Annotated in this window: 57 protein-coding genes and 1 other annotated feature (1 of these 58 running past the window's edge); of the genes, 40 read left to right on the top strand and 17 right to left on the bottom strand. The window is 45.2% G+C overall.

Annotation, left to right across the window (positions count from 1 at the left end):
* On the top strand, window positions 1–1127 hold the 3' portion of the coding sequence (locus tag NST56_RS18275) for an aminotransferase class I/II-fold pyridoxal phosphate-dependent enzyme (RefSeq protein WP_326196711.1). Its footprint begins 40 nt before the window's first position; 1127 of the gene's 1167 nt are visible here — the last part of the coding sequence; its start codon lies beyond the left edge, outside the window; its stop codon occupies window positions 1125–1127.
* The gene (locus NST56_RS18270) at window positions 1106–2074 is read left to right on the top strand and encodes a polysaccharide pyruvyl transferase family protein (RefSeq protein WP_229149291.1); all 969 of its coding nucleotides are present in this window, start codon (window positions 1106–1108) and stop codon (window positions 2072–2074) included. The genes NST56_RS18275 and NST56_RS18270 overlap by 22 nt, the downstream gene beginning before the upstream one ends.
* Before the next feature lie 9 nt (window positions 2075–2083).
* Here the strand turns inward: NST56_RS18270 and yvfG are convergent, their stop codons facing one another.
* Complete coding sequence (yvfG, locus tag NST56_RS18265) at window positions 2084–2302, bottom strand: protein YvfG (RefSeq protein WP_010331943.1); 219 nt, start codon at window positions 2300–2302, stop codon at window positions 2084–2086.
* A 78-nt stretch (window positions 2303–2380) separates the two neighbouring features.
* Here yvfG and rpoN point away from each other — a divergent pair, with 78 nt between their 5' ends.
* A complete protein-coding gene (rpoN, locus tag NST56_RS18260; protein WP_339178282.1) occupies window positions 2381–3691 on the top strand; it encodes an RNA polymerase factor sigma-54 in 1311 nt (436 codons plus the stop codon).
* 25 nt (window positions 3692–3716) lie between these two features.
* Here rpoN and lutP read toward each other — a convergent pair whose 3' ends face one another.
* Entirely contained in the window at window positions 3717–5411 is a 1695-nt protein-coding gene (lutP, locus tag NST56_RS18255; protein ID WP_339178279.1) for an L-lactate permease LutP, read from the bottom strand.
* Window positions 5412–5635: 224 nt separating this feature from the next.
* Between lutP and lutR the strand changes: the two genes are divergently transcribed.
* The 7 genes from lutR to NST56_RS18220 all read left to right on the top strand — a co-directional run bounded on the left by lutR (window position 5636) and on the right by NST56_RS18220 (window position 14525).
* Window positions 5636–6358, top strand: a complete 723-nt coding sequence (gene lutR / locus NST56_RS18250) for an L-lactate utilization/bacilysin biosynthesis transcriptional regulator LutR (RefSeq protein ID WP_326328806.1) — start codon at window positions 5636–5638, stop codon at window positions 6356–6358.
* 172 nt (window positions 6359–6530) lie between these two features.
* Window positions 6531–7523: a LacI family DNA-binding transcriptional regulator gene (locus NST56_RS18245; RefSeq protein ID WP_268504620.1), complete on the top strand. Its 993-nt coding sequence runs from the start codon at window positions 6531–6533 to the stop codon at window positions 7521–7523.
* Window positions 7524–7673: 150 nt separating this feature from the next.
* Window positions 7674–8939 (top strand): extracellular solute-binding protein, encoded by a 1266-nt coding sequence (locus NST56_RS18240; RefSeq protein ID WP_168748791.1) that lies wholly within the window; start codon window positions 7674–7676, stop codon window positions 8937–8939.
* A 39-nt stretch (window positions 8940–8978) separates the two neighbouring features.
* Window positions 8979–10235, top strand: coding sequence for an arabinogalactan oligomer ABC transporter permease GanP (gene ganP, locus NST56_RS18235; RefSeq protein ID WP_010331937.1), 1257 nt, complete (start codon window positions 8979–8981; stop codon window positions 10233–10235).
* A 3-nt stretch (window positions 10236–10238) separates the two neighbouring features.
* Window positions 10239–11090 (top strand): arabinogalactan oligomer ABC transporter permease GanQ, encoded by an 852-nt coding sequence (gene ganQ / locus NST56_RS18230; protein WP_326334291.1) that lies wholly within the window; start codon window positions 10239–10241, stop codon window positions 11088–11090.
* A gap of 18 nt (window positions 11091–11108) precedes the next feature.
* Window positions 11109–13172, top strand: coding sequence for a beta-galactosidase (locus tag NST56_RS18225; RefSeq protein ID WP_339182287.1), 2064 nt, complete (start codon window positions 11109–11111; stop codon window positions 13170–13172).
* 63 nt (window positions 13173–13235) lie between these two features.
* Window positions 13236–14525: an arabinogalactan endo-beta-1,4-galactanase gene (locus tag NST56_RS18220; protein ID WP_339178268.1), complete on the top strand. Its 1290-nt coding sequence runs from the start codon at window positions 13236–13238 to the stop codon at window positions 14523–14525.
* 54 nt (window positions 14526–14579) lie between these two features.
* Here the strand turns inward: NST56_RS18220 and NST56_RS18215 are convergent, their stop codons facing one another.
* Entirely contained in the window at window positions 14580–15779 is a 1200-nt protein-coding gene (locus NST56_RS18215; protein ID WP_326218377.1) for a SpoIIE family protein phosphatase, read from the bottom strand.
* A gap of 29 nt (window positions 15780–15808) precedes the next feature.
* Complete coding sequence (locus NST56_RS18210) at window positions 15809–16621, bottom strand: alpha/beta hydrolase (RefSeq protein ID WP_026014611.1); 813 nt, start codon at window positions 16619–16621, stop codon at window positions 15809–15811.
* A gap of 306 nt (window positions 16622–16927) precedes the next feature.
* On the opposite strand from NST56_RS18210, the gene NST56_RS18205 reads away from it, so the two are divergent.
* From NST56_RS18205 to NST56_RS18160, 10 genes are all read left to right on the top strand, one after another.
* On the top strand, window positions 16928–17833 hold the full coding sequence (locus tag NST56_RS18205; protein WP_326332036.1) for an ABC transporter ATP-binding protein: 906 nt from the start codon (window positions 16928–16930) through the stop codon (window positions 17831–17833).
* Between the two features lies 1 nt (window position 17834).
* Window positions 17835–18572, top strand: coding sequence for an ABC transporter permease (locus NST56_RS18200; protein ID WP_010331930.1), 738 nt, complete (start codon window positions 17835–17837; stop codon window positions 18570–18572).
* A 3-nt stretch (window positions 18573–18575) separates the two neighbouring features.
* Window positions 18576–19691, top strand: a complete 1116-nt coding sequence (locus NST56_RS18195) for a sensor histidine kinase (RefSeq protein WP_339178263.1) — start codon at window positions 18576–18578, stop codon at window positions 19689–19691.
* Between the two features lie 19 nt (window positions 19692–19710).
* The gene (gene yvfU / locus NST56_RS18190) at window positions 19711–20313 is read left to right on the top strand and encodes a two-component system response regulator YvfU (RefSeq protein WP_010331928.1); all 603 of its coding nucleotides are present in this window, start codon (window positions 19711–19713) and stop codon (window positions 20311–20313) included.
* A gap of 11 nt (window positions 20314–20324) precedes the next feature.
* On the top strand, window positions 20325–20483 hold the full coding sequence (locus tag NST56_RS18185; RefSeq protein WP_154648865.1) for a hypothetical protein: 159 nt from the start codon (window positions 20325–20327) through the stop codon (window positions 20481–20483).
* A 245-nt stretch (window positions 20484–20728) separates the two neighbouring features.
* Window positions 20729–21445 carry a lactate utilization iron-sulfur protein LutA gene (lutA, locus tag NST56_RS18180; protein WP_213417999.1) on the top strand — a complete coding sequence of 239 codons (717 nt, stop codon included), beginning with the start codon at window positions 20729–20731 and terminating at the stop codon, window positions 21443–21445.
* 27 nt (window positions 21446–21472) lie between these two features.
* Window positions 21473–22912 carry a lactate utilization iron-sulfur protein LutB gene (gene lutB, locus NST56_RS18175; protein WP_010331926.1) on the top strand — a complete coding sequence of 480 codons (1440 nt, stop codon included), beginning with the start codon at window positions 21473–21475 and terminating at the stop codon, window positions 22910–22912.
* Window positions 22912–23634: a lactate utilization protein LutC gene (lutC, locus tag NST56_RS18170; RefSeq protein ID WP_286057950.1), complete on the top strand. Its 723-nt coding sequence runs from the start codon at window positions 22912–22914 to the stop codon at window positions 23632–23634. The genes lutB and lutC overlap by 1 nt, the downstream gene beginning before the upstream one ends.
* Window positions 23635–23739: 105 nt before the next feature.
* Window positions 23740–24774, top strand: a complete 1035-nt coding sequence (locus NST56_RS18165) for a glycosyl hydrolase family 18 protein (protein WP_326332039.1) — start codon at window positions 23740–23742, stop codon at window positions 24772–24774.
* A gap of 97 nt (window positions 24775–24871) precedes the next feature.
* Window positions 24872–25111: a binding site (T-box leader), on the top strand.
* 68 nt (window positions 25112–25179) lie between these two features.
* Entirely contained in the window at window positions 25180–26523 is a 1344-nt protein-coding gene (locus NST56_RS18160) for an amino acid permease (RefSeq protein WP_010331923.1), read from the top strand.
* 39 nt (window positions 26524–26562) lie between these two features.
* Here NST56_RS18160 and NST56_RS18155 read toward each other — a convergent pair whose 3' ends face one another.
* Window positions 26563–27480: a DMT family transporter gene (locus tag NST56_RS18155; RefSeq protein ID WP_268447141.1), complete on the bottom strand. Its 918-nt coding sequence runs from the start codon at window positions 27478–27480 to the stop codon at window positions 26563–26565.
* 100 nt (window positions 27481–27580) lie between these two features.
* Between NST56_RS18155 and NST56_RS18150 the strand changes: the two genes are divergently transcribed.
* Both NST56_RS18150 and NST56_RS18145 read left to right on the top strand, forming a co-directional pair.
* A complete protein-coding gene (locus NST56_RS18150) occupies window positions 27581–28453 on the top strand; it encodes a LysR family transcriptional regulator (RefSeq protein ID WP_168748780.1) in 873 nt (290 codons plus the stop codon).
* Between the two features lie 158 nt (window positions 28454–28611).
* Window positions 28612–29622, top strand: coding sequence for an LLM class flavin-dependent oxidoreductase (locus NST56_RS18145; RefSeq protein ID WP_010331920.1), 1011 nt, complete (start codon window positions 28612–28614; stop codon window positions 29620–29622).
* Window positions 29623–29668: 46 nt separating this feature from the next.
* Here the strand turns inward: NST56_RS18145 and araR are convergent, their stop codons facing one another.
* The gene (gene araR, locus NST56_RS18140; RefSeq protein ID WP_339178249.1) at window positions 29669–30757 is read right to left on the bottom strand and encodes an arabinose utilization transcriptional regulator AraR; all 1089 of its coding nucleotides are present in this window, start codon (window positions 30755–30757) and stop codon (window positions 29669–29671) included.
* 203 nt (window positions 30758–30960) lie between these two features.
* Here araR and araE point away from each other — a divergent pair, with 203 nt between their 5' ends.
* The 3 genes from araE (at window position 30961) to gap (ending at window position 34729) form a co-directional block, all read left to right on the top strand.
* Window positions 30961–32355, top strand: coding sequence for an arabinose-proton symporter AraE (araE, locus tag NST56_RS18135; RefSeq protein ID WP_010331918.1), 1395 nt, complete (start codon window positions 30961–30963; stop codon window positions 32353–32355).
* A gap of 297 nt (window positions 32356–32652) precedes the next feature.
* Window positions 32653–33675, top strand: coding sequence for a gapA transcriptional regulator CggR (gene cggR / locus NST56_RS18130; protein WP_010331917.1), 1023 nt, complete (start codon window positions 32653–32655; stop codon window positions 33673–33675).
* A gap of 46 nt (window positions 33676–33721) precedes the next feature.
* A complete protein-coding gene (gene gap / locus NST56_RS18125) occupies window positions 33722–34729 on the top strand; it encodes a type I glyceraldehyde-3-phosphate dehydrogenase (protein WP_010331916.1) in 1008 nt (335 codons plus the stop codon).
* A 112-nt stretch (window positions 34730–34841) separates the two neighbouring features.
* On the opposite strand, the gene NST56_RS18120 is transcribed toward gap, so the two are convergent.
* A complete protein-coding gene (locus NST56_RS18120; protein WP_154648864.1) occupies window positions 34842–34994 on the bottom strand; it encodes a hypothetical protein in 153 nt (50 codons plus the stop codon).
* Between the two features lie 48 nt (window positions 34995–35042).
* Between NST56_RS18120 and NST56_RS18115 the strand changes: the two genes are divergently transcribed.
* The 4 genes from NST56_RS18115 to eno are packed head-to-tail and all read left to right on the top strand — an operon-like array spanning window position 35043 to window position 39867.
* Complete coding sequence (locus NST56_RS18115) at window positions 35043–36227, top strand: phosphoglycerate kinase (protein WP_268504629.1); 1185 nt, start codon at window positions 35043–35045, stop codon at window positions 36225–36227.
* A gap of 30 nt (window positions 36228–36257) precedes the next feature.
* Window positions 36258–37019 (top strand): triose-phosphate isomerase, encoded by a 762-nt coding sequence (gene tpiA, locus NST56_RS18110; protein ID WP_010331914.1) that lies wholly within the window; start codon window positions 36258–36260, stop codon window positions 37017–37019.
* A complete protein-coding gene (gene gpmI, locus NST56_RS18105; protein WP_339178239.1) occupies window positions 37012–38547 on the top strand; it encodes a 2,3-bisphosphoglycerate-independent phosphoglycerate mutase in 1536 nt (511 codons plus the stop codon). Before tpiA ends, gpmI begins: the two co-directional genes overlap by 8 nt.
* A 27-nt stretch (window positions 38548–38574) precedes the next feature.
* Complete coding sequence (gene eno / locus NST56_RS18100; RefSeq protein WP_003151625.1) at window positions 38575–39867, top strand: phosphopyruvate hydratase; 1293 nt, start codon at window positions 38575–38577, stop codon at window positions 39865–39867.
* Between the two features lie 44 nt (window positions 39868–39911).
* On the opposite strand, the gene NST56_RS18095 is transcribed toward eno, so the two are convergent.
* A complete protein-coding gene (locus tag NST56_RS18095; protein WP_339182285.1) occupies window positions 39912–40373 on the bottom strand; it encodes a GNAT family N-acetyltransferase in 462 nt (153 codons plus the stop codon).
* 132 nt (window positions 40374–40505) lie between these two features.
* Here NST56_RS18095 and NST56_RS18090 point away from each other — a divergent pair, with 132 nt between their 5' ends.
* Entirely contained in the window at window positions 40506–42323 is a 1818-nt protein-coding gene (locus tag NST56_RS18090; protein WP_339178235.1) for a zinc ribbon domain-containing protein, read from the top strand.
* 39 nt (window positions 42324–42362) lie between these two features.
* Here NST56_RS18090 and NST56_RS18085 read toward each other — a convergent pair whose 3' ends face one another.
* From NST56_RS18085 to opcR, 3 genes are all read right to left on the bottom strand, one after another.
* The gene (locus tag NST56_RS18085) at window positions 42363–43064 is read right to left on the bottom strand and encodes a zinc ribbon domain-containing protein (protein ID WP_339178233.1); all 702 of its coding nucleotides are present in this window, start codon (window positions 43062–43064) and stop codon (window positions 42363–42365) included.
* 158 nt (window positions 43065–43222) lie between these two features.
* Window positions 43223–43837: a PH domain-containing protein gene (locus tag NST56_RS18080; RefSeq protein WP_024122878.1), complete on the bottom strand. Its 615-nt coding sequence runs from the start codon at window positions 43835–43837 to the stop codon at window positions 43223–43225.
* 181 nt (window positions 43838–44018) lie between these two features.
* A complete protein-coding gene (gene opcR / locus NST56_RS18075) occupies window positions 44019–44576 on the bottom strand; it encodes an opuC operon transcriptional regulator OpcR (RefSeq protein WP_339178230.1) in 558 nt (185 codons plus the stop codon).
* A gap of 262 nt (window positions 44577–44838) precedes the next feature.
* Between opcR and opuCA the strand changes: the two genes are divergently transcribed.
* From opuCA to opuCD, 4 genes are all read left to right on the top strand, one after another.
* On the top strand, window positions 44839–45978 hold the full coding sequence (gene opuCA / locus NST56_RS18070; protein WP_339178227.1) for an osmoprotectant ABC transporter ATP-binding protein OpuCA: 1140 nt from the start codon (window positions 44839–44841) through the stop codon (window positions 45976–45978).
* Window positions 45979–45999: 21 nt separating this feature from the next.
* Window positions 46000–46653 (top strand): glycine betaine/carnitine/choline/choline sulfate ABC transporter permease OpuCB, encoded by a 654-nt coding sequence (opuCB, locus tag NST56_RS18065; RefSeq protein WP_229149234.1) that lies wholly within the window; start codon window positions 46000–46002, stop codon window positions 46651–46653.
* A gap of 64 nt (window positions 46654–46717) precedes the next feature.
* A complete protein-coding gene (opuCC, locus tag NST56_RS18060) occupies window positions 46718–47584 on the top strand; it encodes an osmoprotectant ABC transporter substrate-binding lipoprotein OpuCC (RefSeq protein ID WP_286059821.1) in 867 nt (288 codons plus the stop codon).
* 17 nt (window positions 47585–47601) lie between these two features.
* Window positions 47602–48270 (top strand): glycine betaine/carnitine/choline/choline sulfate ABC transporter permease OpuCD, encoded by a 669-nt coding sequence (gene opuCD / locus NST56_RS18055; protein ID WP_339178222.1) that lies wholly within the window; start codon window positions 47602–47604, stop codon window positions 48268–48270.
* A 32-nt stretch (window positions 48271–48302) separates the two neighbouring features.
* Here opuCD and NST56_RS18050 read toward each other — a convergent pair whose 3' ends face one another.
* Window positions 48303–48836, bottom strand: a complete 534-nt coding sequence (locus NST56_RS18050) for a GbsR/MarR family transcriptional regulator (RefSeq protein ID WP_268472131.1) — start codon at window positions 48834–48836, stop codon at window positions 48303–48305.
* A 284-nt stretch (window positions 48837–49120) separates the two neighbouring features.
* Between NST56_RS18050 and opuBA the strand changes: the two genes are divergently transcribed.
* The 4 genes from opuBA to NST56_RS18030 are packed head-to-tail and all read left to right on the top strand — an operon-like array spanning window position 49121 to window position 52562.
* A complete protein-coding gene (gene opuBA / locus NST56_RS18045) occupies window positions 49121–50266 on the top strand; it encodes a choline ABC transporter ATP-binding protein OpuBA (protein ID WP_339178218.1) in 1146 nt (381 codons plus the stop codon).
* A gap of 14 nt (window positions 50267–50280) precedes the next feature.
* The gene (opuBB, locus tag NST56_RS18040) at window positions 50281–50934 is read left to right on the top strand and encodes a choline ABC transporter permease OpuBB (protein WP_286057957.1); all 654 of its coding nucleotides are present in this window, start codon (window positions 50281–50283) and stop codon (window positions 50932–50934) included.
* Between the two features lie 11 nt (window positions 50935–50945).
* A complete protein-coding gene (opuBC, locus tag NST56_RS18035) occupies window positions 50946–51866 on the top strand; it encodes a choline ABC transporter substrate-binding lipoprotein OpuBC (RefSeq protein ID WP_010331900.1) in 921 nt (306 codons plus the stop codon).
* A 15-nt stretch (window positions 51867–51881) separates the two neighbouring features.
* Complete coding sequence (locus tag NST56_RS18030) at window positions 51882–52562, top strand: ABC transporter permease (RefSeq protein WP_010331899.1); 681 nt, start codon at window positions 51882–51884, stop codon at window positions 52560–52562.
* A 44-nt stretch (window positions 52563–52606) separates the two neighbouring features.
* Here the strand turns inward: NST56_RS18030 and NST56_RS18025 are convergent, their stop codons facing one another.
* The 4 genes from NST56_RS18025 to rghR form a co-directional block, all read right to left on the bottom strand.
* Window positions 52607–54307: a HAMP domain-containing methyl-accepting chemotaxis protein gene (locus NST56_RS18025; protein WP_339178213.1), complete on the bottom strand. Its 1701-nt coding sequence runs from the start codon at window positions 54305–54307 to the stop codon at window positions 52607–52609.
* A 128-nt stretch (window positions 54308–54435) separates the two neighbouring features.
* Window positions 54436–54762, bottom strand: a complete 327-nt coding sequence (catR, locus tag NST56_RS18020) for a catDE operon transcriptional regulator CatR (RefSeq protein WP_168748758.1) — start codon at window positions 54760–54762, stop codon at window positions 54436–54438.
* 92 nt (window positions 54763–54854) lie between these two features.
* Window positions 54855–55274 (bottom strand): helix-turn-helix transcriptional regulator, encoded by a 420-nt coding sequence (locus NST56_RS18015; RefSeq protein ID WP_168748757.1) that lies wholly within the window; start codon window positions 55272–55274, stop codon window positions 54855–54857.
* Window positions 55275–55302: 28 nt separating this feature from the next.
* Window positions 55303–55710, bottom strand: a complete 408-nt coding sequence (rghR, locus tag NST56_RS18010; protein WP_010331895.1) for a transcriptional repressor RghR — start codon at window positions 55708–55710, stop codon at window positions 55303–55305.
* Window positions 55711–55862: 152 nt separating this feature from the next.
* Between rghR and NST56_RS18005 the strand changes: the two genes are divergently transcribed.
* On the top strand, window positions 55863–56096 hold the full coding sequence (locus NST56_RS18005; RefSeq protein ID WP_339178212.1) for a helix-turn-helix transcriptional regulator: 234 nt from the start codon (window positions 55863–55865) through the stop codon (window positions 56094–56096).
* Between the two features lie 42 nt (window positions 56097–56138).
* Here the strand turns inward: NST56_RS18005 and NST56_RS18000 are convergent, their stop codons facing one another.
* The gene (locus NST56_RS18000; protein WP_286057961.1) at window positions 56139–56903 is read right to left on the bottom strand and encodes an alpha/beta hydrolase; all 765 of its coding nucleotides are present in this window, start codon (window positions 56901–56903) and stop codon (window positions 56139–56141) included.
* Between the two features lie 152 nt (window positions 56904–57055).
* Between NST56_RS18000 and secG the strand changes: the two genes are divergently transcribed.
* A complete protein-coding gene (secG, locus tag NST56_RS17995) occupies window positions 57056–57286 on the top strand; it encodes a preprotein translocase subunit SecG (protein ID WP_003220028.1) in 231 nt (76 codons plus the stop codon).
* The last annotated feature ends 103 nt before the right edge of the window (window positions 57287–57389 follow it).

Raw genomic sequence — 57389 nt, 5'->3', positions numbered from 1 at the left:
GCAGGGAGCAGCATTATATTTCAGAAGCCTTTCACTCAAACTGGATTGCGCCGCTTGGGCCGCTTGTGAATACTTTTGAAGAAAAATTGGCTGAACGAGTCGGCGCCAAAGGGGCGGCTGCGGTCAGCTCAGGCACCGCCGCAATTCATTTGGCGCTACGTTTGCTGGATGTCAAAGCGGGAGATACCGTGTTTTGTCCGTCTTTTACATTTGTGGCAACGGCAAACCCGATTTTATATGAAAAAGCGGTGCCTGTCTTTATCGATTCTGAGCCAGATACGTGGAATATGTCTCCGAAAGCCCTTGAAAGAGCACTGGAGGAAGCGAAACGAAATGGAAATCCGCCAAAAGCGGTCATTGCCGTCAACCTGTACGGACAAAGCGCGAAAATGGATGACATTGTAAGCCTGTGCGATTCATACGGAGTGCCGGTCATTGAGGATGCGGCTGAATCCCTCGGTGCTGTCTATAAAGGGAAGCAGAGCGGGACATTCGGCCGTTTCGGCATTTATTCATTTAACGGAAATAAAATCATCACGACTTCAGGAGGCGGGATGCTTGTGTCAGACGATGAAGCCGCCATTGAAAAAGCAAGATTTCTCGCTTCACAGGCCCGCGATCCCGCTGTTCATTATCAGCACAGTGAAATCGGGCACAACTACAGATTGAGCAATATTCTTGCAGGAGTCGGCATTGCCCAGCTTGAGGTGCTGGATGAGCGGGTGGAGAAAAGACGGGAGATTTTTGCGAGGTACGAAAAAGCGCTTGGCAGCATAGATGGCGTTTGCTTTATGCCGGAATACTCGGAAGGCGTGTCCAACCGCTGGCTTACTGCACTCACGCTCGATAACGGGCTGACTCCATATGACGTGGTTCAGCATCTTGCTGAAGAACAGATTGAAGCGAGACCGCTTTGGAAGCCGCTGCATACCCAGCCGCTGTTTGCGTCATCTGCATTTTATTCCCATACAGATTCTGAAAGTGTGTGCGACACCTTATTCAGGCGAGGGATCTGCCTCCCATCCGGAACAAATATGACCGAAGAAGATCAAGACCGAGTAATCGATGTGTTGTTACACTTATTCCAAACAACAGAGGTGAAGAGATGGACAGCAAGCATTCAATGATCAGCCTGAAGAAAAAACTGGCCGGGCTGCTCGATATGATACCGAAGCAATCCGAAATCATTTACGCCGACTATCCTCTATACGGAAATGTAGGGGATTTGTTTATTATGAAAGGAACGGAAGCCTTCTTTAAAGAAAATGACATTCGGGTCAGAAAACGCTGGAACCCAGACAATTTTCCAATCGGACGAAAGCTTGATCCGAATCTGATCATCGTCTGTCAGGGAGGCGGCAACTTCGGGGATTTATATCCGTACTATCAAGGATTTAGAGAGAAAATCGTTCAAACCTATCCGGACCACAAAATCGTTATCCTGCCGCAATCGATTTATTATCAGAATGAAGATAACTTAAAACGGACAGCTGACATTTTCTCTGCCCATTCAAATCTGCATATTATCACAAGGGAAAAAGCCTCCTATGCCACGGCACAGGCGTACTTTCAAAACAATCATATCAAGCTCTTGCCTGATATGGCCCACCAGCTGTTTCCCATCATTCCGACACAGCAGCCGACCGGTCAAAAGCTGAGATTTATCAGAACAGATCATGAAGCAAATGATGAGCTTCAAAGACATGCGCAAGCGGAAAGCTATGACTGGCGCACCGTGCTATCAGCTTCAGACCGCCGGACAATCGCTTTTCTCCAAACGCTGAACGTCCTGAACAAAAAAGCGGGCAATCCTCTGCCAATCGCATTTATATGGAGAAAATATTCAGATTACATCATCAATAAAGCCATTCGTTTTTTCAGCCGTTACAAATCGGTGGAAACGTCAAGGCTGCACGGCCACATTTTGTCTTCACTTCTTCAAAAAGAAAACACGGTCATTGATAATTCCTACGGAAAAAACGCCAATTACTATCATACTTGGATGGAGGGAGTGCCAAACACTCAAATCATTCGGGACGCCTCAAAGAAGGAAAACCTTCCTGCTCATATGTGAGCGGAAGGTTTATTTTGTTTCTCCTCGTTTTACCTTGTTGTAGGCTTCATCTAAATGCTGAATCCGCTTCAGGACAACTGAGTTTTTTGTCAGCTGATCCTGCACCAGTGTTGAGACCACAGAACGGTAGTAGCTGTTCATTGCGTGGATCTTATCCTCAGACGGGTTCATTTCAATATGCTGCTTTAAGTTTTCAATAAAATACGGTACAGAAAAAAGTTCAGACATTTCTTTGGCAGCTCCTTTTTCATAAATGTATACGGTGTCATCCCAATCATGTACAATGAAGAAAGGAGAGTGAGCAAGATGGATATGAAACTTCAGCAAGTACAAGTACTAAAGCCTCAACTGACACAGGAGCTCAGGCAGGCCATCACGCTGCTTAGCTATCATTCGGCGGAACTGGCCGAATACATTGATGAGCTCTCACTGGAAAACCCTCTTATTGAACGAAAGGAAACAGACACACCGCCACTATCTTACCATAAAACAAACAAAAACAGGATCAGCAGGCAGGAGGCGGGCCTTCAATTAAGCAATCCGCAAAAAACACTGCAGGATGTCCTCAAACAGCAATCGCTGGATATGAATCTGTCAAACACTGAAAAAAAGATTTTTAATTATCTGATACATTCGCTAGATTCAAACGGATATCTGGAGGAAGATGTGGAGGAAGCAGCCCGGCGCCTGTCCGTTTCGGCAGAGGAAGCGGAAGCGGTTCTGAGAAAACTTCAGTCGCTTGAACCAGCGGGCATCGGCGCAAGATCTCTTCAAGAGTGTATCTTGCTGCAATTACAGCGTCTCCCGAGGAGAAATGAACAGGCAGAACTGCTTGTTTCAGAACACTTTGATGTATTTGCGCAAAAAAACTGGAAAGCGCTTTCAAAAGAAACTGGAATGCCGCTTCACACGATTCAGGACATTTCTGATAAAATTGCTGCGCTTCACCCAAGACCCGGCCTTCTATTTGCCAGTCCGGAGCATGATATGTATATTGAACCCGACATTTTCATCACCGTTAAAAACGGCCACATTACAGCGGAACTGAACAGCCGCTCGTTCCCGGAGATTGAGCTGCATCCGCAGTACAGGCCGCTTCTATCGTCGGGCGCCTGTCAGGATACGGTTTCCTATTTATCTTCGAAATATCAGGAGTGGCGCTGGCTGAGCCGCGCGCTGAGGCAGCGGAAGCAGACGATCACCAGAATTGTAAATGAGCTGACCGCGCGTCAAAAAGATTTTTTCTTGAAAGGCCGGAGCGCCATGAAGCCGCTGACACTGAGAGAGGTGGCGGATTGTCTAGGCCTGCATGAATCTACCATCAGCCGGGCCATTAAAGGGAAAACGATACAAACGCCTTACGGATTGTTTGAGATGAAGATGTTCTTCTCAGGAAAAGCGGAGGCCTCTGGGGATGGCGATACATCCAACTATGCGGTCAAAACGCATCTTGAAGCATTGATACAGCAAGAGGATAAAACAAAACCCCTCTCAGATCAAAAGCTTGCCGACCTGTTATATGAACAGCACCGCATCCAAATCTCCAGACGCACAGTGGCGAAATACCGCGATCAATTGAACATTCCGTCATCGGCAGCCAGAAAACGGTACAAATAAAATCCTCCCTGTAAGGAGGATTTTTTTACGGAATCATCCAGCTGAAAAACTGGTGCTGCAAAAAGGTGATGATACAGACGAGCAGCAGCAAAAATAAGCTGTGCTTAATTGTAAAGCGGAAAAGATCCGACTCCTTCCCGGCGAGCCCGACTGCCGCACACGCGACCGCGATCGATTGCGGAGAAATCATTTTGCCGGTGACGCCGCCTGATGAATTGGCCGCGACTGATAGAACAGGGTCCATTCCGACCGATAAGGCCGTTACTTTCTGCAGGTTGCCAAACAGCAGGTTAGCTGACGTATCCGAGCCGGTAATAAAGACGCCGAGCCAGCCGAGAACCGGCGAAAAGAAGGTAAACATCGAGCCTGTCAGCGCAAGCGTCATGCCGAGCGTCGTGCTCATCCCCGAGGAGTTGGTGACATATGCAAAACCAACGACCGAGGCGATCGTCAAAATCGGAAATTTCAATTCCTGCAGTGTTTCGCTAAAAACAGCTCCCCAGTCTTTCCACGAAATCGACGTGATGAATTTTGACAGCAATGCGGCAATTAAAATTGCGGTGCCTGCCGAACCGAGGACCTCAAGCTTATACACCGCTTCAATCGGAGTGCCGTCAGCATTGACGATCTGATTGTTCAAAAAAGGCACCCCAGGAGCAAAAGTAAGCTTTTCTCCAATCACATTCAGCCACTTCAAGAGAACGGCTGTGCCTTCGTAATGTCCTGTCAGCGCGGACTTGACCGAAGGAATACCCCAAACCGAAATCATCACCGTCAGCAGCAGAAACGGCGACCAGGCCTTAAAAATCTGCTCGCCGGTGTAAGCCGGTGCATCATCAGGGTGTAGTTTTGCCGTTTCAATCGCGGCTGCCGATTCCTGTTCCCCCGCAAACCGGAATGTTTTCTTCGGCTTCCACCATTTTAAAAACACAGCTAGCGCAGCCATCGACACTAGCGCCGACAAAACATCCGGCAGCTCTGGCCCCAGAAAGTTGGAGCTGAGATACTGAACAGCGGCAAAGGAAACACCTGAAACGAGAATCGCCGGCCACACCTCAAAGGCTTTCTTGAACCCGCTCATAATGATAATTAAATAAAGAGGAATAAATACAGATAAAAACGGCAGCTGCCGCCCAACCATCTGAGAAATCTCCATCGCCGGAATTCCGGTAGGCCCTTCAACGGCTGTAATCGGAATCCCAATCGCCCCGAAGGCTACTGGTGCCGTATTGGCAATCAAACAGATTCCCGCCGCATAAAGAGGGTTAAAACCGAGGCCGACAAGCAACGCGGCTGAAATCGCGACCGGCGCCCCAAAGCCCGCCGCCCCTTCTAAAAAAGCCCCGAATGAGAAAGCGATCAGCAGCGCCTGAAGCCGTCGGTCATCGGTAATCGAGAGAACAGAGCTGCGAATGATATCAAACTGTCCCGTTTTTACGGTGATTTTATACAAAAAAACAGACGTCACAATGATCCAGCCGATCGGCAAAATGCCGTATACGGCTCCTTGTGTAGCGGACATCAGCGCTTTTTCCGCCGGCATTCCGTAAACCAATACCGCAATCAGCAGCGCGATTCCCAAGGTGGACAATCCCGCGGTATACCCCTTCATTCGTTTAATGGCGAGTGCCCAAAAAAAGAAAATAATCGGTACAAGTGCGGCAAGCGCAGATAAAAGCAAATTTCCCCCTATAGGCGTATAGGCCTGTGTCCATTGCATCCCAAACCCCTCCTTCAAACATAACCGGCTTTTTGTAAGCGGTTTCTAAAGATGATATGATCATCTGATGACTGGATAATAAGACCAGTTACCTAGCATTATATTTTGAAAAAAATCAAAGTACAAGACTTTTTAACGAAATTGTCTAAATCTTTTGGCGGCGCCCAAAAGGGAGTATAATAGATCGTAAACAGCCAGACCTACAAGTTGCGGGGTGAATTGCATTGAAATATAAACAGATTAAAACAAAGAAGATATATGAAGAAGTAGCAGATGCATTATTAGAAATGATCAAAAACGGCCAACTGAAGCCAGGGGATAAATTAGACTCCGTTCAGGCACTTTCCGAAAGCTTTCAAGTCAGCCGTTCAGCGGTGCGCGAAGCGCTTTCCGCATTAAAAGCGATGGGACTTGTTGAAATGAAGCAGGGCGAAGGCACTTACCTGAAGGAGTTTGAACCTGATCAAATTTCTCAGCCTCTGTCAGCCGCACTTTTAATGAAAAAAGAAGATGTCAAACAGCTGCTCGAGGTCAGAAAACTGCTTGAAATCGGCGTGGCTTCATTAGCTGCCGAAAAACGTACAGAAGAGGATCTCCAAAGCATTTATGCGGCATTAAAGGAGATGGGTGAGATTGAAACAGACGGGGAGCTCGGTGAAAAAGCAGACTTCGCTTTTCATTTGGCACTTGCTGACGCTTCACAAAACGATCTGCTCAAACATTTGATGAATCACGTATCATCATTGCTTCTGGAAACCATGAGAGAAACGCGGAAAATCTGGCTGTTTTCCAAGAAGACCTCGGTGCAGCGGCTTTACGAGGAGCATGAACGGATTTATAATGCCGTGGCTGCCCAGGACGGAGCAAAGGCGGAAGAAGCGATGCTGGCACACTTGACGAATGTGGAAGATGTCCTTTCGAGATATTTTGAGGAAAACGTCCAATAACCGACTCATTTCCCGGGCAATGCTGCTCGTGCATACAAACAATCAAGACTGAGCTGCAATGGTTCAGTCTTATTTACTTTGTGCAGCTTACACTGCTTGACATTTAAGAAAAAGGAAGTAAAATGTTTTACTAAAATGGCCACTGGCATGCTTAAAAATGGAGGCAGATATAATGGCGACAATTAAAGATATCGCACAAGCCGCGGGATTTTCGATTTCAACCGTTTCCCGCGTTTTAAATAACGATGAGAGCCTTTCTGTACCGGACGAGACGCGTGAAAAGATCTATGAAGCCGCAGAGAAACTTAATTATCGCAAGAAAACTGTAAGGCCGCTGGTGAAACACATTGCTTTTTTATATTGGCTGACAGATCAAGAGGAGCTGGAAGATGTCTATTTCAAAACAATGAGATTAGAAGTAGAGAATTTGGCGAAAACCTTCAATGTCGACATGACGACCTATAAAATAACGGACGGTATTGAATGCATTCCAGCTCATACAGAAGGTTTTATTGCCGTGGGTACCTTTTCTGATAAAGAATTAGCGTTTCTCAGAAATCTGACGGAGAACGGCGTTTTTATTGACTCTTCCCCTGATCCCGACCATTTTGATTCGGTCAGGCCGGACTTAGCGCAAATGACGAAGAAAACGGTAAACATCCTGCTTGAAAAAGGGCATAAGAATATCGGATTTATTGGCGGCACGTACAAAAATCCGAACACGAATCAGGATGAAATGGATATTCGTGAAAAAACGTTCCGATCCTATATGCAGGAAAAAGGGATGCTGGACGAGCGCTATATTTTATGCCACCGCGGCTTCTCCGTCGAAAATGGCTACCGCCTGATGACTAAAGCGATTGAAGCATTGGGCGATCAGCTTCCGACCGCCTTTTTTATCGCGGCAGACCCGATCGCGGTCGGCTGTCTGCAAGCCCTGAATGAAAAAGGCATCGCGATACCAAACAGAGTGAGTGTCATGAGTATCAATAACATCAGCTTTGCCAAGTACGTCTCTCCGCCGTTGACAACCTTTCATATTGATATCAAGGAACTATGTAAAAATGCTGTGGAATTATTGCTTGAGCGAGTGCTGGAAAAACGGAAAACGGTTAAAACGTTATATATGGGGGCTGAATTAATCGTTAGAAAGAGCCTAAATTAAATCATATTTCAAAATGGCTTAGGAGTCTAAGTCATTTTTTATTTGGTAAAAAAATTTACCGATGTGAGTAAATAGTTTGTTTACACATTTTCTCAGCCGTGCTATATTATTTTTAAAGCGCTTTCATTAAGAGCGAAAGGGTGACAATTGATGAAAATGGTAAAAAAGTACGCCGGTGTCATGCTCTGCGTGGCTGTCAGTTTATCTTTAACCGCCTGCGGCCCGCAGGAAAGCAGCAGCGAAAAAACAAGTTCAAAGGGCTCGGAGCTTGTCGTGTGGGAGGATAAAGAAAAAAGCATCGGCATTAAAGACGCTGTTGCCGAATTTGAAAAAGAGCATGATGTAAAGGTCAAAGTTGTTGAAAAACCTTATGCCCAGCAGATTGAAGATTTGCGTATGGACGGTCCGGCCGGCACAGGGCCTGACGTGTTAACGATGCCCGGTGACCAGATCGGAACGGCTGTCACAGAGGGATTAATCAAAGAATTAAACGTCGAAAAAGATGTTCGATCGCTCTACACAGACGCATCCATTCAGTCTCAAATGGTGGATCAGAAGCTTTATGGCCTGCCTAAAGCCGTCGAAACAACAGTGCTTTTTTATAACAAAGATCTCATCTCAGAGGACGAATTGCCGCAAACGCTGGAAGAGTGGTACGACTACTCTAAAAAAACGGCTGATGGCAGCAAATTTGGATTTTTAGCCTTATTTGATCAAATTTATTACGCGCAAAGTGTCATGGGCGGGTACGGCGGATATATCTTTGGAAAGGATAAGGACGGAAACGATGACCCGTCTGATCTTGGAATCAATAATGAAGGCGCTGTCAAAGGTGCCGAGCTGATTCAGAAGTTTTATCAAGACGGCTTATTCCCGGCCGGCATTGTCGGAGAGCAGGGAATCAATGTACTCGAATCGCTGTTTACAGAAGGAAAGGCTGCCGCGATAATCTCAGGCCCGTGGAATGTAGAAGCCTTTTCAAAAGCGGGAATTGATTATGGCATCACAAAGCTTCCTAAGCTGGAAAACGGCAAAAACATGAGCTCGTTTATCGGCGTCAAAAGCTACAATGTCAGCGCATTTTCAAAACATGCAGAGCTGGCACAAGAGTTAGCCGTTTTTCTGGCTAATGAAAAGAATTCTAAAAAACGATATGAACAAACGAAAGAAGTTCCGGCCGTTCAATCATTAGCGAGTGACAAGGCGATCATGAAAAGCGAAGCGGCACGGGCGGTCACCGAGCAATCCCGCTTCTCAGAGCAGACGCCGAATATACCGGAAATGAACGAAATATGGACCCCGGCGGATTCAGCATTACAAACGATTGCAACAGGAAAAGCGAACCCAAAAAAAGCCTTAGATCAGGCTGCTGAAACGGCCAAAGGGCAGATGAAGGCAAAGCATAGCGGAAAATAAAGAGAAAAGAAAATTTGTATTGTAAGAGAGGTGAAAACGGTGCAGCATCGTAAAGTCGCTTTGTTACTGTCAATCATTCCGGGCCTTGGGCAATTCTACAACAAACAATGGATAAAAGGCCTCTTGTTTCTCCTACTGGGCGCATCGTTTTTTGCGGTATTTGGAGATTTGCTGAATATGGGGCTTTGGGGAATTTTTACGCTGGGAACAGAAGTGCCGCGGGATAACTCGGTGTTTTTGCTGGCGGAAGGCATTATCGCTGTCATTGTGACATGCTTTGGACTCGCGGTATATTATGTGAATTTGCGAGACGCTTATCAAAGCGGAAAACGGCGAGATGAAAAGAAGCCTATGAGCTCTCTCAAAGAACAATATCAAAATATCATTGCTCAAGGCTATCCATATGTCGTCAGCGGACCATCTCTGTTTATTTTAATTTTCGCAGTGATCTTTCCCATCTTATTCAGCTTTGCCTTAGCTTTTACAAACTATGATTTATATCATTCCCCTCCTGCTAAATTAGTAGATTGGGTTGGTTTTCAAACATTCACTGATATTTTCACTGTTGATATTTGGCGCTCGACCTTTTTTGATGTGCTGGCTTGGACAGTGGTGTGGACACTTTGTGCCTCCACTCTGCAAGTCAGTCTGGGGATATGTCTGGCGATCATTGTAAATCAGAAAGACATCCGGTTTAAACGGTTTTTCCGGACCATTTTGATTTTGCCATGGGCTGTTCCCGGCTTTGTCACGATTTTAATTTTTGCCGGTTTGTTTAACGATAGTTTCGGCGCAATGAATCAAGACATTTTGGCTTTCTTTGGCATTGATCCGCTTCCGTGGATGACAGATGCGAATTGGTCGAGGCTGGCGCTGATCCTCATGCAGGGCTGGCTTGGCTTTCCGTATATCTTCCTTGTTTCAACAGGTGTTTTGCAATCGATTCCTGAAGATCTTTATGAAGCGGCGACAATTGATGGCGCTTCCATCTTCTCAAAGCTGAGATACATCACGCTCCCGATGGTGTTCATTGCGATGGCTCCGATTATCATTACACAGTTCACATTTAATTTTAATAACTTTAATATTATTTATCTTTTCAATGGTGGCGGTCCGGCTGTAGCCGGATCAACAGCCGGCGGAACAGATATCCTTGTATCGTGGATTTATAAATTGACGATGCAGTCGAGCCAATATTCCCTTGCGGCTGCTTTAACCATTTTATTGTCTGTGTTTGTGATTGCCATTGCATTGTGGCAATTCAGACAGACGAAGTCTTTTAAAGAGGAGGCATAAGACATGCTGGCAGATATGAAGGTCAGAAAATTTGTGCGGCTCCTTTTCTCTTACTTGTTTTTAGCCTGCATGGCGGTCATCATTGTGTATCCTCTCCTTTGGACGGCAGGCGCCAGCTTTAATCCCGGCAACAGTTTAATCAGTACATCCCTCATTCCGAAGAATCCGACATTTGACCACTACAAAGAATTATTTGCGGGCAAGGAAAGCCTTCAATATGTGCAGTGGTATATCAACTCGATAAAAATCAGCCTGTTTACGATGGCTGGCTCACTGATCTGTGTGACGTTTACGGCTTATGCATTTTCCCGCTTTCGGTTTAAAGGAAGGAAATGCGCATTAACACTCTTTTTATTGCTACAAATGATCCCTCAGTTTTCTGCTTTGATTGCCCTGTTTGTGCTGGCTCAAATATTAGGAATGGTCAATAGCCATTGGCTGCTGATCCTGCTTTATATCGGCGGTCTGATCCCGATGAATACGTACTTGATGAAAGGATATATGGATTCCATTCCGATTGATTTAGACGAAAGTGCAAAAATGGACGGAGCAAGCAGCACGAGGATCTTTTTGCAGATCATCCTGCCTTTATCAAAACCGATGGCGGCAGTGGTTGCGATGAATGGCTTTACCGGTCCGCTCGGAGATTTTGTTTTGTCATCAACGATATTGAGAACACCGGAATCATATACATTGCCCGTAGGCTTATTCAATTTAGTCAATGATGTCATGGGAGCAAGCTATACGACATTTGCGGCGGGTGCCTTGCTCATCAGTATACCGGTTGCCGTCATCTTTATCATGCTACAAAAGAACTTTGTGTCCGGATTAACCGCAGGCGGAACGAAAGGATAAGAGAATAAGGGGGAGAAAATCATGTCAAAGCTTGAAAAAACGCACGTTACAAAAGCGAAGTATATGCTCCACGGAGGAGACTACAATCCTGATCAATGGCTGGATCGGCCGGATATTTTAGCCGACGATATAAAGCTGATGAAGCTTTCCCATACCAATACGTTTTCTGTCGGCATTTTTGCATGGAGTGCGCTTGAGCCGGAGGAAGGTGTATATCAATTTGATTGGCTTGATGATGTTTTTGACCGTATTCACAGCATCGGCGGCCGTGTCATTTTAGCAACGCCGAGCGGAGCGCGTCCTGCCTGGCTGTCGCAAACCTATCCTGAAGTGCTGCGGGTCAATGCCTCCAGGGTGAAACAGCTGCACGGCGGACGGCACAACCACTGTCTGACGTCCAAGGTCTATCGTGAAAAAACGCGGCACATCAACCGTTTATTAGCAGAAAGGTACGGCGGTCATCCGGCGCTTTTGATGTGGCATATTTCCAATGAATATGGAGGAGAATGCCACTGTGACCTATGCCAGAACGCTTTCAGAGAGTGGCTGAGAATGAAATATGACAATAGTCTCAAAGCATTGAATAACGCGTGGTGGACACCGTTTTGGAGCCATACATTTAATGACTGGTCACAAATTGAAAGCCCATCCCCGATTGGAGAAAATGGCTTGCATGGACTGAACTTAGACTGGCGCCGGTTTGTCACGGATCAAACCATTTCGTTTTATGAAAATGAAATCATTCCGCTGAAAGAACTGACGCCTGATATTCCTATCACAACGAACTTTATGGCTGACACACCGGATTTGATTCCGTATCAAGGCCTGGACTACAGTAAATTTGCAAAGCATGTGGATGTCATCAGCTGGGACGCTTATCCTGTGTGGCACAATGATTGGGAAAGCACAGCAGATTTGGCGATGAAGGTCGGCTTTATCAATGATCTTTACCGAAGCCTGAAGCAGCAGCCCTTTTTACTTATGGAGTGTACGCCTAGCGCTGTCAATTGGCATAACGTCAATAAAGCAAAACGCCCCGGCATGAACCTGCTTTCATCTATGCAAATGATTGCCCACGGATCGGACAGCATTCTCTATTTCCAATTTCGAAAATCACGGGGATCGTCGGAAAAACTGCATGGGGCGATTGTGGATCATGACAACAGCCCAAAGAATCGTGTCTTTCAAGAAGTGGCAAAAGTCGGGGAGACATTGGAAAAGCTTGCTGATGTCGTTGGAACGAAGAGGCCGTCTGAAGCTGCTATTTTGTATGATTGGGAAAATGACTGGGCGCTTCAGGACGCTCAGGGGTTTGCAAAAGCGACAAAGCGTTATCCGCAAACACTGCAGCAGCATTACCGCACTTTCTGGGAACAGGATATCCCGGTCGACGTGATTACAAAAGAACATGATTTTTCAGCGTATAAGCTGCTGATCGTCCCCATGCTGTATGTAATCAGTGAAGAAACCATTTCGCGATTAAAGAAGTTTACGGCTAACGGGGGCACCTTGGTGATGACGTATATCAGCGGAATCGTCAATGAGCATGATTTAACGTACACAGGCGGTTGGCATCCAGACTTGCAAACGATATTTGGAATTGAGACGCTCGAAACAGATACGCTGTATCCGAAAGATCGAAATGCTGTCAGCTATCGCAATCAAACGTATGAAATGAAAGATTATGCAACGGTGATTGAATTGAAAGCCGCAACGGCAGAGGGTGTGTATCAGGATGACTTTTATGCGCATACCCCTGCGGTTACAAGCCATCAATATGAACAAGGAAAAGCGTATTTTATCGGCGCGCGTTTAGAGGATCAATTTCACCGAGATTTTTATTTAAGTTTGATAAAAGAACTGTCTTTATCTCCGGTTTTTCCGGTTAAGCATGGAAAAGGCGTCTCCGTACAGGCGAGACAGGATCAGCACAATGATTATATTTTCATCATGAATTTTACGGAACAACAGCAGCTGGTTTCGTTTGATAAGCGTGTGAAGGATATCGTTACTGGTGAAATGCTTTCAGGTGACTTGATCTTGGAAAAATATGAAGTGAGAATTGTTGTGAACTCACATTAAGGTGTGCCTCCGCTCGATATGGGCGGGGTCTTTTTTGAAATCGCTTACGTGAGAGGTGGAAATATGAAAAGCAGAATCATCATGCTGTTAGCCGCTGTCATCGTCTGGAGCGGGATCGGAAGTTCGACTGGATATGCTGCGGCAGAGGGGAAGAAATATGTATCGGAGCTTCATGCGGATGACCTTTTTGTTAAAAAGGTAGCGGGCATGAACAAGGACTTTATCAAAGGAGTTGACGTGTCGAGCATTATTGCTTTAGAGAACAGCGGTGTGACCTTTTACAATGCAAGCGGGAAACGTCAGGACATCTTTACAACCTTAAAGCAAGCAGGCGTCAACTATGTCCGCGTCCGCATCTGGAATGACCCGTATAACGCTCATGGCAATGGTTATGGGGGAGGCAATAATGATGTTCAAAAAGCCATCCAAATCGGAAAAAGGGCAACCGCGAACGGGATGAAGCTGCTGGCAGACTTTCATTATTCCGATTTCTGGGCTGATCCTGCAAAACAGAAGGTGCCAAAAGCTTGGGTGAACTTAAGCTTCGAAGCAAAGAAAGCAAAGCTCTATACATTTACAAAACAAAGTCTGCAGGCCATGGTCAGGGAAGGCATTGATATCGGTATGGTACAGGTCGGAAACGAAACAACAGGAGCAATTGCCGGTGAAACGGATTGGAAGAAGATGAGTCAATTATTCAATGAAGGTAGCCGGGCAGTCAGGGAAATAAATCGAGACATATTGGTCGCGCTGCATTTCACCAACCCAGAAACGCCAGGACGATATTCATATATTGCTGAAACCCTCAACAAAAACAAAGTCGATTATGATGTATTTGCCAGCTCGTATTATCCATTCTGGCACGGTACGTTACACAATTTGTCCTCCGTACTGAAAGCTGTTGCGGATACGTACGGCAAAAAAGTCATGGTGGCGGAAACGTCATACACCTATACGGCTGAGGACGGAGACGGACATGAAAACACAGCGCCTAAAAGCAGTCAGACGCTGCCATACCCGATTTCAGTGCAAGGCCAGGCAAATGCCGTAAGAGATGTGATGGACGCAGTGGCAAAAACAGGAACGGCCGGACTGGGTGTTTTTTATTGGGAGCCTGCATGGGTTCCTATCGGCCCGAAGACGCAATTGGAGAGAAATAAAACGATATGGGAAACATACGGTTCCGGCTGGGCCGCCAGCTATGCAGCCGAATACGATCCTGAAGACGCAGGTAAGTGGTACGGGGGAAGTGCAGTGGATAATCAAGCTTTGTTTGATTTCAACGGACACCCGCTGCCGTCCTTACAGGTATTCAAATACGCGGAAACAGGCCATATCCCGAAAAAACACTGAAAAAATGAAAATCCATGAGGCGTAACAATGCATTGTTATCTCTCATGGATTCTTTTATTTTACATCTATTAAAATAAAACACTCATCATCATTTTTAGGCTCAGCTTGAAGAGATGAGAGGATTTTGTTTTTCAGTTCAGTTATAGGCAAAACAGGATGATCCTTTAATAAATGGACTAAATAACATGAAGCCGTCGGGTCCATCACACCGTCTGTATACAGAAGCAGCCTTCCGCCGTGTGTATAGTGAAGGGTGCTTGACTGAAACACCGCTTCTTCAAACATCCCGATTGGCGGAGCGGTTGCGTCCAGCGTTGATTGGGTTCCCTTAGCATCCTGCCATAATGCGGGCGGATGGCCCGCGTTGACATAATCAATTCTTTGCAGGTCTGTATCAATGATAAGACAAATAGCGGTGCAATAATGCCTTGCCTCCTCATCGTTTTGAAACAAGCTGTGAAGATGGTAGTCTAACTCTTTCATGACTTTGTCGGGACTGAGCCCCTGCGTCATTAATCGCTGGAACAAAGGATGGAGGGACATCGTAACTAATGCAGAAGAAATGCCGTGTCCCATTACATCAAGGATGATCAAGCCGTAGCGGTGCTCATCGATTTGATAAAATCCATATAAGTCGCCTGATAAGTCACTGGATGCTTTATAATACGATTCAATTTGAATATGATCCGTCATCATCGGTTCGGTCAATGAATTTTCTTGGATCTTTCTGGCGAGTTCAAGCTCTCTTTTTGTATTCGATCTGAATTGCTGATTTTCCTTATTGATCGCGAGAAGCTCTTCTTGTTTCTCCTTCAGCGTCTGCAAAGCATTTTCTAACTCCGCATTTGCTTTCTGTTTGGCGAGCAGTGCTTCCTCGACCTCGTTTCTGGCAATCAGCAGTTCATTTTCATATTCATTTCGCTTCCGCATCGGAATGACAACGCATTCTGTTACAGCAGCTTCCTGATCCGTTCTCTGAACAGCGTTTACTAGGACCGGGATTTCTTCCCCATTGTTTGTTTCCAGGGAGATGTACATTTCTTCAATGTGTTGCTCCAGCTGCAAAAGCGGAACAAAATAAAGCTGATAAAAAAGCTTTGCAGGAATGGTTAAAAGAGCATTGATATGCTGGCCGATCACCTGTTCCGGTTCATAATCAAGAATCTTAAGCAAGGTGTGATTGACAGCTAAAATTGTACCCTCTTCAGATAAAGTAAGGAAACCGCATGGTGCATAATTCAATTGTTGATCCATTCAGAGGGTCACCTCTATCCCTTTCGTTCCTAAATCACGTATGCATTCAAATAATCCCTGATCAGTTGTACTGTCTCTTCGGGATGGCTCATATGCGGGCAGTGCCCGTTGGCTTTCATCTGTATGAGTGTGCTGTAAGGGAGATGCTTTTGCATATACTCACCTACTGCTGACGGTGCAATGACATCATTCGAACATTGCAGGATAAGCGAAGGCACGGTCACCTTTGGAAGATCTTTTCGATGATCTGAAAAAAACGCCGCCTTCGCGAATTGCCGTGCGATGATAGGATCAGTAGAACAAAAACGGCTTTCCAGCTCTTCCTTAATTTCTGGACGATCCGGCTGATTCACTACGGTCGCCGCAAAAACGGTTGCCCAGCCAATGTAATTTTTCTCCATCATCTCGATTAACCCAAGGAGCTGCTCTTCCTCAAAACCTCCGTAATACTCAGGCGGATCATTTAAATAGCAAGGAGAAGGCCCCACCATAATCAGCTGTGAAAAAAGCTCAGGACGGCGTAATGATGCAAGCATGCCAATGACAGCCCCGACAGAATGCCCCACAAACACAATTTTTGACAGATCTAAGGCTTCGCAAACATCGATAACATCTTGTGCATAGCCGTCAAGTGTGCTGTAACGATTCATATCATATGCCCGCAAATCAGAATTCCCCGCACCCACGTAATCAAATAAAATCAGCTGATATTCGTCTTCAAAGGCAGGAACTACGGCATCCCACACACTTTGATCACACCCGAATCCAGGTGCAAATACAATTGGTGTTGTGCCGTTCCCCCTCACCTTCACATGATTCCTAGTCAAAATTGATTGATTCATAGTCTGCTCCTTTCAGCCAAAACGACATGAAGATTACTATGTATATCATACCACTTCGGGGTGTGAATTGCGGGCATTCTATGAAAGTAAATAGGAGTCTTGCAGATAGAGGACACGCGGCATGGAGAGCAGGATTGATGGGAAGATGTAGCGTGAGGATTGCCTGGGTGCCGGAAATAATATAAGGCGGTCATATCATCTGAATGAGACAAATGACATTTGTCATCTCATAATCATGACACCCCTTACTAAAAATCATCTGTTCCGGTATTTTACAATTGATGTAAGCAATCAGGAGGTGCTCATGTGATGAATGAGGTTGTGTCAGTAAGAAATGTCACAAAATATTTTCAGCAAAAAACAGCAGTGAAGAACATTCAATTCAGCATAGGAAAAGGAGAGATTGTCGCCATCCTTGGCCCGAATGGCGCAGGGAAGACAACAGCCATCTCTATGATGCTGGGATTGCTGAAGCCAAGTGAGGGTGAAATCAAATTATTTAACCGTCAGCCTGATGAAAAGCAGGTGCGTCAAAAAATCGGCACCATGCTGCAGGAGGTGAGTGTTATGCCGGGATTAAAGGTCTGTGAAACCCTCGAGCTTATCCGCAGTTATTATCCCCATCCATTATCCATGAAAGAGCTTGTTTCGCTGACAGCACTCACAAAAGAAGATTTGAAAACACCGGCAGAGAAATTATCCGGCGGACAAAAACGCCGTCTGAGCTTTGCTTTGGCACTTGCCGGCAATCCGGAGTTACTAGTATTTGATGAACCGACTGTCGGAATGGACACGACATCCAGACACCAGTTTTGGAAGACAGTGAATAGCTTGGCGGATCAAGGAAAGACCATTATTTTTTCAACCCATTATTTACAGGAAGCAGATGATGCCGCACAGCGCATTTTGTTTTTTGCTGAAGGACGGCTTGCCGCAGACGAAACGCCGAAACAAATCAGGGCAAGGATTCAGAAACAGTCTGTCTCCTTTAAGGTTCCATCGGATGAATCATTGGAAAAGCTTTATCGGCATCCGGAAGTTGAACGAGTGACGCAAAAGCATCAGCGAATCAGCATTCACACGTCAAATACAGATAAAGTGTTGGCCCTCATCTTTCAAGAACACATCAATGCACGTGATATTCGAATCGAACAAGGAACACTTGATGAGGCATTTCGACAGCTTGCTGACGGGAACAGGGAGGCGATGTGAGATGAACATGCTGCGGAAACAGTGCATAGCTGAAATGAAAAGGGTGCTCAGGAATAAATATTTTGTATTTTGGTCACTTGTTATGCCGATTGCCTTTTACTATCTTTTTACAAACGTAGTGAATACCAATGTCGCTGACAAAGGCGCCTGGAATGCCCATTACTTAATGTCTATGACAACCTTCAGCGTAATGGGTTCGTCTATGATGACGCTTGGAATCCGTTTGGTACAAGAACGGGCACAAGGCTGGTCAGTCTTTATCCGCATCACGCCTCTTCCGGATCATATTTATTTGGCGGCTCAGATGATCGGGCAAAGTGTCATTCATCTTTTATCTATTACTGTCATTTTTCTTGCGGGCGCCATCATAAACAGCATTGACTTGTCACTGTTTGAATGGGTGATGAGCGGGCTTTGGATTTTAATTGGCGCATTTCCGTTCTTAGCGTTAGGAACATTAATCGGTCTCATGAGAAAAGTAGAAACGGCAGCCGGGGTCAGTAATGTGCTTTACATGCTGCTGGCGATAAGCGGGGGCATGTGGATGCCGATCGAGGTCATGCCGGACATATTGAAAAACATAGGGCAGTGGCTCCCGTCTTATCATTTTGGGAGCGGAGCGTGGGCTCTTGTTCAGGGCGAGCTTCCAACCTGGAAAAATGTTCTGATGTTAATCGCTTATTTAGTGATCTTCATGCTACTATTTAAGTATATAAGAAGAAAACAAGAAGCGGTGTAATACATGAAACTTATAAAATCCATATTCCCCAAGCAATTCGGTTTTTTCCCTTATATCTTTTTGGTGTATACCATTATGCCGTTTCTTTCTTTATTGAGAGAATCGGGCAGCAAACAAGTGCTGGGATATGGCATGCTGCTCCTATTTGTTGTGACATATCGTCAATTGTTCGTCAGTGCGGACAGACCTTCATTTACGTATTGGTTATGCGCGCAAATGGCCATTATTTTTATTTATAGTTTGTTTTATCATATCAGCTATATTTATTTAGGCTTTTTCCCGGCAAACTTTGTGGGCTATTACCGCGAGAAAACGAAGTTCAACCGTGCTTTCTTTGGTCTTGTTTTCATGCTGATATTTCCTTGCGTGTATCATTTTCTGGCGGATTCGGCCTCGATCAGGGAGCTGTTTTCTGTTCTGCCGTTTCTGGTCATTATGCTGATTTCTCCCTTCGGAATTCGTTCCATGTTTCGAAGGATAGAGCTTGAAAAAAAGCTTGACCAAGCCAATGAACATATAAAGGAACTCACCAAAAGGGAGGAACGTGTTCGGATAGCCCGCGATCTTCATGATACACTCGGCCATACCCTCTCGCTCCTCACGTTAAAAAGCCAGCTGATTCAGCGGCTGGCGGCAACAGATGCAGAACGGACCAAGCTTGAAGCGAAAGAAATGGAAACAAGCTCGCGTGCGGCACTCAAACAAGTTCGTGAGCTTGTAGCGGATATGAGAACGGTCACCATGACGGAGGAGCTAGCCAACATTCGGCACATTTTAAGAGCGGGTAATATTACCTTTCAATACGAAGGGACCGTAGATTTTTCAGACATCTCTCCCGTCACTCAAAATATTGTCAGTATGTGTATGCGGGAGGCAGTGACAAATATCATCAAGCACAGCAAAGCGACCCATTGTGCAGTCACCATTTCTCAATATGCCGACAAAATGACCGTTCTCATACGGGATGACGGAACTGGAGCGGTGAAGGAGAAGATGTTTGGGAATGGATTGCGGGGAATGGAAGAGCGGCTGATGTTTATTGACGGAGGACTGACTCTTTCAGCCCAAAACGGAACGGTGTTAACACTGACGATTCCGCTCATTAGAAAAGCAGAATGATAGGAGGAGGACGAAATAGATGATTCGTCTATTTATTGCCGAGGACCAGCGAATGCTTTTAGGCGCTCTGGGATCCTTGCTTGACCTGGAAGAGGATATGAAGGTCATCGGACAAGCGTTAAATGGAGAAGAGGCACTGAAAGCCATTCTCAAGCTGGAGCCGGATGTCTGCATCATGGACATTGAAATGCCGGTTTACAGCGGGCTGGAGGTTGCAGAGGAGCTAATGAAAAAAGGCTGTAAAAGCAAGGTCATTATTCTGACAACCTTTGCCCGCCCCGGATATTTTGAACGCGCCGTCAAAGCCGGCGTACACGGGTATCTTTTGAAGGATGGGGAAATCGACGATCTGGCAGATGCCATACGAAAGTGTGTAAAGGGAAAACGGATGTTCAGCCCGGAATTAACCTTCAACATGATTCGTGATGAAAATCCGCTGACTGTAAGAGAACAACAAATACTGCGGCTGGCTGCTTTAGGCAAGACAACAAAAGACATCACACTTGAACTCTATTTATCTCAAGGCACAGTCCGAAACTATATCTCAGAAATCATCCAAAAACTGAATGCAAAAAATCGGACAGAAGCGGCTAGTATAGCTGAGGAGAAAGGATGGATTTAATGAGGAACCTGGTGAATCGTACAGAACCAGGTTCCTTTTTATTTACATGGTTATTTTCTGGTTTTCTTATCTGTCCGTCCGCAAAGCTTGTACTATACATCGGGGTTATGGATATGTCAGGTTCAGCGGTCGTCGGTGCTTTTTTGTTTGAAATGCTTTTGCGCTCATGAGGTCTTTCGTTCCTTTATCTCTTTGTGAAAACATATAAGAAATACAGAAAGTGTGTGCAAGAACATGAAAAAGCAGTATCGCTTTTTTAAACACGCTGTCCTATGTACAGGCGTTTTTTTATTGCTGAAATCATTAGAAAATGCTTTCAATTTTGTGTCCAAATAGTGTACGATATTGGTAAATGCTTTAACTTCAGGTCATCAGATGACCAGATCATATATTGGGGATGAGAGAGGGGTTCATCATGAAAGTCTCACTTTTTGTCACTTGTCTTGTTGATATGTTTCAAACAAACGTAGGAAAAGCAACGGTAGAACTGCTTGAGCGGCTCGGGTGTGAGGTTGATTTTCCGGAGGGGCAGATCTGCTGCGGCCAGCCGGCTTACAACAGCGGTTACGTAAATGACGCCAAAAAAGCAATGAAACGAATGATCGAAACGTTTCAGGAGTCAGATTATGTCGTCAGTCCATCCGGTTCCTGCACCACAATGTTCAGGGAGTATCCGCACCTGTTTAAAGATGATCCGAAATGGGCGGATAAAGCGCAGAAGCTGGCCGATAAAACGTATGAATTAACCGATTTTATCGTCAATGTCCTTGGGGTAGAGGATGTCGGCGCAACCCTTCATAAAAAAGCGACCTTACATACGTCATGCCATATGACAAGGCTGCTCGGCGTATCGGAGGAGCCGATGAAACTGCTGAGCCATGTGAAGGGGCTTGAATTCACGTCACTTCCGGGGAAACACAACTGCTGCGGATTCGGAGGAACATTCTCTGTCAAAATGGCGCAGATTTCTGAGCAGATGGTTGATGAGAAAGTCGCATGTGTGGAGGATACGGGAGCAGAGGTGCTCATCGGCGCTGACTGCGGCTGTTTGATGAATATCGGAGGTCGGCTTGATCGTAAGGACAAGAATGTCAAAGTGATGCACATCGCCGAAGTGCTCAACAGCAGATAACACTGGATACAGAGGGGGAAAAGGATCATGGCGATGAAAATCGGTACTGACGCTTTTAAAGAGCGGGTATCACAGGGGATCGATAATGAATTTATGAGAGGCGCTGTCTCGGGTGCGCAGGAGCGACTGCGGACGAGACGGCTGGAAGCGGCCGAAGAGCTGGGAAACTGGGAAGAATGGCGTTCGTTATCTGAGGAGATCAGGCAGCATGTCCTTGAAAATCTTGATTTTTATTTGGAACAGCTAGCATCCAATGTATCAAACAGAGGAGGACACGTTTATTTTGCTGAAACAGCTGAAGAAGCTTCCTCTTATATCCGCAGCGTGATTCAAAAGAAAAACGGCAAAAAAATCGTAAAGTCTAAATCTATGGTGACAGAAGAAATCAATCTGAATGAAGTGCTGGAGAAGGAAGGCTGCGAAGTGGTCGAAACCGACCTCGGCGAATATATTTTGCAGATTGATGATCACGACCCGCCGTCACATATTGTGGCGCCGGCTCTTCATAAAAATAAAGAGCAGATTCGCGATGTGTTTAAAGAAAGACTGGATTATAAACAGACAGAGAAACCGGAAGAGCTCGTCATGCATGCGCGCGGCATCCTGCGGCAAAAATTTCTGGAAGCCGACATCGGCATTACCGGCTGCAACTTTGCCATTGCCGACACGGGTTCAGTCAGCCTTGTAACCAATGAAGGAAACGGGCGGCTTGTCACGACATTGCCGAAAACCCAAATCACTGTCATGGGAATGGAACGCATTGTCCCGTCATTTTCCGAATTTGAAGTGCTTGTCGGCATGCTGACAAGAAGCGCTGTCGGACAGCGGCTGACGAGTTATATTACGGCCTTAACCGGCCCAAAACTGGAAGACGAAATCGACGGCCCGGAGGAATTCCACCTTGTCATCGTGGATAACGGCCGGTCCAACATTCTGGGCACCGAATTTCAGTCTGTGCTGCAATGTATCCGCTGTGCGGCCTGTATCAATGTCTGCCCTGTGTACCGCCATGTCGGCGGACACTCATACGGCTCGATTTACTCGGGGCCGATTGGAGCCGTTTTATCGCCGCTGCTCGGCGGTTATGACGATTACAAGGAGCTGCCGTACGCGTCTACACTGTGCGCAGCTTGTTCAGAAGCCTGCCCGGTCAAAATTCCGCTTCATGAGCTGCTTCTCAAGCATCGTCAGAACATCGTCGAAAAAGAAGGCAGAGCGCCGATCAGTGAAAAGCTTGCGATGAAAGCGTTCGGTCTTGGGTCTTCCTCTTTGTCGCTTTATAAAATGGGCTCAAAATGGGCGCCTGCCGCCATGACGCCTTTTACAGAGGATGACAAAATATCTAAAGGACCCGGTCCGCTAAAAGGCTGGACGCAAATCCGCGATTTCCCGGCACCGCATAAATCAAGATTCAGAGACTGGTTTACAGACAGAGAGACAGCTGAGCACACAAAGGAGGAGCAGTGATGACGAAGGGAACCATTCAGAATCAAGAAAGCTTTTTAAACCGGATCGCGTCACGCCTTGGCCGTGAAAGAAGAACAGGCGGCGTGGCCGTCCCTGAGTGGGCGCATCAGCCGCAATATAAAACATTTGAAGGGTATTCGCCCGATGATTTAGTCACGGTGCTCAAAAACCATTGTGTCAAAATCCATACTGAGCTGATTGAGACGGATTCAACCGGTCTGTACGATGCCTTGCGTGAACAAGTCAGCCAGTTTTCCGGAGGGCCTGTCATCATTCCGAAGGATCCCCGGTTTGAGGCTTACGGTTTAAAAAGCCTGCTCACCAAAGACTGGCCTGGTGAAGGAACGCAAGTCTGGGAATGGGATGCTGACAAAGGTGAAGAAAATATCAAAAAAGCGGAGCAAGCCAATGTGGGGATTACATTCAGTGAAATCACACTGGCCGAGTCGGGTACGGTTGTCCTTTATTCTTCAAAAGACATCGGCCGCTCTGTCAGCCTTCTGCCGACAACCTATATCGCCATTGTGCCAAAATCAAGCATCGTGCCGAGAATGACACAAGCCAGTGATATCATCAGGCAAAATATTGCTGACGGCATCACGGTTCCCTCGTGCATTAACTACATTACAGGACCGAGCAACTCCGCCGACATCGAAATGGATTTGGTGGTCGGTGTTCACGGTCCGGTAAAAGCAGCTTATATTCTCGTATCTGACCGATGATCCAGAAAGCCCGGCTACCTATGCCGGGCTTTCTGCTTGAAAAAACTTCATTTTCCAAAAATTTGGCCGATGAGAAGAGTATGACGTGAAAAAGGAGGAAACGAAATGAAAAAATGGCTGATCATAGCTGTTTCACTAGCGATAGCAATCGTTCTGTTTATGTATACAAAAACAGAAGCAAAGGCGGCCGGTATGACATTAGGCTATACAACTGGGGATACGGCATCATACAATTCTCTTACGAAGTATCATAAATATATCAGCTCTATTGCCACTGATACGTTTGCGTTTGATAAAAACGGACGTGTGATTGGCGATGTCCCGAGCAAGCAGCTTACATACGCGGAAAAAAATAAAATCAAAACGTGGGCCGTCATTTCCAATTATAATGACGCTATTTATGATTTTGACGGAAACTTAGCGCATCGGGTCATGACTGACAAAACAGCGAGAAAACGATTCACTGACCAGCTTATTTCTTTGGCAAAAAAGCACCACTATTACGGAGTCAATATTGACTTTGAGGCAGTTAATCCGAAAGACCGTTCTGCATACTCAAGCTTCATTCAATATGTCTCACAAGCTCTGAAAAAGAAACATATCAAAACAATGGTATCCGTTCCGGCCAAAAGCGCCGATAATAAAAACGATGACTGGAGCTGGCCGTATGATTATGCGAAAATCGGAAAATATGCGGACTATGTACAAGTCATGACTTACGACGAACACGGCATTTGGGGCGAACCTGGCTCAGTGGCAAGCACAAGCTGGATCAAGCACTCGCTGCAGTTTTCTGTCAAAAAAATCAAAGGAAATAAAGTGATCATGGGAGTCCCTGCTTACGGCTATGATTGGGATCTGAAAGATGGGAGCGGCAGCTCAGCGAGGGAATGGAATGACATCAAGTCCCTCATTAAGAAGCAGAAAGCAAAGCCGGCATTCAATAAAAAAACAGGTTCTATGACGTTTTCTTACATTGACAAAAAGAAACATAAACATGTCGTTTGGTATGAAAATGAAAAAACAATCGAAACAAAAAGCCGCCTGGCGAAACAATATAAAATAGCCGGTGTCTCTGTCTACGCTTTAGGACACGAATCGGAATCCTTCTGGAAGGCCGTTCAAAAAGGGACAAAATAACAGTTTGTTTTTTCTCGCAAGTTATTGACAGAGAAAACAGAAGCACGTATATTATGTTAATATATTCAGAACGTAAAATTTGAGTTTTTCAGAAAACTAAAACACATAGAATGGGAGCAGTAAAAGAAAGGAATCAGTAACAGAGAGCTGCGGGGTGGTGCGACGCAGTCTGATTCTTCTTTGAACTCGCCCGGGAGTGGTAGGACGAAACGGAATAGATTGAATATTCCTTATGTTTTAACGGCTAACCTTCGTTACAGGGTCAAAAAGCTGGATTCTTCTAGGAAGAATCAACAAGAGTGGTACCGCGGTCAGCCGAAGGCTCGTCGTCTCTTTATCTATTCGTATAGATAGGAGACGGCGGGCTTTTTTGTTTTTGAAGACGAGAAGGAGAGGGAAAAAAGGATGGAAAAGGACAATCAGACGTTAAAACGCACGATGACATCCCGTCATATTATGATGATGGCGCTGGGCGGAGCAATCGGTGCAGGTTTATTTAAAGGAAGCAGCTCGGCAATTGATGTGGCAGGGCCATCGGTCATTATCGCATACCTGCTCGGCGGCATTATTTTGCTGTTTATTATGCAGGGGCTTGCAGAAATGGCTGTGCGCAACCGAAACGCGAGAACCTTCCGTGATCTTGTGCAGCAGGTGTTAGGAAATTACGCTGCATATTTCTTGGACTGGATCTACTGGAAAATGTGGGTGCTTAACATTGCGGCTGAAGCTGTTGTCGCTGCAATTTTTATTCAATATTGGCTGCCGGGCTGCCCGATCTGGGTGCTGGCATTAGCAATTTCTCTTGTTGTTACGATTGTGAACTTGCTTTCTGTAAAAATTTTCGCCGAAACCGAATATTGGCTGGCTATGATCAAGATTACCGTTATTATTATTTTTATTTTATTAGGATTGCTGCTCTTATTTGTATCATTCGGTGATCATACAGCGGCCGGGTTTTCGAATCTGACAGAGCACGGCGGATTTTTCCCGCACGGCGGCACAGGGCTGATTACGGCGATGCTTGTCGTGATCTACTCTTACGGCGGTACAGAAATTATCGGAGTGACGCTTGCTGAAACAAAGAACCCGGAAAAGGTTGTCCCGAAAGCAGTCCGCAGCACACTGACACGGATTGTCGCGTTCTACCTGCTGCCGTTTTTCATCATTGTCAGTCTGATCCCGTGGAATCAAGTGAATTCAGTTCCAGAAAGTCCTTTTGTGATGGTCTTTAAAATGGTAGGCATTCCGGGGGCAGACCATATCATGAATGCAGTCATCCTGCTTGCCATCATTTCCTCTATGAATTCAGGTTTATACGGATCGTCCCGCATTTTGTATACACAGGCAACTGACGGAAGATTGCCGCGGGTCTTTTCTAAGCTTTCATCGAAAAACGTCCCGATGTTTGCGATCCTGATGTGCACTTCTTCTTTATATATTGGTGTATTGATTTCTCTGTTCGCCGGAAGCCAGACGTTTAATTACTTAATGGGGTCACTGGGATATACAGTCTTATTTATTTGGCTGATCATCGGATTCGCTCATTTGAAATCGAGAAAAGGGCAAACAGAAACACCAGCCTATTATGTAAAATGGTTCCCGTACACTACATGGTTTGCGATTCTGGCGTTACTCGCCATTCTGATCGGGGTCATCATGACAACGTCAATTGTCATTACCAGCATTACTGCGGCGATCTACCTTTTGATTACAGTTGCATATTTGGTCAAAGGCCGCAAGCACCAGTAAATAAGAAACCCTCTTGTCACATCCGACAAGAGGGTTTTATTATTGTGAAGCCTTCTCATTTACACAGATCAACGCAGCTTTCTGTGCTTTTGATTTTGAATTCACGAGGCAGATGCTTGTGACAATCAGCAGCAGACCCGCCAAGAGGCTTAAGGTAAGCGGTTCATGCAGAAAAATGGAGCTGGCTACGATTGAAATGAGCGGAATCAAGAAGGTGTAGGACGCGACCTTGCTTGCTTCTCCTGAACCGACAAGCGTAAAAAAAACAAGCCAGCCAAGCGCGATGACAAACACTGAGATGAACATTAGACTGGCGACAAATGGGACTGTCCATTGGATCGCGGAAAAGCTCTCCGTCCAGAAGCCGGATACGAGCAAAAATACGCTGCCAATCGTCAGCTGCAAGGCGACCATCCAGATGGAATCGACGCGGCTGCCTGTTCTTTTCATAAATACTGTTCCGAATGCCCAGCTGAGCGCGGAACCTAGAGCCAGCAGAACCCCTATGACAGAAATATGCCCGCCAAAGCCCGCGGCACTGATGACAGCAACCCCGGCAAAACCGAGTACAAGCCCAATCACTTTTAACGTAAACATGGATTCACCGAGCCACATCCAAGAAAAGACACCCATCAGCACCGGCTGAAAGAATACAATAGCGGAAAACAGACCAGCCGGAAGATAATTCAGCCCGATCGTTTGCAGTCCGTAGAATAACGTAATATTTAAAAGAGCAGAAACAAGATAAATCGGCCACGTCTCTTTAAAACGCAGTTTATGAATACGCGGCAGTGCAACAATCACTAATAAGAGCCCGCCGATCAGCGTCCGGATGCCCGCAAACAATAAAGGCGGCGAAAAGGCGAGCGCGGCTTTCGACAGCGGCCAATTGATGCCCCACATGATAACGAGAAAGGCGAGAAGGAGCGCTGTCCGCGTTTTTGATAGCTGTTTCACTTTTTTGATCACTCCTTGTAGATCATTTCTATCATATGATACGGTAGAACATAGGATAAATAAAATGAATCTTTTTTATGAGGAGCATAAGTGAATAGTTATGACCATTACACAATTAAGAGTTTTCGTCAAAGTAGCTGAGACGGGGAGTTTTACAAAAGCGGGACAGTTGCTGAACATGACACAGCCGGCTGTCAGCCATGCCATTTCTGCGATTGAAGCCGAGCTTGATGTGAAATTGATCATCCGTGACCGCCGAAACGGCCTGATGCTGACGGACACGGGAAAAAAGATCTTAGTCCATATCAGAGAAGTATTAAAAGGAATTGAAAAAGTTGAGCAGGTCGCAGCGGCAGAAAAAGGGCTTGAGCTGGGAACGATTCATATCGGCACATTTCCAACCGCCTCCGCTTATTTTATGCCGAAGCTGATCAGCGAGTTTAAACAAAGGTATCCGAAATTGGAGCTTGTTTTGCATGAAGGAACCGTAGACGAAGTCAAGGAGTGGCTCCATACACGGATGATTGATGCCGGCATTCTTCTGTATCCGGCAGACAAGATGGAGTACATTCGGCTGAAAAAAGACAAAATGGTCGTCGTGCTGCGTGATGATCACCCGCTGTGCAGCCGATCAGCCATTACGCTGAAAGATCTCGATTGTGAGCCGATGGTTGTCTGCGACGGCGGCTATGAATCCCCTTTTATCGATAAGTTCAAGCAAGCTGGTTCAACGCTGCACACTGCTTTCACTGTCTATAACGTTAACACCTCGATCAGCATGATCAAAGAAGGCTTGGGCCTGGCGATTTTATCAGAAATGTCAATGTCGGGAATGACGCTGCCGGAGCATGTGGTGACTAGGGATCTCGATCCGCAGGTGTATCGGGATGTGCAGCTTGCCGTTCCTTCATTACATGAGGCTTCTTTGGCGGCTAAGCTTTTCATTGAGATGGCACAGGAGCTTTTTGTATAAAAATCAAATGATGAACGCCTTTTTATTGTTCGAATTTCATCGAATCAAATTCTTTTCATCCTAAACGCAGTTGTGTTAAGGTGTGATAGAAGTCCTTTCGATAGAGACGTAACAGCATGAGGCTGTTTACTTATATCACAACTGCAAAGGAGAACAATATGTCTAACAACCAACGCAAAGATACCTTGCTTTCTGTCTTGAATTTATCTCCTGTTGTTCAAGGGGGAACGATAGCAGAGTCATTCCGAAACAGCATGGACTTGGCGCGCCGTGCAGAGGAGTGGGGCTATCACCGTTATTGGCTTGCAGAGCATCATAATATCGAAGGTGTCGCAAGCTCTGCCACCGCCGTACTGATCGGCCATATTGCCGGCGGCACAAAGAAAATCCGCGTCGGCTCCGGCGGCATTATGCTCCCGAACCACTCATCTCTTGTAATCGCTGAACAATTCGGCACACTGGAAACGCTATATCCCGGACGGATTGATCTGGGGCTCGGACGTGCGCCGGGAACAGACCAATTGACTGCAAGGGCGCTCCGCAGAAACATCAGCAGCGGTGAAGATTTCCCAGAACAATTAGAGGAACTGCGCAATTACTTTAAACCGTCAGGAAATGTGCGCAATCAAGTCCGTGCCATTCCCGGAGAGGGCATAGATGTGCCGATTTGGCTGCTGGGCTCAAGCGACTTTAGTGCCCGTCTGGCAGGTGAGCTGGGCCTTCCGTTTGCATTCGCTGCTCATTTCTCACCGGCGAATACGGTTCCCGCGTTGGAGCTGTACCGCAATTCCTTTACGCCGTCAGAAGTGCTCAACGAACCGTATGCGATGGTCGGCGTAACGATTATCGCCGCAGATACAAACGAGAAAGCACAGCATCTGGCTACATCCCATTACCAGCGATTCCTTGATCTTGTCCGCGGTACGCCAAACCAGCTGAAGCCGCCAGTAGAAGACATGGATCAAATCTGGAGCCCATATGAAAAAGCAATGGTTCATCAACAGCTCAGTTCAACCATCGTCGGCGGTCCTGAAGAAGTGAAGGAAAAGCTTGAAGACTTTGTCAAAACAACTCAGGCCGATGAAATTATGGTCAACTCAGAAACCTTTGATCACGCTGACAGAATGCGTTCATTTGAAATCGTGGCTGACATTTGGAAAAACAGATAAAGGCCATAAAAAAGCAATGTAAAGGGGAAACCCATACATTGCTTTTTTATTCATTCAGCTTTCTTGCGGACTGACGGATGATCAGCTCAGGTTCAAAAATGACATCTTCCTGCTTAGGCTTTTTATGCTCCAAACAGTCAATAACATATTTTGCGGCAGCTTTACCCAGAACAGACTTCGGGTGCTTCACGGAGGTTAATTTCACCTCGGAAATTTGCGCGAAATGAGAGTCATCATACCCGACGATGGACATATCCTCAGGCACCTTGATATCCATCTCCCGAAGCATATCAATCACCTTCAGTGCAATTTCATCATTATAGCAAAGGATAGCAGTCGGCATGTTTTTGCTGTTTTTCTCCAGTGTCTCTTTTACTTTCTCCAGCAGCTTCGATTCCTTTTCCTCCGTCGTAAACGTCACAATCATATCCGGGGAAGGGAATAACTCATGCTCACGATGTGCCTGTATAAATCCGTTCATCCGTTTGACACCTTGTGTATCATCAGCTTTAAAAATACCCATCATGTGCGTATGGCCGAGAGAGAGTAGGTGCTCCGCAGCCATCATGCCGCCTTTCACATCATCGAGAGTAAAACTTGGTGCGGCAAGTTCGGCGTATGACGCATTAATCATCGCAAAAGGAATGCCGTTTTTCTCTAAATTGAGATAGTAGCCAATATTCGGCGTTTGCAGAGCGCTTTTGGTCGGTTCTACAATCAACCCGTCAATATGCTGTGACAGCAGGTTTTCTAATCCTCTGCGTTCATTGTCCGGATTGTTGTTTGTGCTTGTCAAAAGCATAGAATATCCCTGCTCGCTTAAATAAGACTCGATTCCCCTAATGATGCTCGGGAAAATATAGTCTGATATGTAGGTCGTCAGAACGCCGATCGTTTTATTGGAATGCAGCGCTGATTTAGCGGAGCGTGAAGCGACAAAGGTGCCCCCTCCTTGCACGCTGTATAGCAGCCCTTGCGATACGAGGTCTCCAATGGCTTTACGAATGGTATGCCGGCTGACGCCAAATTGCTGCATTAACTCGTTTTCGGTAGGGATCTTTTGATCGGGCAGAATTTTACCTTGATTAACCCATGAACTGATTTCTTCTTTTACTTGAGCATATTTTGGTAACATATCTATTCCTCCAAAATGTATACGGACAAATTTTAGTATATCACAGTGAACTATACAAGAAAACATTGACAGAAAATACAAACAGGATTATTCTATATTTGTACGTACTAATAAAGAACAAATTTCGTTAAAATTTTAAATAAGTACGTACAATTGTAATGGGAAATGTAAACGCTTTACTCAACTTTCGGGAGGGCAGAGAAATGAAGAACACTCCAACTCAATTAGAACCAAATGCTCCTGTAACAAGAAGCCATTCAATGGGATTTGTGATTTTGATATCATGCGCGGCGGGGCTTGGCGGTTTATTGTACGGCTATGACACTGCAGTTATTTCTGGTGCTATTGGTTTTCTCAAGGATTTATACAGCCTGAGTCCGTTCATGGAGGGGCTTGTCATTTCAAGCATTATGATTGGAGGAGTTGCGGGAGTCGGGATATCCGGGTTTTTAAGCGACTGGTTCGGGCGCAGAAAAATCTTAATGACAGCGGCCCTGTTATTTGCGGTATCAGCAGTTGTTTCTGCTGTTTCACAAGACGTGTCGACCTTAATCATTGCGAGGATTATCGGAGGTTTGGGGATCGGAATGGGTTCGTCATTATCCGTCACTTATATTACGGAAGCGGCGCCGCCCGCCATACGCGGAAGTTTATCTTCCTTATATCAGCTCTTTACGATACTGGGCATTTCCGCAACGTACTTTATTAATCTCGCTGTCCAGCGCTCCGGAACATATGAATGGGGCGTGCAAACCGGCTGGAGATGGATGCTCGCTTACGGAATGGTGCCATCTGTTATCTTTTTCCTTGTCCTGCTGGTCGTGCCGGAAAGTCCAAGATGGCTGGCGAAAGCGGGCAGAACAAAAGAAGCGTTATCGATACTGACACGTATTAATGGAGAAACTGTCGCAAAAGAAGAATTGAAGAACATTGAAAACTCTTTAAAAATAGAACAAATGGGCTCACTATCACAGCTCTTCAAACCAGGCCTCAGAAAAGCGCTTATTATTGGAATCCTGCTGGCGCTCTTTAATCAAGTGATCGGCATGAACGCCATCACCTACTACGGGCCGGAAATCTTTAAAATGATGGGATTCGGACAAAATGCCGGATTTGTGACAACCTGTATTGTCGGTGTCGTGGAGGTCATTTTTACTGTCATCGCGGTTTTATTGATTGATAAAGTTGGGCGCAAAAAACTGATGTCCATCGGTTCAGCTTTTATGGCGATTTTCATGATCTTAATCGGAACGTCGTTTTATTTTCAGTTAACAAGCGGATTTATGCTGATCTTCTTTATATTAGGTTTTGTCGCCGCGTTCTGTGTATCGGTCGGGCCGATCACATGGATTATGATTTCTGAAATCTTCCCGAACCATCTGCGGGCGAGAGCCGCTGGGATCGCCACCATCTTTTTATGGGGAGCAAACTGGGCGATCGGGCAGTTTGTGCCGATGATGATCAGCTCGTTCGGGCTGGCCTACACGTTCTGGATCTTTGCCGTCATTAACATTCTCTGCTTCCTGTTTGTCGTCACAATCTGTCCGGAGACGAAGAATAAATCGCTCGAAGAGATTGAAAAGCTTTGGATAAAATGAAAACGCTTTAAAAAGTGAAGCCCTTTCGATTGAGAAGGGCTTTTTATTTTGTGCGCACCATTAAAGGTTTGCTGTATAAGATAGAAATATAGAGGGAAAAATAATGAAAGAGAAACGCAGCTGCATAAAACTGCGCGAATATTGTCGATGAATTGGCTCTTAACAGTTGAATAAACATTTCCACCCTGTTAAAATAATTAAAGAAAGCAGAAATAATTTTTTTTGGCTATGATGGGACGTTTTTTGTCATAGCGGGACGTTTGGTGTCCAGCAAAAAAAGGAAGGAACGTTTGAGTCATGAACCAGTTAATACAAGCTCAAAAAAAATTATTGCCTGATCTTCTGCTCGTTATGCAAAAGAGGTTCGAAATCTTGCAGTATATCAGGCTGACAGAACCCATCGGCCGCAGAAGCCTCTCTGCCAGTCTCGGAATCAGCGAGCGTGTGCTGAGAAGCGAGGTTCAGTTTTTAAAGGAACAGAATCTGGTCGATATTAAAACAAACGGCATGACGCTGACAGAAGAGGGTTATGAACTGCTTTCCGTTTTAGAAGATACGATGAAAGATGTTTTAGGTTTGACGCTTTTGGAAAAGACATTAAAAGAACGATTAAATCTAAAGGATGTCATTATCGTATCCGGAGACAGCGACCAATCCCCATGGGTCAAAAAAGAAATGGGAAGAGCGGCTGTCGCATGTATGAAAAAAAGATTTTCAGGCAAAAATATCGTCGCTGTGACCGGCGGTACGACAATTGAAGCTGTCGCCGAGATGATGACGCCGGATTCTAAAAACCGCGAGCTTTTGTTTGTGCCTGCAAGAGGCGGTTTAGGCGAAGACGTAAAAAACCAGGCGAACACCATATGCGCGCATATGGCGGAAAAGGCTTCAGGCACTTACCGGCTTTTGTTTGTTCCGGGACAGCTGTCACAAGGCGCCTATTCATCTATTATTGAAGAACCTTCTGTCAAAGAGGTGCTGAACACGATTAAATCAGCGAGTATGCTGGTTCACGGAATCGGCGAAGCTAAAACTATGGCTGAGCGGAGAAACACACCTTTAGAAGACTTAAAGAAAATAGATGATAAAGACGCGGTGACAGAAGCGTTCGGCTACTACTTTAACGCGGACGGCGAAGTGGTCCACAAAGTGCATTCTGTCGGAATGCAGCTGGATGACATAGACGCCATTCCCGATATTATAGCGGTAGCCGGCGGATCATCAAAAGCCGGGGCGATCGAGGCTTACTTTAAAAAGCCGCGCAACACGGTTCTCGTCACTGACGAAGGAGCCGCAAAGAAGTTATTAAGGGATGAATAATCCCTCAATATAAATATCTCTCACTTATTTAAAGGAGGAAACAATCATGGCAGTAAAAGTCGGTATTAACGGTTTTGGTCGTATTGGACGTAACGTATTCCGCGCAGCATTAAACAATCCTGAAGTTGAGGTAGTAGCGGTTAACGATTTAACAGATGCTAACATGCTCGCTCACCTTTTACAATATGATTCTGTACACGGAAAATTAGACGCTGAGGTTTCAGTTGACGGTAACAACCTTGTTGTTAACGGTAAAACAATTGAAGTTTCTGCAGAACGCGATCCTGCTAAACTTAGCTGGGGTAAACAAGGCGTTGAAATCGTTGTTGAATCTACTGGTTTCTTCACAAAACGCGCAGACGCTGCGAAACACTTAGAAGCTGGCGCGAAAAAAGTAATCATCTCTGCTCCTGCTAACGAAGAAGATATCACAATCGTTATGGGTGTTAACGAAGATAAATACGATGCGGCTAACCACGACGTTATTTCTAACGCATCTTGCACAACAAACTGCCTTGCGCCGTTTGCAAAAGTACTTAACGACAAATTCGGCATCAAACGCGGTATGATGACAACAGTTCACTCTTACACAAACGATCAGCAAATTCTTGATCTTCCGCACAAAGACTACCGTCGTGCGCGTGCAGCAGCTGAAAACATCATCCCAACTTCAACTGGTGCGGCTAAAGCAGTTTCTCTAGTTCTTCCTGAACTAAAAGGCAAACTGAACGGCGGAGCAATGCGTGTTCCAACTCCAAACGTTTCTTTAGTTGACTTGGTTGCTGAACTGAACCAAGAAGTAACAGCTGAAGATGTAAATGCAGCTCTTAAAGAAGCAGCTGAAGGAGATCTTAAAGGAATCCTTGGCTACAGCGAAGAGCCATTAGTTTCTGGCGACTACAACGGAAACAAAAATTCTTCTACAATCGATGCTCTTTCTACAATGGTTATGGAAGGCAGCATGGTAAAAGTAATCTCTTGGTACGATAACGAAAGCGGCTACTCTAACCGCGTTGTTGACCTTGCAGCTTACATCGCTAAAAAAGGTCTTTAATTCATAGCTGAAAAAAGGACCTTACTTGGTTCTTTTGAATAGAAGCGCTATAATGAAAGCGGACAAGGGAAGGGGACGGACTCCCTTTCCCTTTTTCCATGAAGACCGGCTTTCAGAAAACGTTCTGTGAAAGAGAAGCATCTGCGCTTTGCAGCTTTCCGGCGCCTTCGCCTGCGGCCACTGCCCTGGCTTCAGACGATCTGCCCTGTGCCGAAAAGTATGCGATCTGCCCTCGCGGAGTCATCGCTTGATCAGACGGTTTCACGTTTTTCGTGCTGCATGCAAACCATTTTGAAGGAGGATCTCCTAAAGCATGAATAAGAAAACTCTCAAAGACATCGACGTAAAAGGCAAAGTTGTATTCTGCCGCGTTGACTTTAACGTTCCAATGAAAGACGGGGAAGTAACAGACGATACACGTATCCGTGCTGCACTTCCGACAATCAAACACCTTGCAGGCCAAGGCGCGAAAGTCCTTCTTGCGAGCCACTTAGGCCGCCCGAAAGGCGAAGTCGTTGAGGAGCTTCGTTTAACTCCTGTTGCTGCACGCCTCGGCGAACTGCTTGGCAAAGAAGTGAAAAAAGCGGATGAAGCATACGGTGATGCTGTAAAATCGCAAATTTCCGACATGAAGGACGGAGACGTTCTTGTATTGGAAAACGTACGTTTCTACCCTGGTGAAGAGAAAAATGATCCTGAGCTTGCAAAAGCATTTGCTGAGATTGCAGATGTATATGTGAATGACGCATTCGGTGCTGCCCACCGTGCCCATGCATCTACAGCTGGAATTGCCGAGCATCTGCCAGCGGTTGCAGGTTTCTTAATGGAAAAAGAGCTTGACGTACTCGGAAAAGCAATTTCCAACCCTGATCGTCCGTTCACTGCCATTATCGGCGGAGCGAAAGTAAAAGATAAAATCGGCGTCATCGAAAGTCTTCTTGATAAAGTAGACAACCTGATCATCGGCGGCGGTCTTGCTTATACATTCGTTAAAGCGCTTGGTTATGAGGTTGGTAAATCTCTGCTTGAAGAAGATAAAATCGAGCTTGCGAAAACATTTATGGATCGCGCGAAAGAAAAAGGCGTTAACTTCTACATGCCTGAAGATGTACTCGTTGCAGATGATTTCTCTAACGATGCAAACGTAAAAATTGTGCCGATCTCTGAAATCCCTAGTGATTTAGAAGCAATCGACATTGGTACGAAAACACGCGAAACGTATGCTGATGTCATCAAAAACAGCAAACTTGTCGTGTGGAACGGACCGATGGGCGTATTCGAAATCGATTTGTTCGCTCAAGGAACAAAAGCGGTTGCGGAAGCATTGGCAGAGGCGAAAGATACATACTCTGTCATCGGTGGAGGAGACTCTGCAGCAGCGGTTGAAAAATTCGGCCTAGCTGACAAAATGAGCCACATCTCAACAGGAGGCGGCGCATCTCTTGAGTTCATGGAAGGCAAAGAGCTTCCAGGGGTAGCTGCACTGAACGATAAATAATTTTAAAACTGCTATAAGGAAGTGGAACAGATGAGAAAACCAATTATAGCCGGTAACTGGAAAATGAACAAAACACTCGGCGAGGCTGTCAGCTTCGTTGAAGAAGTGAAATCTTCCATTCCAGCAGCAGACAAAGCGGAAGCTGTTGTTTGCGCGCCAGCGCTTTTCTTAGAAAAGCTGACTTCTGCTGTGAAAGGCACTGACCTTAAAGTCGGCGCTCAAAACATGCACTTTGAAGAAAGCGGCGCGTTCACAGGCGAAATCAGCCCGGTTGCTTTGAAAGACCTTGGCGTTGACTACTGCGTCATCGGCCACTCTGAGCGCCGTGAAATGTTCGCTGAAACTGATGAAACAGTTAATAAAAAAGCACATGCTGCTTTCAAACACGGTATTGTGCCGATCATCTGTGTTGGTGAAACGCTTGAAGAGCGTGAAGCCGGCAAAACAAATGATCTTGTGGCTGACCAAGTGAAAAAAGGCCTAGCGGGTCTTTCTGAAGAACAAGTTGCAGCTTCTGTTATTGCTTATGAGCCAATCTGGGCAATCGGAACAGGCAAATCTTCTACATCTAAAGATGCGAACGACGTGTGTGCGCATATCCGTAAAACCGTCGCTGAAAGCTTCGGCCAAGAAGCGGCAGACAAGCTTCGCATTCAATATGGCGGAAGCGTAAAGCCTGCAAACATTAAAGAATATATGGCAGAGTCCGATATTGACGGTGCTTTGGTCGGCGGCGCGAGCCTTGAGCCACAGTCATTCGTTCAATTATTGGAGGAAGGTCAATATGAGTAAAAAACCAGCTGCACTCATCATTCTTGATGGGTTCGGATTACGAAACGAAACAGTAGGGAACGCAGTCGCTTTGGCGAAAAAACCGAATTTTGACCGCTATTGGAATCAGTATCCTCATCAGACACTGACTGCTTCAGGCGAGGCTGTAGGTCTTCCTGACGGACAGATGGGGAACTCCGAAGTAGGGCACTTAAATATCGGTGCGGGCCGTATTGTGTATCAAAGCTTAACACGCGTAAATGTTGCCATTCGCGAGGGAGAGTTCGAACACAATCAAACATTCCTTGACGCGATCACCAACGCGAAAGAAAACAACAAAGCCCTGCATCTGTTCGGTCTTTTATCAGACGGCGGTGTGCACAGCCATATCAATCATTTATTCGCGCTGTTAAAGCTTGCGAAAAAAGAAGGGCTGACAAAGGTATATATCCATGGCTTCCTTGACGGCCGTGATGTAGGACCGCAAACAGCGAAAACGTACATCAACCAGCTGAACGAACAAATCAAGGAGATCGGTGTCGGAGAAATCGCCAGCATTTCCGGACGCTACTACTCAATGGACCGCGATAAACGCTGGGACCGTGTAGAAAAAGCGTACCGTGCAATGGCATACGGCGAAGGCCCGACTTACCGCAGCGCATTGGATGTTGTTGATGATTCATATGCGAATGGAATTCACGATGAATTCGTTATTCCATCTGTCATCACAAAAGAAAACGGTGAGCCTGTTGCGAAAATCCAAGACGGCGATTCTGTGATTTTCTATAATTTCAGACCGGACCGCGCCATCCAGATTTCTAACACGTTCACGAACAAAGACTTCCGCGATTTCGACCGCGGCGAGAATTATCCGAAAAACCTGCATTTCGTCTGCCTGACTCACTTCAGTGAAACAGTTGACGGCTATGTGGCGTTTAAACCGATAAATCTTGATAATACAGTCGGAGAAGTATTATCTCAGCAAGGATTAAAACAGCTTCGAATTGCAGAAACTGAAAAGTATCCGCATGTCACGTTCTTTATGAGCGGCGGCCGTGAAGCTGAATTCCCGGGTGAAGAGCGTATTCTTATCAACTCGCCGAAAGTCGCAACATACGACTTGAAGCCTGAAATGAGTGCGTATGAAGTGAAGGACGCGCTTGTCAAAGAAATCGAAGCTGACAAGCATGACGCGATTATCCTTAACTTCGCAAACCCAGACATGGTCGGCCACTCCGGAATGGTTGAACCTACAATTAAAGCAATTGAAGCAGTGGACGAATGCTTAGGCGAAGTCGTTGACGCGATTCTCGCTAAAGGCGGACACGCCATCATTACCGCTGATCACGGTAATGCTGATATTCTGATTACAGAATCAGGCGAACCGCACACTGCACATACAACAAATCCAGTCCCTGTAATTGTAACGAAAGAAGGCATCACGCTGCGTGAAGGCGGAATCCTAGGCGACCTTGCACCAACGTTATTAGACCTTCTCGGTGTTGAAAAACCGAAAGAAATGACTGGAACATCTTTAATTCAAAAATAAGCTGAAAATCAAAGGAGAGACAAACTCATGCCATACATTGTTGATGTTTATGCACGCGAAGTATTAGACTCCCGCGGCAACCCAACAGTTGAAGTTGAAGTATATACAGAAACAGGAGCATTCGGCCGCGCTTTGGTGCCAAGCGGAGCTTCTACAGGTGAATACGAAGCAGTTGAGCTTCGTGACGGCGACAAAGACCGTTACCTTGGAAAAGGCGTGTTAACAGCTGTTAACAACGTAAACGAAATCATTGCTCCAGAGCTTCTTGGCTTTGATGTAACTGAACAAAACGCAATCGATCAGCTTTTAATCGAGCTTGACGGTACTGAAAACAAAGGCAAACTTGGTGCGAACGCCATCCTTGGCGTATCTATGGCTTGTGCGCGTGCTGCTGCTGATTTCTTACAGATTCCTCTTTATCAATACCTTGGAGGATTCAACTCAAAAACGCTTCCTGTACCGATGATGAACATCGTCAACGGCGGAGAGCATGCTGACAACAACGTAGACATTCAAGAATTCATGATCATGCCTGTAGGTGCTCCTAACTTCCGTGAAGCACTTCGCATGGGCGCTCAAATCTTCCACAGCCTGAAATCAGTTCTTTCTGCTAAAGGAATGAACACAGCTGTAGGTGATGAAGGCGGATTCGCTCCAAACCTTGGTTCTAACGAAGAAGCGCTTCAAACAATCGTTGAAGCAATCGAAAAAGCTGGCTTCAAACCTGGCGAAGAAGTAAAACTTGCAATGGATGCTGCATCTTCTGAGTTCTACAACAAAGAAGACGGCAAATACCATCTGTCTGGCGAAGGCGTTGTGAAAACGTCTGCTGAAATGGTTGACTGGTACGAAGAAATGGTTTCTAAATACCCAATCATCTCTATCGAAGATGGACTTGACGAAAACGACTGGGAAGGCCACAAGCTTCTTACTGAGCGTCTTGGCAAAAAAGTTCAGCTTGTTGGTGATGACCTCTTTGTTACAAACACGAAAAAACTTGCTGAAGGTATCAAAAACGGCGTAGGCAACTCTATCCTGATCAAAGTAAACCAAATCGGTACATTGACTGAAACATTCGATGCAATCGAAATGGCGAAACGCGCAGGCTACACTGCTGTTATCTCTCACCGTTCTGGTGAAACAGAAGACAGCACAATCGCTGACATCGCTGTGGCAACAAACGCAGGACAAATCAAAACAGGTGCTCCGTCACGTACGGACCGTGTTGCGAAATACAACCAGCTTCTTCGCATCGAAGATCAGTTGGCTGAAACTGCTCAATACCACGGTATTAACTCTTTCTACAACTTAAACAAGTAATAAAATGACCGCCGAGAGAAATCTCGGCGGTTTTTTTGTGCTTTTTACAGATCCAAATAAAGCCTCACCATATCACGGCATTGAATGCCGTTTTCAAAGATCTCCTCATCATAATGTCTAATAAAAAAATCATGGTCGATCGCTTGCAGGCGAAATCCGCATTTTTGATAAAGAGAAAGCTGATGGATGCTGGAATTTCCAGTGCCAATCTCAATCACCTTTGCTCCCATATGTTTCGCTTGTTCGATGGCGTCGCGGATAAGAAGCTTGCCGATGCCTTGTTGTTGCATGGTTTGTTTTACTGCGATGTTAGCAATTTCTACGGTTTGCGGTCTAGTTGTGATGATCACGTATACACCAGCTAATTCGCCCGATATATAAGCTGTGTAGCATTCTCCTCTGGCAATGTATTCATCAACAATTTCTTTTGACGGATCGGCGAGCAGCAGAAGCTCATACAGCGCTTGATCATAGTTTGTCGCTTTTTGAATGGTGAGCTGTTGCATCATCATTCCACCTTTTCACATGTTTATAGAGATATTTTCGTGATTTCCTCCAATTTCATACCATTCTATTATAAAATATGTAACATAGGAAATATGTACAAAATAGTGGATAACAAATAGGAGGAAAGTCACATGTTTTGTAAGGAATGTGGTCAAAAAAATAATGAAGGGGCCAAGTTTTGTAAAGAGTGCGGCACCCCGATCGGAGGGAGCAACAGACAGGCAAATAAAGAAACAGCAAGCACTGCTGAAACGAGGCAGGCACCGCGAAAACCAATCCCTAAGAAAACCATCATGTTATGGAGCAGCATTGCCGCAGCGTGCGTCATATTATTCGCCGCATATAAAACCGGAGCGTACTTGACTTCAAAGGATAGGTTAGTCGACAAGTTTGAACAGGCTGTAAATGAGGAAGATAAAGACCAAATCGCGTCTCTCCTTACGCCGGTAAATGATAAGCTTAAGCTGACTAAAAATAATGTAAAGCCGTTTCTTACATATTTGAAGGATCATCCTGACAAAAAAGATGAGCTTTTTGCATCGCTGCGTGCTGAAACAGTCCAAAAGGATATTGTATACGCGGAGAAAGATGGGAAAAGCTTGCTAGTGTTTGACCATTATGATTTAAAAATAGCACCTGTTTATTTTGAAGTAACCAGCAATTATAAACATACGGATCTCTATGTGAATAAAGAGGAAGCCGGATCTGTAAAGAAAGCAGATCAAGCACAAACCCTCGGACCGTATATTCCCGGCGATTATACAGTCTCAGCCAAACTGAAAAACGATGTAGTCGATCTTGTGAAAAAGGAAGACATTCAGGCGGTTGGTGACAACAGCTTCCATGTTGATCTCTCATTAGAAGCAGACAATGTAACATTCAGCTTAGCGGATGACATCAAGGATGGAAAGGGAGAGTTGCTCATTAACGGTACATCCATTCATAAAGATCCGTTCAAATCTGTCACATACGGCCCGCTTCTGACAGACGGATCAATGACAGCTGCGGTCGAAGCGGAGTTTCCATGGGGAAAAACAAAAACAGCGGGCGTGCCGATTGATAGCAAAGAAATGGAGTTAACGTTAATTCCTGACCAAGACACACAAGAAACAATCATGAACACGATTGTCAAAACGACAAAGCAATATTCCAAAGCGCTTTCTGATGGAAATACAGCTCAGATGACAGAGGCAAGTGCCAGTTGGAAAGCCGAAGTAAAAGAGAACGTGGACTCGATGAAAAACACGGATTCTTACTTAAAAGATAAATACCTGGAAACAGACTTTGATTTGGATACATTTGCTCTATCCCAGAAGAATGACGGTACATGGCAGGCGACGGTAAAAGGAAAAGAACTTCACCAGTCCGCTAATTATAATGACTATACGAAACCTGAAATGTCGGATGAAAGCCCGAGCTATGAATATCTGCTTTCATATGATAAAAAACAGAAAAAGTGGATTTTCGAAGATACGGAATCAACTTTTGATTCTGCCGGAACAAACATAAAGAAAATAAAAAATGATCATGCAGAGACGTACACGTCAGCCTGGGCAGACGCAAAAGGCAAGAAAGCAAGCGTAAGCCCATCGACCGGCGATGTCACGGATGAACAAGTGACATCATTTATGGTTAGTTATCTGACAAATCAATCAACCGCAGTGAATTTAAATGAGTTTGCGGTCATGGAAGGCAATCTGGAAAAAGGAAGTTCATTATATAATGATCAGCAGAAATTGGTTAAGAAGCTGTACAGCGAGGGGACGACTGAAGTATTTATTGATGTAGAGGTAAAAAGCTTTAATCAAAGCGGCTCGACTATCACAATTAAAACATATGAAGAATTTGATATTACAAAATCAGGCGGCGGTACAAAGCGCAGAACATACAACTGGACCTACACCGGCGTAGTGAAAGACGGAAGAATTTATTTAACATCTATTCAATAAAAACAAACCCCCATCACCAGCAGGTGATGGGGTTGTTTTTTAAAAGAAGATATAACGGAAAATCTCTTTGATATAATGTTCGATGATGAACCGAAACGCAACGCACGTGATCAGATAAATCACAATGGTTGAGTAAATGATATCAGCCTTTCCTTTATACGAATGCTGGTAACTGCTCAGCATCGCAGGGGGAATAGCAAAGAATGCGCCGATTAAACCAATTGCTAACACAGTGAAACAAAGATCTGTATGTAATAAAAACAATAGAAGTGCAAGAATTAAAATAGCTGTAAACGGAATAAGAAACGCACCAAATCTTGATAGTGAATCTTTAAATGACACTTGGTTTCCCGCGATTTTTAAGGAAAAAAAGATCAATGCATGCAACCCGAAAATATAAAGGGCAAAGTAAATGGTTGGCTTGAAAAAGATTTCTGTAAAGCTCGCACTGCCGGGACCATTTGAAAAAAGAATATAAAACATCAGCGGAGTTAGTAAACTGAAAAGCACCATTGTAATGATTCCGCTGATCAGCTGTTCTCCACCTGTTGTTTTGCACTCCTGATAAGGGCGTTTCAGAACAGCCAGGACAAATGAACCGAACTGCTTTGCTGCTTGTTTTGCAGCCTCAGCTCCCGCCTGTGCTCCTTGATTTTCGCCCGCTTGGCGTGGAAGAGGCGATCCGCATTTCTCACAAAATTTTCCGCCATCTGCTTGATGGCCGCATTGAGGACAAAACATATGATGACTCCTTTTACATGTAATATAGGGAAAATAGACTAATAAGGTCATTATAAAAGAAAAAAGTAGAAAAGTAACCAATATCTATCCAAAAACTTTCTCCAAGATATGTATCAGAAAAAGACACGGGCTGCCAGATGCGAACCCGTGTCTTTTTTCTAGTTATTCATATATTTTTCAAATACGTCACCGAAATCTTTAATATGGTACTGCGAGCGGACGGAAGTGACCCATGTAAATCCAAATTCGGTCAGCTCTTTGTATTGTGTTTCAATATTGACGTGCTCAGGGCGGGTATGCTGAAGGATGGTGACTGCTCGTTCCAGACTTTGTTCAGCCTGATTAATCAAAATGTCATTTTCATAGATCGTTTCAGAGATACGGAGAAGGGCTTTATACAAATCTTTTAGCTTTTCAATTTGCTCTTTATGCACATCGATATCAAATTGTTCAGAGCCCAGCTTGAACTTGATTTCAACATCCAAATCGACTTTTCCGGCAGTTTCCAGAAAAACATCAGAGATTTTATATTGGGAATAAGGGTAGCGTTTCAGCGTTCGTTTAGAGGAAGTGGCACGTTCGCCGTCAACATGGATCAGCGCCAGATTCGTGAAGCAATATTCATCGGCTTTTGTTTTAATCAGGAAATAAATTTTTTCGTTGTCTTCATGCATGACATAGTCATCAGCATCTGTTTTGTCATAATCCTGAGGTTCGATAATTTTTCCGATATCTGATAATCCGAGTGCATCTGCTGCAATTTTCTTGAACATATAGATACATCCTTCCTATTTACATAGTCACTTTATTGTAGCATGTGGCGTTTCCGAACGGCTATAAACGTTTGCGAAGAATCAGCCTCTGGGTAAGGCCAATGTCACATGGAGGAAGTATATGATGTTCTCATATATGATGTTTCCACTATTCATCTCATCATGTAGAAAAGCAGCTCCCTTACTTCAGGGAGCTGCTTTCAGCTGTTTTCGGCACGTATTCAAATACTTCCTCACTCTCAAAAAACTCAATTAAGCGGCTCAGCCAGTCATAGTAATGGAGCCATTCTCTTAATTCATTCAGCAGCTGATTGACTTTCTCTTCCACTTCGGGGGTAAGCCCGTCCCTTTGTAAAAGATCTGTCAGCTCCCGGTTTAATTTTTTATACAGCACTTTGTTTTTGCTCACGACCTTTGTCCAATTCGCCGCAAATAAAGATATGAAGGTTTGGTAATAATCCTGCTCTACGTCGTAAAGATCTTTTCTTACGCCTTTTTCAAACACTTTTTCGGCAATGTTGGCATCAATCATTTCACGGACGACCTGGCTCATCCGTGTTTTGCTCATGCCTGTTGCTTCTGACAGCTCGCTTAACGTCATCGGTTTTCGATTCATATAAATAATCCCGAGCACACGCCCGACAGTAGAAGGCATTCCAAACGTATGCATATTTTCGGCAATCTTCTCAATGAGATGCTCTTCAGCATGTTCAATGATGTCGAGAGCAGTTTTTTCCACAGCTGATCATCCCTTCAAATGGCAATTGATGGTGTCAATATATCATATTTCTGCCAGTTGTTGAAAACAGCTGTATGCGGAGGAAGCGAGAGGTATCCGGCGTAATTGTAAGAACACCTTCTCTGCCTGAGTCATAGCAATAAATATCTGTAAATAACATATAATTTCAACACATTGTAAACTTTTTATTTTATAAAGTTCAAATTATAATAAAGATTATACTTTTCAGAAAAATGAATGGAAACCTGCGGAGGTGCACGGATTGCTGAAATTAGAACAAGTGTCAAAAGTATATAAAGGCGGCAAAAAAGCTGTGAACAGCATTGATTTAGATATTGCCAAGGGTGAATTTATCTGTTTTATCGGCCCGAGCGGCTGCGGAAAAACGACGACGATGAAGATGATTAATCGACTGATTGAACCGTCGTCAGGAAAGATCTTTATCGACGGAGAAAACATAATGGAACAGGACCCGGTTGAACTGAGGAGAAAAATCGGCTATGTGATTCAGCAGATTGGTTTGTTTCCCCACATGACTATTCAGCAGAACATTTCACTCGTACCGAAACTTCTGAAATGGCCTGAAGAAAAACGGAAAGAACGGGCGAGCGAGCTGTTAAAGCTTGTTGATATGGGCCCTGAATATTTAGACCGTTATCCCCACGAGCTCAGCGGCGGACAGCAGCAGAGAATCGGCGTGCTGCGCGCACTGGCTGCGGAACCCCCTCTCATTTTAATGGATGAACCGTTCGGAGCGCTTGACCCGATCACGCGGGATTCCCTTCAGGAAGAATTTAAAAAACTGCAGAGAACGTTAAACAAAACCATTGTGTTTGTGACCCATGACATGGACGAAGCTATTAAGCTAGCTGACCGGATTGTGATCTTAAAAGCGGGTGAAATCGTTCAGGTCGGCACACCTGATGAGATTCTCAGAAATCCGGCAAATGAATTTGTAGAGGAATTTATCGGGAAAGAGCGCCTGATCCAGACAAGACCTGAAATTGAGCGGGTTGAGCAGATGATGAACAGGATGCCTGTCACGATCACAGCGGACAAAACGCTTTCTCAGGCCATTCAGCTGATGAGAGAAAAACGCGTCGACTCGCTGCTTGTTGTAGATGAGCAAAATGTGCTGAAGGGATACGTAGATGTTGAAATTATTGATCAAAACCGCAAAAAAGCGAGCGTTGTTGGTGAAGTGTACCGATCAGATATGTATACCGTGCAAAAAGGAGCCCTTCTCCGAGATACCGTCCGGAAAATCTTGAAGCAAGGAATAAAGTATGTTCCCGTTGTTGATGAAGAGCACCATTTAGCAGGGATTGTGACAAGAGCAAGCCTTGTGGACATCGTATACGATTCCATATGGGGCGAGGAAAACCAGCTAATGACGATCTGATCAGGGGAGGAGCTCTTATACATGAATCAAATGATGACTTTTTTACAGACGAACGGCGGTGAGCTGCTGTATAAAACAGGAGAACATTTATACATTTCGCTCATTGCTGTTGTGTTGGGCATTATCGTTGCGGTGCCGCTCGGTGTTCTGCTGACCAGAATGAAAAAAGGCGCTGGCGCGGTTATAGGTGCCGTCAATATTGTGCAAACCTTGCCAAGTCTGGCGATTCTGGCGTTTTTTATCCCGCTTCTCGGTGTGGGAAAAGTGCCGGCGATCGTCGCTTTATTTTTCTATTCGGTGCTTCCGATTCTGCGCAATACGTATACAGGCATTAAAGGTGTAAACAAAAATCTGCTTGAGTCAGGAAAAGGGATTGGAATGACCGTCTGGGAGCAGATTCGGCTCGTCGAGATTCCGCTGGCGATCCCAATTATTATGGCGGGAATCCGTACATCAACGATTTATTTAATCGGCTGGGCGACCCTTGCCTCATTTATTGGCGGCGGCGGTCTCGGTGATTACATTTTTATCGGACTGAACCTGTATCAGCCTGAATACATCATTGGCGGTGCTGTGCCGGTAACGATCTTAGCCATTATCATTGATTACTTGTTAGCCGTGACGGAACGAAAAGTGACACCGAAGGGATTGCAAGGAATGAAGGAAGTTTCTTAAGGAGTTGGCTGTGTTGAAAACGAAAAAAATCAGATGGATCGGCGCGCTCGCTTTCGCCTTTGTCATGCTGCTGAGCGGCTGTTCTTTGCCGGGACTTGGCGGCGCCTCCAAAGATACGATCAAGGTCGGAGCGCAAAGCATGACAGAATCAGAAATCTTAGCGAATATGATTGCGCAGCTCATTGAACATGATACGGATTTAAATACGGCGTTAGTCAAAAATCTCGGATCAAACTATGTTCAGCACCAGGCGATGCTTGGCGGTGACATTGACATCTCCGCCACGCGCTACTCAGGGACCGATTTAACGAGCACCCTCGGAATGGAGGCTGAAAAGGATCCGGAAAAAGCGTTAAATATCGTGCAGAAAGAATTTGATAAACGTTTTAAATATAAGTGGTTTGATTCTTACGGGTTTGATAACACATACGCCTTTACCGTAACAAAAAAGTTTGCGGAAAAGGAGCATGTAAACACTGTGTCTGACCTGAAGAAAAACGCTTCTGAATATAAACTGGGCGTCGACAATGCCTGGCTGAAACGGAAGGGCGACGGATATAAAGGCTTTGTCAGCATGTATGGATTTGAGTTTGGAACAACCTATCCGATGCAAATCGGACTTGTCTATGACGCAGTCAAAAACGGGAAAATGGACGCCGTTCTTGCTTATTCCACAGACGGCCGGATTAAGGCGTATGATCTGAAAATCCTAAAAGACGACAAACAGTTTTTCCCGCCGTATGACTGTTCACCTGTGATTCCGGAAAAGGTGCTTAAAGACCATCCTGAGCTTGAAGGCATTATTCATAAACTGATCGGGAAGATTGATACGGAAACCATGCAGGAGCTCAACTACGAAGTAGACGGCAAGCTGAAGGAGCCGTCTGTTGTGGCAAAGGAATTTTTAGAGAAACATCATTATTTTGACTAAGAAAAGAGGCAGATTAAATGGAAGTATTACAGCAGCTTGGCACTTACTATTCGCAAAACGGCGGCTATGTGCTGCAAGAGTTTTACCGCCATTTTCTGATGTCGGTGTACGGCGTTTTGTTTGCGGCCATCGTCGGCATTCCGCTTGGCATCCTGATTGCCAGATATCGAACATTAAGCGGCTGGGTTTTCGCCGTCACGAACGTGATTCAGACGGTGCCGGCGCTTGCTATGCTGGCCGTGCTGATGCTAGTGATGGGGCTTGGCGCCAATTCGGTCATTTTATCGTTATTTCTTTATTCACTGCTGCCGATCATCAGAAATACGTATACAGGCATTGTCAGCATTGAACATGCCTATCTTGAATCCGGAAAAGCGATGGGCATGACAAAGTTTCAAGTGCTGCGGATGGTCGAGCTTCCGCTGGCGCTTTCTGTCATTATGGCCGGCCTTCGCACCGCGCTCGTCATTGCCATCGGCATTACAGCCATCGGGACATTTGTCGGCGCCGGAGGCCTCGGAGACATTATCGTCAGGGGATCAAACGCAACAAACGGGACCGCGATTATATTAGCTGGTGCGATCCCGACAGCCCTTATGGCGGTGATAGCTGATTTGGTCATGGGCTGGCTTGAACGCGTGTTAAGCCCGATTAAAAAAAAGAAAAAACTGCTCAGTGCAGCTTAGTAAAAAAACGCCTTGTTCATGACAGGGCGTTTTTACGGTTTCGGCACATATTTAAAAATCTCTTCACTCTCAAAAAACTCAATCAGACGGCCGAGCCAATTGTAATAGTCGAGCCATTCCTTTAATTCCTTCAACAGCTCATTCACCTTTTCTTCCGCTTCAGGAGAAAGCTCTTGATCCAAGATACTGAGCAGCTCCCGGTTGAGTTTTTTATGCATCATTTTATTTTTGCTGACGACTTTGCTCCAAGTGGCTGTAAACAGTGTGATAAAGGTTTGGTAGTAATCCTCTTCAACATCGTATAAGTCTTTTCGCACGCCCTTTTCGAACACCTTCTCGGCGATGTTGGCATCGAGCATGTCCCGCACGACCTGGCTCATTCGCGTTTTGCTCATGCCAGTCGCTTCTGATAATTCCGTCAGCGTCATCGGCTTGCGATTCATATAAATAATGCCCAGCACACGTCCAACGGTAGAGGGCATTCCAAATGCTTGCATGTTTTCCGCGATTCTTTCTATGAGGTGGTCTTCAGTCTGTTCAATTATCGTTAACGGATCTTTCTCCAACAGTTTCAATCCTTTCAGCTAACAATTCCGATGTCAATATACCACATTTTTGATGCGGCGGAAATGCTGTAACCATAGAATTTGGCAGGAAATTGGAGCAATAAGGAGATCATTACCGGTCAATACGGGTAAATCAGGGCTTACACATACTTTATAAATAATATGAACAAATTGTAAACTTTTTATTTTATAAACTTTATTCTATAATGAGAAGCATTCAATTGTCTGAAAAATTAAATATGAATTGAACAAATTGAATGAATTTAATTTTGGAGGTGCGATGTTTGCTGACATTACAAAATGTCTCGAAAACATATAAGGGCGGCAAAAAAGCTGTGAACAGCGTGAATCTGGAGATTGAAAAAGGTGAATTTATCTGTTTTATCGGTCCAAGCGGCTGCGGAAAAACGACAACGATGAAAATGATTAATCGATTAATTGAGCCGTCAGCCGGCCAGATTTTTATTGACGGCGAGAACATTATGGAACAAAACCCGGTAGAACTCAGGCGTAAGATCGGCTATGTCATTCAGCAGATCGGTCTGTTCCCCCATATGACCATTCAGCAGAACATTTCACTTGTGCCTAAGCTGCTGAAATGGCCGGAGCAGCAGCGGAAAGAACGTGCGCGTGAGCTTTTAAAATTGGTCGATATGGGACCTGACTATTTAGACCGTTATCCTCATGAATTAAGCGGGGGACAGCAGCAGCGAATAGGTGTATTACGGGCACTTGCCGCGGAACCGCCGCTTATCTTAATGGATGAACCGTTTGGGGCGCTTGACCCGATTACGCGGGATTCCCTTCAGGAAGAATTTAAAAAACTGCAAAAAACCTTACATAAAACCATCGTATTTGTTACCCATGATATGGATGAAGCGATTAAGCTTGCAGACCGGATTGTCATTTTAAAAGGCGGAGAGATTGTTCAGGTCGGAGCGCCTGATGATATTCTGAGAAATCCGGCAAACGAATTTGTTGAGGAATTTATCGGCAAGGAGCGCCTGATTCAGTCATCAAGTCCTGATGTTGAGCGGGTTGATCAAATGATGAGTACACACCCGGTGACCATTACGCCAGATAAAACGCTCTCTGAAGCGATCCAGCTGATGAGGCAGGAGCGTGTCGACTCGCTGCTGGTTGTTGATGACAGCCATGTTCTTCTAGGCTATGTGGATGTGGAAATCATTGATCAATGCCGGAAGAAAGCCAATCTGGTAGGCGAGGTCCTGCATCAAGACATCTACACCGTATTGGGGGGCACACTGCTGCGGGATACAGTACACAAAATTCTAAAACGGGGTGTAAAGTATGTGCCGGTTGTAGATGAAGACCGCTGTTTAATAGGAATTGTGACGAGAGCGAGCCTGGTTGACATTGTATATGAGTCCATCTGGGGAGAAGAAAAACAGCTCGCAATATTGTCATAGGGAGGTTGTAAGACGTGAATCATATCATTGAATTTTTGCAAACCAACGGGGGCGAGCTGCTTTACAAAACATATGAGCATATCACCATTTCTCTCATCGCCGTCATTTTAGGCATTGTTGCCGCTGTGCCCCTTGGGGTTGTGCTGACCAGAATGAAAAAAGGAGCCGGCACCATTATCGGTATTGTAAATATCATTCAGACGCTGCCTAGTCTGGCAATCCTCGCTTTCTTTATCCCGCTCTTGGGAGTCGGAAAAGTCCCGGCTATTGCGGCCTTGTTTTTCTATTCCGTTTTGCCGATCCTGCGCAACACGTATACCGGGATTCGCGGCGTTAACAAAAATCTGCTTGAATCAGGAAAAGGCATCGGGATGACGGCTGCTGAACAGATTCGCCTCGTAGAACTGCCGCTTGCCGCGCCCGTCATCATGGCGGGGATCAGAACATCTACGATTTATTTAATCGGATGGGCGACGCTTGCATCCTTTATCGGCGGCGGCGGATTGGGTGATTATATTTTCATCGGCCTGAATTTATATCAGCCGGAATATATCATCGGAGGAGCGGTTCCTGTCACGATATTGGCGATTGTCATTGATTATGTGCTGTCAGTAACTGAACGAAAACTGACACCTGCCGGCATGCAGAGATTAAAGGAAGTTTCATAAGGAGGCGGCTCATGAAAAGAAAATATCTCAAGTGGATGATCGGTTTACCGCTCGCAGTAATGCTGATGCTAAGCGGCTGTTCGCTTCCAGGTCTCAGCGCCGCTTCAGACCAGACCATTAAAATCGGCGCGCAAAGCATGAGTGAATCAGAAATCATCGCCAGCATGCTTGGCCAGCTGATCGAACACCATACGGATCTAAAAACAACGACCATTAAAAATCTAGGCTCCAACGCGGTACAGCAGCAGGCCTTATTGAACGGAGAAATCGATATAGCGGCCACAAGATATACAGGTGACGCGCTGACAGGCACGCTGAGGATGAAACCTGAAAAAGATCCGGACAAAGCGCTGGCGCTGACACAGCGGGAGTTTAAAAAAAGATATGATTTAAAATGGTATGACTCCTACGGGTTTGATAATACGTATGCCTTTACCGTCAGCAAGAAGCTTGCGGACCAATATCATTTAGAAAACGTATCAGACGTCAAAAAATGGGCGCCGCAATTAAAGCTGGGCGTCGACAACTATTGGATGAAGCTGAAGGGGAATGGCTATCAGGATTTTACGAAAACCTACGGCATGACATTCGGCGGCACGTATCCAATGCAGATCGGGCTTGTGTATGACGCGGTAAAAAGCGGAAAAATGGACATTGTCCTCGCTTACTCCACGGACGGGAGAATTAAGTCCTATGATCTCAAAATGCTAAAGGATGATAAACAATTTTTCCCGCCGTACGACTGCTCCCCGGTTGTTCCGGAACAGGTGCTGAAAGAACATCCTGAACTGGAAAGCATCATTCAAAAAATGATCGGAAAAATCGATACAGCCACGATGCAGGAGCTCAACTATGAAGTCGACGGTAACCTAAAAGAACCGTCTGTCGTTGCCAAGGAATATTTGCAAAAGCATCACTACTTCGAATCGTGAAAGGGGGATTGACCAATGAATGTGCTTGAACAGTTAATGTCGTATTATGCACAGAACGGCAGTTACGTCATAGAAGAATTCGGCCGCCATTTTCTCATGTCGGCTTACGGCGTCTTGTTTGCCGCTGTTGTCGGTGTTCCGGTGGGGATCCTCATTGCGCATTTCCGCCGCTTGTCAGGTTGGGTATTCGCCGTTACAAATGTCATTCAGACGATTCCGGCGCTCGCCATGCTGGCAGTCTTGATGCTTGTTATGGGGCTCGGTGCAAACACCGTGATTTTATCATTATTTTTGTATTCCCTGCTTCCGATTATCCGAAACACGTACACAGGCATTGTCAGCATTGAACACGCAACCTTAGAATCAGGAAAAGCGATGGGGATGACGAAATTCCAGATTCTTCGGATGGTTGAGCTCCCGCTCGCGCTTTCTGTCATTATGGCAGGCCTTCGAACGGCTCTCGTCATCGCCATCGGCATTACAGCCATCGGCACATTTGTCGGCGCTGGCGGCCTTGGGGATATGATTGTCCGCGGGTCAAACGCCACAAACGGAACGGCGATTATTCTAGCAGGCGCGATTCCGACTGCGGTAATGGCGGTTGCGGCTGATTTGCTCATGGCTTGGCTGGAGCGGGCGTTACATCCGGTTAAGAAAAAAAGAACCAAGGTGAGACGTATTCAAACAGCTGCATAGGAACAAAAAAGAGGCTTGGATGATTCCAGCCTCTTTTTTCATATTTAAATTGTAAACTGATCCATTTTCTCATTAAGTTCTTTCGCCAAACGCTCAAGCTCCTCAGCATTTTGAAGCACTTGATCCATTGAATGGGCGGATTGCTCGGTAATGGAAAATGTTTCTTCGATGCCAGCGGCGGATTCTTCAGAAACGGAGGCGATATTTTCAATCGATTGGTTAATTGTGATCGATTGGTTTGTTAACTGCTTTAATCCGTCCGTTACTTCCTTAATGCTATCCGCTACATAGGTGACCGATTGCTTAATGTTCTGCATGGCCTGTCCGGTGTCAGTCAGGTTTTCGGTACCTTTTTCTACTTCGGTAAAGCTGCTTTCCAGGTATTGAATGACAGTGTTGATCTCCTGCTGTGTGCCGCCTACTATTTTAGTGATATCCTGAACGGAGTCAGATACGCCGTCTGCTAGCTTTCGGACCTCTTCGGCTACAACGGCGAAGCCTTTGCCGCTTTCTCCTGCGCGGGCTGCCTCAATTGCGGCATTAAGTGACAGTAAGTTCGTTTGCTCGGCAATGCCGTTGATGACCTGAACAAGCTTGTTGATGTCCTGTGAATGCTGTTCCAGCGATCTCACTTTGTGAACGGCTTCCTGAACGATATGATGTATCGTTTTCATTTGCTGCACTGACGTATTCATATTTTCGTTTCCGTTTACGGCGAGTTCGAGAACGTTTTGAGACGTATCGCTGATCGTCATGCCGTGATTGTAGGCTTTATCAATGCTTTCTGTAAATTCATTCATTGATTCGGCAATCGTCACAGCGTCTTGCGCCTGCTGCTCGGAGCCTTCAGCCATTTCGTTCATCGTTTCGGTAATATGCCTGCTGCCGGTTCTTGTTTCATTCGTTGCAGTGGTCAGCACTTGTGATGAAGAAAGCACGCGGGTGGAAATTTCTTTTGAATACCCGACGATATCTCTTAAATTCCCTACCATTTTCTGAAGCGCTTCGTTCAGATCGCCAAGCTCGTCTTTTGATGCCAGCGGCTCTATGTCATTTGACAGATTGCCCTCGGCGATTTCATTCGCAGATGTTTTCATTCGAATAATCGGTTTTACAATGCTGCGATTGATATAAAGCCAAATACATATGCTGATGACGATGGAAGCTGCCAGAAGCATAGCCGTGTAAATGAGGCCTTTATAATAAACGTCCTTGGTTTCTTTCACCGCCGTGTTGCTGCCTTCTTTATTAAAGTCAACCAGTTCAGTGATTGATTTTTTCATATCCTCAAAGCTTGCTTCAGTCTGTACCAATAAACCCCTTGCTTTATCTATATCATTCGTGCGTCCGCTCTCTAAAATCTGGTTATGAATATTCGTATATGAGTTGACTTCAGTCTTGAGCTGTTCGAAAATGCTGCGCTCTTTGTCGTTAGAGATTGTTTTTTCATAGTTATCAAGCTTTTCATTGATATCCTTAAGGATCTGGTTCATATCTTGTTCCAGCGTATCCATTTTATCTTTGTCTGTATAAATCAGGAAATCCTTTTCCGTAGAGGAAAGGTGCTCTGTCAAATAATTAATAGATGTGATTTCTTTAATGCCGTCTATCCATTTTGTGTTGATTTCATCTGTCTTTTTGATGATGTGCTGCATATTGAAAGCGCCTATTCCGCCTATAAGCAGATTGATGAGGATCAGTGTCAAAAAGACCAGGCTGAATTTGCGGGAAATCGTCAGTCGCATATAAGTGTTCTCCTTTTAAAAAAAGTGATGTGATGTACTATATATCGGCTGAGAAATTGTTTTTTCACCTGGAAATAAAAAATAAAAAACGGCTCTTCTCTCCGTTGAGATCAGAACCGTTTTAGCAATTACATATGAAAGGAAGGGTCAATCCATTCAGTCGCCCATTTGGAGATTTCACCCAGAATGGGCGCTAACGCCATTCCTTTGTCAGTTAATGAATATTCGATGCGAACCGGAGTTTCGGGGATGACGTCCCGTTTAACCACTCCTTCTTGCTCAAGTTCTTTCAGCCTTTCTGACAGAACTCTGCCGCTTAGATTTGGAAGTGCTGCTTCTATTTCGCTAAATCGCTGCTGACCGTTCAACAGTTGAAAAACGATTAAAGCAACCCAGCGTTTGCTCAAGATGTCGACTGCTTTTTCAAATCTAGGACACATTTCTGATTGGTTCATACTTTTTCACCTCGTATGTCATTATTATAACGCAAATAACGAGGGAACGTATGCATGCGTGATTGATAAAATGCGGAAAGAGATGCAGAGGATCACGTGGAAGAAGAGCGTTTTTTCGCTTCGGAAGCTAAAAAATCGAAGTATTTGCTGAGATTTTCAATATCCTTTTTTGAGAGGTGTTTCCATTCCTTGCTGTTAAAAAGAGACAGGTTCCCCGCTCCGCGAGTGACTGCTGTCTGATAAATCGCATAAATAGACTGATAGCCTTCCGAAGCCTCTCGAATTTCTTCAGGAAAAGCGGTGATGTGCCCTGCAGCTGCCATCAGGTTTTCGTGCGGTATTTTCAGCACAGCTGCGAGCTTTTTTATGGTCGCGGGCTTCGGTGTGCCGCGCTTGCCGTTTTCTATTTTTGAAATGGTCGCTGAGCTGATGCCCGAATACACTGCAAGCTGGTTCACTGTTAGTTTGCGGGCGCGGCGCAGCGCCCTTAATTCCTGTCCGAATGTTGACATGATAATCGCCTCGCATTTCTACTAAGAGTTATTGATCAGCAGATCGTTTTTTGGCTTCGTCTGAAATAAAGGAGAAATAATGATCCAGCATGAGCAAATCCTCTTTATTGAGATACTGCCATTTTTCACTCTCAAGAAGGGCAAGATTTTTCAGGTCATAAGCCTCCGCCTTTTCAAGCAGCTGGCACTTCGTTTCATAAGGCGCTCTGGCTTCATGAACCTCTTCGATATATCCCGCTTTATACATAAGCCCTTCATAAGGAATTTTTAAGGCTTCCGCCAATTTTTTGATGGTGGCAGGTTTAGGAACGCCGCGTTTGCCGTTTTCAATTCTGGAGATGCCGGCCGCACTTACACCGGAATAAGTCGCCAGCTGGTTGACGGTTAATTTTCTCTCCTCACGCAATGCCCGTAATTGTTCGCCAAAGCTTTCCATATGTCTCACCCCGTCCCTCACTGTTACTCATATTTTAGTATGTTTATTGACTAAAGGGAATAGGGAGGCTGGAAATGTATTGACAAAAGTTAACAAACGCCGTAATGTAAATGTATAGAAAAAAGTTTTTTCATGAACGGAAGGTGAGGAAAGTGGCAGTAGAAAAGATACAGATTAGACGTGATTATGTATTGCAGTATATGGTCAATAACGATTATTCCCTCAATCAGCTTGCGCTGGAAATCGGAGTCTCACCCGCCACACTGAGCCGTGTGCTGAATGGAGAAAGACGGCCGGGACAGCTTGTGATCGGAAAAATGCTTCACTATTTTGACTTGAAATTTGAGGATCTTTTTTACTATGATTTCATTGACAAAAGTCAATGATGCAAAAACGCCTGGGGAACCAAGCGTTTTCTAAGCCTTTGATTAATGTGTCAATACAAAACCCGTCACAAGTTCATTACAAGTTTTCCATTGCTTTGTCGGCAGCTGATGGCCCTGATATTCCAACCTGAAAAATTCAGCGTGGCTGCATGCTTTCCGGTAATAGCCTGCATGTGTAAAGGTCCAGTCGCGCAGGCCGCCATACATAAACAGCATCGGCATGTTAAAACGGCGCAATTGTCCAAGGCAGCTGTAGCGGAGCGAATCCTGATAATATTGATACCAATGGCCAAGATCAGCTTTCTTCATATGACTCGTTAATAGATTTCGGAGCTGTCTGTTTTTCGTATGGCTGCTGGCGATGATTTTCATCAGCATGCCGGGATTTTTTTCAAGAAGATACATTCCCATTTTGTGAAGCTGCTGACCGACCATGGTATGAACAGCGGGGTAAGCGCCGGCCAACATCAAATGAGACACTTTGTCTGGCCGGGTGAAGCCAATGTGCTGTGCGATTAAGCTGCCGGCGGAATACCCGAATACTGCAGCCTGATCAATGTGCAAACGATCCATAAATTGCACGATCTCGTTTGCGTAATAGGAAATCGAGATTTGCTGGTCTGCGTGATCGCTGTCGCCATGACCGCTTAAATCGGGAAATATCACCCTGAAATGATCCGCCAGAAGGCGCTGATAATAAAAAACCTTGCGTCCCATGCCTGGCGGGTGAATAAAAATGACAGGGATTCCCTGTCCATATTCCTCATAATATAGTTGTTTCTTATTGACTGTGCTGACGATCGGCATGGCTGTTCTCCTTTTTCGCTCAATTCATATGAATAGGCTAACCAAAACAAAATGTCTTATCCGGCCTTTTGGCGTCTGATACGGCGTGACATGCCAAACCTTTTCATGTAAAATAGAAGTAATGTAGGCCAGTGAGTCTGGAGGTGTAAGGGATGCACGCGGTTTTGATTACCTTATTGGTTATCGTCAGTATTGCACTTATTATTGTCGTTTTGCTTCAATCCAGTAAAAGCGCCGGATTATCTGGTGCGATTTCAGGCGGAGCGGAGCAGCTCTTCGGGAAACAAAAAGCAAGAGGTCTTGATTTGATTCTGCACCGCATTACGGTTGTGCTGGCAGTCTTGTTTTTCGTGTTGACGATTGCGCTTGCTTATATCCTATAGGGCAATGTTTGTATAAGGTCTGATGTAAAGTCAGGCCTTTTTCACGTTTCTGGCTGATATCAGAGCGTTTTTTTCTGATCAAACTGTGGAAAACTAAAATGAT

Origin of the sequence: Bacillus sp. FSL R5-0560, from assembly GCF_037966305.1 — a bacterium.
GTDB lineage: Bacteria > Bacillota > Bacilli > Bacillales > Bacillaceae > Bacillus > Bacillus mojavensis.
The sequence above is the reverse complement of the archived record's forward strand: the minus strand, read 5'-3'. Positions and strand labels throughout refer to the sequence as shown.

Excerpts from the sequence above, each read along its gene's own strand:
- NST56_RS18160 (WP_010331923.1), top strand. The coding sequence starts at position 25,180 with ATGGAAAAGGACAATCAGACGTTAAAACGCACGATGACATCCCGTCAT.
- lutC (WP_286057950.1), top strand. The coding sequence starts at position 22,912 with ATGACGAAGGGAACCATTCAGAATCAAGAAAGCTTTTTAAACCGGATC.
- yvfG (WP_010331943.1), bottom strand. The coding sequence starts at position 2,302 with ATGTCTGAACTTTTTTCTGTACCGTATTTTATTGAAAACTTAAAGCAG.
- NST56_RS18240 (WP_168748791.1), top strand. The coding sequence starts at position 7,674 with ATGAAAATGGTAAAAAAGTACGCCGGTGTCATGCTCTGCGTGGCTGTC.
- eno (WP_003151625.1), top strand. The coding sequence starts at position 38,575 with ATGCCATACATTGTTGATGTTTATGCACGCGAAGTATTAGACTCCCGC.
- araE (WP_010331918.1), top strand. The coding sequence starts at position 30,961 with ATGAAGAACACTCCAACTCAATTAGAACCAAATGCTCCTGTAACAAGA.
- lutB (WP_010331926.1), top strand. The coding sequence starts at position 21,473 with ATGGCGATGAAAATCGGTACTGACGCTTTTAAAGAGCGGGTATCACAG.
- cggR (WP_010331917.1), top strand. The coding sequence starts at position 32,653 with ATGAACCAGTTAATACAAGCTCAAAAAAAATTATTGCCTGATCTTCTG.
- NST56_RS18090 (WP_339178235.1), top strand. The coding sequence starts at position 40,506 with ATGTTTTGTAAGGAATGTGGTCAAAAAAATAATGAAGGGGCCAAGTTT.
- NST56_RS18195 (WP_339178263.1), top strand. The coding sequence starts at position 18,576 with ATGAAACTTATAAAATCCATATTCCCCAAGCAATTCGGTTTTTTCCCT.
- araR (WP_339178249.1), bottom strand. The coding sequence starts at position 30,757 with ATGTTACCAAAATATGCTCAAGTAAAAGAAGAAATCAGTTCATGGGTT.
- yvfU (WP_010331928.1), top strand. The coding sequence starts at position 19,711 with ATGATTCGTCTATTTATTGCCGAGGACCAGCGAATGCTTTTAGGCGCT.
- opuBC (WP_010331900.1), top strand. The coding sequence starts at position 50,946 with ATGAAAAGAAAATATCTCAAGTGGATGATCGGTTTACCGCTCGCAGTA.
- opuCD (WP_339178222.1), top strand. The coding sequence starts at position 47,602 with ATGGAAGTATTACAGCAGCTTGGCACTTACTATTCGCAAAACGGCGGC.
- NST56_RS18220 (WP_339178268.1), top strand. The coding sequence starts at position 13,236 with ATGAAAAGCAGAATCATCATGCTGTTAGCCGCTGTCATCGTCTGGAGC.
- NST56_RS18115 (WP_268504629.1), top strand. The coding sequence starts at position 35,043 with ATGAATAAGAAAACTCTCAAAGACATCGACGTAAAAGGCAAAGTTGTA.
- catR (WP_168748758.1), bottom strand. The coding sequence starts at position 54,762 with ATGAACCAATCAGAAATGTGTCCTAGATTTGAAAAAGCAGTCGACATC.
- NST56_RS18085 (WP_339178233.1), bottom strand. The coding sequence starts at position 43,064 with ATGTTTTGTCCTCAATGCGGCCATCAAGCAGATGGCGGAAAATTTTGT.
- rpoN (WP_339178282.1), top strand. The coding sequence starts at position 2,381 with ATGGATATGAAACTTCAGCAAGTACAAGTACTAAAGCCTCAACTGACA.
- NST56_RS18245 (WP_268504620.1), top strand. The coding sequence starts at position 6,531 with ATGGCGACAATTAAAGATATCGCACAAGCCGCGGGATTTTCGATTTCA.
- lutA (WP_213417999.1), top strand. The coding sequence starts at position 20,729 with ATGAAAGTCTCACTTTTTGTCACTTGTCTTGTTGATATGTTTCAAACA.
- NST56_RS18080 (WP_024122878.1), bottom strand. The coding sequence starts at position 43,837 with ATGTTCAAGAAAATTGCAGCAGATGCACTCGGATTATCAGATATCGGA.
- opuCB (WP_229149234.1), top strand. The coding sequence starts at position 46,000 with ATGAATCAAATGATGACTTTTTTACAGACGAACGGCGGTGAGCTGCTG.
- NST56_RS18215 (WP_326218377.1), bottom strand. The coding sequence starts at position 15,779 with ATGGATCAACAATTGAATTATGCACCATGCGGTTTCCTTACTTTATCT.
- rghR (WP_010331895.1), bottom strand. The coding sequence starts at position 55,710 with ATGGAAAGCTTTGGCGAACAATTACGGGCATTGCGTGAGGAGAGAAAA.
- NST56_RS18015 (WP_168748757.1), bottom strand. The coding sequence starts at position 55,274 with ATGTCAACATTCGGACAGGAATTAAGGGCGCTGCGCCGCGCCCGCAAA.
- NST56_RS18000 (WP_286057961.1), bottom strand. The coding sequence starts at position 56,903 with ATGCCGATCGTCAGCACAGTCAATAAGAAACAACTATATTATGAGGAA.
- opuCC (WP_286059821.1), top strand. The coding sequence starts at position 46,718 with ATGCTGCTGAGCGGCTGTTCTTTGCCGGGACTTGGCGGCGCCTCCAAA.
- NST56_RS18095 (WP_339182285.1), bottom strand. The coding sequence starts at position 40,373 with ATGCAACAGCTCACCATTCAAAAAGCGACAAACTATGATCAAGCGCTG.
- tpiA (WP_010331914.1), top strand. The coding sequence starts at position 36,258 with ATGAGAAAACCAATTATAGCCGGTAACTGGAAAATGAACAAAACACTC.
- ganQ (WP_326334291.1), top strand. The coding sequence starts at position 10,239 with ATGCTGGCAGATATGAAGGTCAGAAAATTTGTGCGGCTCCTTTTCTCT.
- gpmI (WP_339178239.1), top strand. The coding sequence starts at position 37,012 with ATGAGTAAAAAACCAGCTGCACTCATCATTCTTGATGGGTTCGGATTA.
- NST56_RS18145 (WP_010331920.1), top strand. The coding sequence starts at position 28,612 with ATGTCTAACAACCAACGCAAAGATACCTTGCTTTCTGTCTTGAATTTA.
- NST56_RS18150 (WP_168748780.1), top strand. The coding sequence starts at position 27,581 with ATGACCATTACACAATTAAGAGTTTTCGTCAAAGTAGCTGAGACGGGG.
- NST56_RS18200 (WP_010331930.1), top strand. The coding sequence starts at position 17,835 with ATGAACATGCTGCGGAAACAGTGCATAGCTGAAATGAAAAGGGTGCTC.
- NST56_RS18210 (WP_026014611.1), bottom strand. The coding sequence starts at position 16,621 with ATGAATCAATCAATTTTGACTAGGAATCATGTGAAGGTGAGGGGGAAC.
- lutP (WP_339178279.1), bottom strand. The coding sequence starts at position 5,411 with ATGCAATGGACACAGGCCTATACGCCTATAGGGGGAAATTTGCTTTTA.
- secG (WP_003220028.1), top strand. The coding sequence starts at position 57,056 with ATGCACGCGGTTTTGATTACCTTATTGGTTATCGTCAGTATTGCACTT.
- NST56_RS18025 (WP_339178213.1), bottom strand. The coding sequence starts at position 54,307 with ATGCGACTGACGATTTCCCGCAAATTCAGCCTGGTCTTTTTGACACTG.
- NST56_RS18165 (WP_326332039.1), top strand. The coding sequence starts at position 23,740 with ATGAAAAAATGGCTGATCATAGCTGTTTCACTAGCGATAGCAATCGTT.
- NST56_RS18030 (WP_010331899.1), top strand. The coding sequence starts at position 51,882 with ATGAATGTGCTTGAACAGTTAATGTCGTATTATGCACAGAACGGCAGT.
- NST56_RS18270 (WP_229149291.1), top strand. The coding sequence starts at position 1,106 with ATGGACAGCAAGCATTCAATGATCAGCCTGAAGAAAAAACTGGCCGGG.
- gap (WP_010331916.1), top strand. The coding sequence starts at position 33,722 with ATGGCAGTAAAAGTCGGTATTAACGGTTTTGGTCGTATTGGACGTAAC.